The organism is Streptomyces griseobrunneus, from assembly GCF_046713465.1.
GTDB lineage: Bacteria > Actinomycetota > Actinomycetes > Streptomycetales > Streptomycetaceae > Streptomyces > Streptomyces microflavus.
Genome location: NZ_CP177080.1, coordinates 453108 through 509152 on the forward strand (window position 1 = coordinate 453108; position 56045 = coordinate 509152).

49 protein-coding genes and 3 pseudogenes (2 of these 52 cut by a window edge) are annotated in these 56045 nt (G+C 71.4%); 15 read left to right on the forward strand and 37 right to left on the reverse strand.

Annotation, left to right across the window (positions count from 1 at the left end; genetic code table 11):
* The 7 genes from ACK8N7_RS02225 to ACK8N7_RS02255 all read left to right on the forward strand — a co-directional run.
* Positions 1-470, forward strand: the 3' portion of a protein-coding gene (locus ACK8N7_RS02225; protein ID WP_500440618.1) for an O-methyltransferase. It extends 244 nt beyond the left edge of the window; only the last 470 of its 714 coding nucleotides appear in the window; its start codon lies beyond the left edge, outside the window; the stop codon is at positions 468-470.
* A complete protein-coding gene (locus tag ACK8N7_RS02230) occupies positions 467-2857 on the forward strand; it encodes an SDR family NAD(P)-dependent oxidoreductase (RefSeq protein ID WP_500440620.1) in 2391 nt (796 codons plus the stop codon). Before ACK8N7_RS02225 ends, ACK8N7_RS02230 begins: the two co-directional genes overlap by 4 nt.
* On the forward strand, positions 2854-3885 hold the full coding sequence (locus ACK8N7_RS02235) for a methyltransferase (RefSeq protein ID WP_500440622.1): 1032 nt from the start codon (positions 2854-2856) through the stop codon (positions 3883-3885). The genes ACK8N7_RS02230 and ACK8N7_RS02235 overlap by 4 nt, the downstream gene beginning before the upstream one ends.
* Before the next feature lie 115 nt (positions 3886-4000).
* Complete coding sequence (locus tag ACK8N7_RS02240; protein ID WP_500440624.1) at positions 4001-5272, forward strand: WS/DGAT domain-containing protein; 1272 nt, start codon at positions 4001-4003, stop codon at positions 5270-5272.
* Between the two features lie 269 nt (positions 5273-5541).
* Complete coding sequence (locus ACK8N7_RS02245) at positions 5542-6348, forward strand: class I SAM-dependent methyltransferase (protein WP_500440626.1); 807 nt, start codon at positions 5542-5544, stop codon at positions 6346-6348.
* Positions 6345-7658 (forward strand): salicylate synthase, encoded by a 1314-nt coding sequence (locus ACK8N7_RS02250; RefSeq protein ID WP_500440628.1) that lies wholly within the window; start codon positions 6345-6347, stop codon positions 7656-7658. Before ACK8N7_RS02245 ends, ACK8N7_RS02250 begins: the two co-directional genes overlap by 4 nt.
* A gap of 320 nt (positions 7659-7978) precedes the next feature.
* A complete protein-coding gene (locus ACK8N7_RS02255; RefSeq protein WP_500440630.1) occupies positions 7979-9523 on the forward strand; it encodes a glycosyltransferase family 39 protein in 1545 nt (514 codons plus the stop codon).
* Between the two features lie 201 nt (positions 9524-9724).
* Here the strand turns inward: ACK8N7_RS02255 and ACK8N7_RS02260 are convergent.
* Positions 9725-9970, reverse strand: a pseudogene (locus ACK8N7_RS02260) (trypsin-like serine protease); the annotation flags it as partial.
* A 223-nt stretch (positions 9971-10193) separates the two neighbouring features.
* Between ACK8N7_RS02260 and ACK8N7_RS02265 the strand changes: the two are divergent.
* The 3 genes and pseudogenes from ACK8N7_RS02265 (at position 10194) to ACK8N7_RS02275 (ending at position 13937) form a co-directional block, all read left to right on the forward strand.
* Positions 10194-11176 (forward strand): annotated as a pseudogene (locus ACK8N7_RS02265) (IS5 family transposase).
* A gap of 390 nt (positions 11177-11566) precedes the next feature.
* Positions 11567-12679, forward strand: coding sequence for a recombinase RecA (gene recA / locus ACK8N7_RS02270; protein WP_500440632.1), 1113 nt, complete (start codon positions 11567-11569; stop codon positions 12677-12679).
* Between the two features lie 161 nt (positions 12680-12840).
* Positions 12841-13937: pseudogene (locus ACK8N7_RS02275) on the forward strand (Rieske 2Fe-2S domain-containing protein).
* A 7-nt stretch (positions 13938-13944) separates the two neighbouring features.
* Here the strand turns inward: ACK8N7_RS02275 and ACK8N7_RS02280 are convergent.
* Both ACK8N7_RS02280 and ACK8N7_RS02285 read right to left on the reverse strand, forming a co-directional pair.
* The gene (locus ACK8N7_RS02280; RefSeq protein WP_500440634.1) at positions 13945-16056 is read right to left on the reverse strand and encodes a CASTOR/POLLUX-related putative ion channel; all 2112 of its coding nucleotides are present in this window, start codon (positions 16054-16056) and stop codon (positions 13945-13947) included.
* A gap of 144 nt (positions 16057-16200) precedes the next feature.
* Positions 16201-17124 carry a helix-turn-helix domain-containing protein gene (locus ACK8N7_RS02285; RefSeq protein ID WP_500440635.1) on the reverse strand — a complete coding sequence of 308 codons (924 nt, stop codon included), beginning with the start codon at positions 17122-17124 and terminating at the stop codon, positions 16201-16203.
* A 287-nt stretch (positions 17125-17411) separates the two neighbouring features.
* Between ACK8N7_RS02285 and ACK8N7_RS02290 the strand changes: the two genes are divergently transcribed.
* Positions 17412-17750: a hypothetical protein gene (locus ACK8N7_RS02290; RefSeq protein ID WP_500440636.1), complete on the forward strand. Its 339-nt coding sequence runs from the start codon at positions 17412-17414 to the stop codon at positions 17748-17750.
* Between the two features lie 44 nt (positions 17751-17794).
* Complete coding sequence (locus ACK8N7_RS02295; RefSeq protein WP_500440638.1) at positions 17795-18193, forward strand: hypothetical protein; 399 nt, start codon at positions 17795-17797, stop codon at positions 18191-18193.
* Positions 18194-18295: 102 nt separating this feature from the next.
* Here the strand turns inward: ACK8N7_RS02295 and ACK8N7_RS02300 are convergent, their stop codons facing one another.
* The 12 genes from ACK8N7_RS02300 to ACK8N7_RS02355 all read right to left on the reverse strand — a co-directional run bounded on the left by ACK8N7_RS02300 (position 18296) and on the right by ACK8N7_RS02355 (position 33586).
* Positions 18296-18976: a DUF5701 family protein gene (locus ACK8N7_RS02300; protein ID WP_403219450.1), complete on the reverse strand. Its 681-nt coding sequence runs from the start codon at positions 18974-18976 to the stop codon at positions 18296-18298.
* A 116-nt stretch (positions 18977-19092) separates the two neighbouring features.
* The gene (locus ACK8N7_RS02305; RefSeq protein WP_500440640.1) at positions 19093-20082 is read right to left on the reverse strand and encodes a hypothetical protein; all 990 of its coding nucleotides are present in this window, start codon (positions 20080-20082) and stop codon (positions 19093-19095) included.
* A 52-nt stretch (positions 20083-20134) separates the two neighbouring features.
* Complete coding sequence (locus ACK8N7_RS02310; RefSeq protein ID WP_500440641.1) at positions 20135-21454, reverse strand: TRAP transporter large permease subunit; 1320 nt, start codon at positions 21452-21454, stop codon at positions 20135-20137.
* A gap of 8 nt (positions 21455-21462) precedes the next feature.
* On the reverse strand, positions 21463-22194 hold the full coding sequence (locus ACK8N7_RS02315) for a hypothetical protein (protein WP_500440642.1): 732 nt from the start codon (positions 22192-22194) through the stop codon (positions 21463-21465).
* Positions 22191-24344, reverse strand: a complete 2154-nt coding sequence (locus tag ACK8N7_RS02320) for a hydantoinase/oxoprolinase family protein (protein ID WP_500440644.1) — start codon at positions 24342-24344, stop codon at positions 22191-22193. The genes ACK8N7_RS02315 and ACK8N7_RS02320 overlap by 4 nt, the downstream gene beginning before the upstream one ends.
* A gap of 52 nt (positions 24345-24396) precedes the next feature.
* Complete coding sequence (locus ACK8N7_RS02325) at positions 24397-26025, reverse strand: FAD-dependent oxidoreductase (RefSeq protein WP_500440646.1); 1629 nt, start codon at positions 26023-26025, stop codon at positions 24397-24399.
* A 95-nt stretch (positions 26026-26120) separates the two neighbouring features.
* Positions 26121-27206 carry a LacI family DNA-binding transcriptional regulator gene (locus tag ACK8N7_RS02330; protein ID WP_500440648.1) on the reverse strand — a complete coding sequence of 362 codons (1086 nt, stop codon included), beginning with the start codon at positions 27204-27206 and terminating at the stop codon, positions 26121-26123.
* Positions 27207-27368: 162 nt separating this feature from the next.
* Entirely contained in the window at positions 27369-28259 is an 891-nt protein-coding gene (locus tag ACK8N7_RS02335) for an LLM class F420-dependent oxidoreductase (protein ID WP_500440650.1), read from the reverse strand.
* A 104-nt stretch (positions 28260-28363) separates the two neighbouring features.
* The gene (locus tag ACK8N7_RS02340) at positions 28364-29182 is read right to left on the reverse strand and encodes a TauD/TfdA dioxygenase family protein (RefSeq protein WP_500440652.1); all 819 of its coding nucleotides are present in this window, start codon (positions 29180-29182) and stop codon (positions 28364-28366) included.
* A 252-nt stretch (positions 29183-29434) separates the two neighbouring features.
* Positions 29435-31555 (reverse strand): glycoside hydrolase family 6 protein, encoded by a 2121-nt coding sequence (locus ACK8N7_RS02345; RefSeq protein ID WP_500440654.1) that lies wholly within the window; start codon positions 31553-31555, stop codon positions 29435-29437.
* 265 nt (positions 31556-31820) lie between these two features.
* Entirely contained in the window at positions 31821-33278 is a 1458-nt protein-coding gene (locus tag ACK8N7_RS02350; RefSeq protein ID WP_500440656.1) for a WGR domain-containing protein, read from the reverse strand.
* Between the two features lie 152 nt (positions 33279-33430).
* Positions 33431-33586, reverse strand: a complete 156-nt coding sequence (locus tag ACK8N7_RS02355; protein WP_015613097.1) for a DUF6131 family protein — start codon at positions 33584-33586, stop codon at positions 33431-33433.
* 138 nt (positions 33587-33724) lie between these two features.
* On the opposite strand from ACK8N7_RS02355, the gene ACK8N7_RS02360 reads away from it, so the two are divergent.
* Entirely contained in the window at positions 33725-34168 is a 444-nt protein-coding gene (locus tag ACK8N7_RS02360) for an SRPBCC family protein (RefSeq protein ID WP_403219184.1), read from the forward strand.
* Positions 34169-34366: 198 nt separating this feature from the next.
* Here ACK8N7_RS02360 and ACK8N7_RS02365 read toward each other — a convergent pair whose 3' ends face one another.
* A complete protein-coding gene (locus ACK8N7_RS02365) occupies positions 34367-36019 on the reverse strand; it encodes an FAD-dependent oxidoreductase (protein WP_500440658.1) in 1653 nt (550 codons plus the stop codon).
* Between the two features lie 120 nt (positions 36020-36139).
* Entirely contained in the window at positions 36140-37054 is a 915-nt protein-coding gene (locus ACK8N7_RS02370; RefSeq protein ID WP_403219180.1) for an AurF N-oxygenase family protein, read from the reverse strand.
* 329 nt (positions 37055-37383) lie between these two features.
* Here ACK8N7_RS02370 and ACK8N7_RS02375 point away from each other — a divergent pair, with 329 nt between their 5' ends.
* The gene (locus tag ACK8N7_RS02375; RefSeq protein ID WP_500440660.1) at positions 37384-38025 is read left to right on the forward strand and encodes a ScbR family autoregulator-binding transcription factor; all 642 of its coding nucleotides are present in this window, start codon (positions 37384-37386) and stop codon (positions 38023-38025) included.
* Between the two features lie 39 nt (positions 38026-38064).
* Here the strand turns inward: ACK8N7_RS02375 and ACK8N7_RS02380 are convergent, their stop codons facing one another.
* The 13 genes from ACK8N7_RS02380 to ACK8N7_RS02440 all read right to left on the reverse strand — a co-directional run bounded on the left by ACK8N7_RS02380 (position 38065) and on the right by ACK8N7_RS02440 (position 49567).
* Positions 38065-39210 carry an AI-2E family transporter gene (locus ACK8N7_RS02380; protein WP_403219176.1) on the reverse strand — a complete coding sequence of 382 codons (1146 nt, stop codon included), beginning with the start codon at positions 39208-39210 and terminating at the stop codon, positions 38065-38067.
* Between the two features lie 138 nt (positions 39211-39348).
* Entirely contained in the window at positions 39349-39426 is a 78-nt protein-coding gene (locus ACK8N7_RS02385; RefSeq protein WP_370454205.1) for a 50S ribosomal protein bL37, read from the reverse strand.
* A 140-nt stretch (positions 39427-39566) separates the two neighbouring features.
* The gene (locus ACK8N7_RS02390; protein WP_403219174.1) at positions 39567-39992 is read right to left on the reverse strand and encodes a DUF4190 domain-containing protein; all 426 of its coding nucleotides are present in this window, start codon (positions 39990-39992) and stop codon (positions 39567-39569) included.
* 92 nt (positions 39993-40084) lie between these two features.
* Positions 40085-40633, reverse strand: coding sequence for a nitrobindin family protein (locus ACK8N7_RS02395; RefSeq protein ID WP_403219172.1), 549 nt, complete (start codon positions 40631-40633; stop codon positions 40085-40087).
* A gap of 235 nt (positions 40634-40868) precedes the next feature.
* A complete protein-coding gene (locus tag ACK8N7_RS02400) occupies positions 40869-41753 on the reverse strand; it encodes an alpha/beta fold hydrolase (RefSeq protein ID WP_403219170.1) in 885 nt (294 codons plus the stop codon).
* Between the two features lie 235 nt (positions 41754-41988).
* On the reverse strand, positions 41989-42207 hold the full coding sequence (locus tag ACK8N7_RS02405) for an MbtH family protein (protein WP_015613088.1): 219 nt from the start codon (positions 42205-42207) through the stop codon (positions 41989-41991).
* Between the two features lie 116 nt (positions 42208-42323).
* Positions 42324-43205 carry a siderophore-interacting protein gene (locus ACK8N7_RS02410; RefSeq protein WP_500440664.1) on the reverse strand — a complete coding sequence of 294 codons (882 nt, stop codon included), beginning with the start codon at positions 43203-43205 and terminating at the stop codon, positions 42324-42326.
* Positions 43206-43487: 282 nt separating this feature from the next.
* On the reverse strand, positions 43488-44477 hold the full coding sequence (hypE, locus tag ACK8N7_RS02415) for a hydrogenase expression/formation protein HypE (RefSeq protein ID WP_403219195.1): 990 nt from the start codon (positions 44475-44477) through the stop codon (positions 43488-43490).
* Positions 44478-44550: 73 nt separating this feature from the next.
* Positions 44551-45690, reverse strand: coding sequence for a hydrogenase formation protein HypD (hypD, locus tag ACK8N7_RS02420; protein ID WP_403219166.1), 1140 nt, complete (start codon positions 45688-45690; stop codon positions 44551-44553).
* Complete coding sequence (locus ACK8N7_RS02425) at positions 45687-46022, reverse strand: HypC/HybG/HupF family hydrogenase formation chaperone (protein ID WP_500440666.1); 336 nt, start codon at positions 46020-46022, stop codon at positions 45687-45689. Before ACK8N7_RS02425 ends, hypD begins: the two co-directional genes overlap by 4 nt.
* A gap of 14 nt (positions 46023-46036) precedes the next feature.
* Complete coding sequence (hypF, locus tag ACK8N7_RS02430) at positions 46037-48409, reverse strand: carbamoyltransferase HypF (protein ID WP_403219162.1); 2373 nt, start codon at positions 48407-48409, stop codon at positions 46037-46039.
* Positions 48406-49167: a hydrogenase nickel incorporation protein HypB gene (hypB, locus tag ACK8N7_RS02435; RefSeq protein ID WP_500440668.1), complete on the reverse strand. Its 762-nt coding sequence runs from the start codon at positions 49165-49167 to the stop codon at positions 48406-48408. Before hypB ends, hypF begins: the two co-directional genes overlap by 4 nt.
* Positions 49151-49567 carry a hydrogenase maturation nickel metallochaperone HypA/HybF gene (locus ACK8N7_RS02440; protein ID WP_500445656.1) on the reverse strand — a complete coding sequence of 139 codons (417 nt, stop codon included), beginning with the start codon at positions 49565-49567 and terminating at the stop codon, positions 49151-49153. The genes hypB and ACK8N7_RS02440 overlap by 17 nt, the downstream gene beginning before the upstream one ends.
* Positions 49568-49599: 32 nt before the next feature.
* On the opposite strand from ACK8N7_RS02440, the gene ACK8N7_RS02445 reads away from it, so the two are divergent.
* The gene (locus tag ACK8N7_RS02445) at positions 49600-50004 is read left to right on the forward strand and encodes a helix-turn-helix transcriptional regulator (protein WP_403219158.1); all 405 of its coding nucleotides are present in this window, start codon (positions 49600-49602) and stop codon (positions 50002-50004) included.
* On the opposite strand, the gene ACK8N7_RS02450 is transcribed toward ACK8N7_RS02445, so the two are convergent.
* The 7 genes in view from ACK8N7_RS02450 to ACK8N7_RS02480 are tightly spaced (at most 48 nt apart) and all read right to left on the reverse strand, a layout consistent with a single transcriptional unit that may run on beyond the window.
* Positions 49980-50084 carry a DUF6893 family small protein gene (locus tag ACK8N7_RS02450; protein ID WP_388411155.1) on the reverse strand — a complete coding sequence of 35 codons (105 nt, stop codon included), beginning with the start codon at positions 50082-50084 and terminating at the stop codon, positions 49980-49982. The two genes, ACK8N7_RS02445 and ACK8N7_RS02450, sit on opposite strands and share 25 nt — an antisense overlap.
* A 22-nt stretch (positions 50085-50106) precedes the next feature.
* Entirely contained in the window at positions 50107-50658 is a 552-nt protein-coding gene (locus tag ACK8N7_RS02455; protein ID WP_403219156.1) for a hydrogenase maturation protease, read from the reverse strand.
* Positions 50655-52091, reverse strand: coding sequence for a hypothetical protein (locus ACK8N7_RS02460; RefSeq protein WP_403219154.1), 1437 nt, complete (start codon positions 52089-52091; stop codon positions 50655-50657). The genes ACK8N7_RS02455 and ACK8N7_RS02460 overlap by 4 nt, the downstream gene beginning before the upstream one ends.
* A gap of 1 nt (position 52092) precedes the next feature.
* Positions 52093-52743 carry a DUF6084 family protein gene (locus tag ACK8N7_RS02465; RefSeq protein WP_403219152.1) on the reverse strand — a complete coding sequence of 217 codons (651 nt, stop codon included), beginning with the start codon at positions 52741-52743 and terminating at the stop codon, positions 52093-52095.
* The gene (locus ACK8N7_RS02470) at positions 52740-53396 is read right to left on the reverse strand and encodes a DUF5947 family protein (protein WP_403219150.1); all 657 of its coding nucleotides are present in this window, start codon (positions 53394-53396) and stop codon (positions 52740-52742) included. Before ACK8N7_RS02470 ends, ACK8N7_RS02465 begins: the two co-directional genes overlap by 4 nt.
* The gene (locus tag ACK8N7_RS02475) at positions 53393-54304 is read right to left on the reverse strand and encodes a NifU-related iron-sulfur-binding protein (RefSeq protein WP_403219148.1); all 912 of its coding nucleotides are present in this window, start codon (positions 54302-54304) and stop codon (positions 53393-53395) included. The genes ACK8N7_RS02470 and ACK8N7_RS02475 overlap by 4 nt, the downstream gene beginning before the upstream one ends.
* Positions 54305-54352: 48 nt before the next feature.
* Positions 54353-56045: the 3' portion of a nickel-dependent hydrogenase large subunit gene (locus tag ACK8N7_RS02480; protein WP_500440672.1), read on the reverse strand. Its footprint extends 98 nt past the window's final position; 1693 of the gene's 1791 nt are visible here — the last part of the coding sequence; its start codon lies beyond the right edge, outside the window; its stop codon occupies positions 54353-54355.

Sequence of the window (56045 nt, forward strand, 5' to 3'; positions counted from 1 at the left end):
CGACCCTCGCGTTCGCCCTCGGGCTACCGCCGGACGGCACGGTGATCACATGTGACCTGTCGGCGGAGTGGACCGGCATCGCCCGCCGGGCGTGGCAGGCGGCGGGCGTGGACGAGCGCATCCAGCTCCGCGTCGGACCGGCCACGGAGACCTTGAGCGCGCTGCCCGAGGAGGAATCGATCGATCTGGTCTTCCTCGACGCCGACAAAGTCTCCTACGAGACCTACTGGGACCTGCTGGTTCCCCGGACGCGCCCCGGCGGACTGCTGCTCGCGGACAACGTGCTGTACGGGGGAGACGCCGCCGATCCCCGGTGCACCGGCAACGCCCGGGCCATCCGCCGCTTCAACGAACGGGTACGGGCCGATGAGCGGGTGGAATCCGTGATGCTGCCCATCGCCGACGGCCTGACCATCGCCCGCAAGCGCCCCGCCACGAGGTCCGGCCCGCCACCAGGGGGCACGTCATGACCGCACCCGACTTCCGCGCCATCGGTATTGATCAGGCGGCCCCTTCCCACAAGCGGGCGCTGATCGACTGCCGCACCGGGCAACGGACCAGCTTCGGTGAACTGTCGGCCCAGGCAAGGGGTTTCGCCTCCCTGCTGGTCCGTCGTTCCCAGCGGCAGGGAGAAGTCGTCGCCATCGTCCTCGACAACGGCGCCGCCTTCGCCGCCGCCTACCACGGTGCCCTGCTGGCGGGCATGACCGTCCAGCCGCTCGACCCGCTGGCGCCGCCCGCGGAGTGGGAACGGGCCATCGGCGCCTCCCAGGCCCGCTGGCTCGTCGCGCCACCCAGCGCCTGCCGGCAGCTGACAGAGCTGCCAGGCGCCCGATCCGTGGCCCGCACGGTGGTCGTCGAGGGGAGCGGTGAAGAGCGGGAGCGGCCCGACTGGATTCCGTGGTCCCGCCTCGCCGCCGAGACCGACGCGCCGGCTCCCCCCACCCCCCAAGCCGTCCCCGAGGCGGTGGCCGTCCTCGCCTCATCCAGCGGCACGCAGGGGCACGCCAAGCAGGTGATCCTCACCCACCACAACCTGGCGGCCAATCTGGAGCAGATCCACGCCCGCCACCGTCTGGCGCCGGACGACGTCGTCCTGGCCGTGACACCGTGGCGGCACATCTACGGGATGCAGATGGCCCTGAACCACACCCTGCGCACCGGCGGCACCCTGGTGGTGACCGGATCACCGTTCAGCTTCGAGGAGTTCCTGCGGGCCATCCAGGAACACCACGTCACCGTCGCCTACCTGGTGCCGCAGACCGTGGCCCAGCTCGCCACGCACCCCGCGGCCGGCCGGTACGACCTTTCCAGCCTGCGCAGGGTCTTCTCAGGAGGAGCACCTCTGGCCCCGGCCACGGCCGACGCCTGCAGCCGCCGCCTGAAGGTGTCCGTACAACAGGGCTACGGCATGACGGAGGCCGGCTGCACCCACCTGACCCCCGACAGCAGCACCGCACCCGCCGGCTCGGTCGGGCTCCCGCTGCCCGGCACCGACGTGCGCATCGCGCACCCCAGCACGGGCGAAGCCCTCCCCGCGGGCGAAGAAGGGGAGCTGTGGGTACGCGGTCCCCAGATCAGCCCCGGCTATCTGCCCGGCGAGCAGACATCCCCGCCACTACGGGATCACTACGGATGGCTGCACACAGGCGATCTGGCTCTCGTCGACAGGATCGGGCACTGCACCATCACCGGCCGCCTGAAGGAACTCATCAAGTACAACGGGCACCAGGTGGCCCCGGCCGAACTCGAAGCCGTCCTCCTCACCCACACCGCCGTCGCCGACGCCGCGGTGGTCGGCGTCCCCCACCCCGCCTACGGTGAGATCCCCAAGGCGTTCGTGGTGCTGCGCGAAACCGTCGCGCTGAGCGAACTAACCGACTACGTCCGCGAACGCGTACCCCCGCAGCGCCGGATCAGAGCCATCGAAGCCGTGGACGCTCTGCCCCGCAACCAGTCGGGCAAGCTCCTGCGCCGCGAACTGGTCACGCGGACCCGACGGCCCGCAGAAGACCTGTCCTCGCCTTCCCTGAACGGCCGCACCGTCCTCATCACCGGCGCCAGCCGCGGCCTGGGCCGCTTCCTCACCGACGCCTTCGCCGAAGCCGGCGCTCAACTGGTCCTGACCGCACGTGACTCCAAGGCACTGGACGAGACCGCGGCCGAACTCCGGTCACGACAGGTACGAGTCGTCACCGCACCGGCGGATCTCACCGATGCCGAGGCCGTGGCCGAGGTCGTCGAGCGCGCCGTGGCCGCCTTCGGCACCATCGACGTACTCATCAACAACGCGGGGATACCCGGCCCGCTCGGCCCCGTGTGGGAAGCGGACCCGCAGCACTGGTGGCGCACCATGCACGTCAACATCCTGGGCACCACGCATACCTGCCGTTCCGTCGTCCCCGTCATGATCGCGGCACGGAGCGGATGCGTCATCAACATCGTCAGCGAAGCAGGCCGCCACCGCTGGCCCTACGCGTCGGCCTACTCGGTCTCCAAGGCCGCCGTCATCAAACTCACCGAGAACCTCGCAGCAGAGCTCCGCCCCCACCACGTGGCCGCCTTCAGCTTCCACCCCGGACTGCTGGACCTCGGCGTCACCCGCGACCATCTGGCCCGCCACCCCACCGGTGACCCCTGGGCCGACCAGATCGGCCAGTGGCTCGTCACCCAGCGCGACCAGGGCCGCTTCACCCCGCCGGAACACGCCGCGCGAGCACTGCTCCGCCTGGTCGCCGAACACGCCCGCTTCCCCACCGGGCACTACCTCACGCCGCAGGCCGTGGACAGCACGCTCTCCCCGGATCAGGACAAGGCCGCCGCACCCACCCACCGGGAAAGGCAGTCCGAACGATGACCACCGAAGCCAACTCCGCGCAGGGCCCCCAGAAGATCATGGAACTCGCCTCCGGCCTGTGGGTGTCCAAGACCCTGTCGACCGCACTCGACATCGATCTCTTCGGCACCCTGACACGCCACCCCGGCAGCTCCGTGGCCGAAATCGCCGAACACCTCGGCTTCGACACGCGCCCGACTCGCTCCCTGCTCACCGCCTGCGCCGCCCTCGGACTGATCACCAAAAACGGGGTCCACTGCTTCAACTCACCACTGTCCAATCGGTATCTGGTCCGCGGAGGCCCCGACTACTTCGGCGGGTGGGTGGAGATGCTGGACAGGCACGACTACCCGGGCTGGATGCGCCTCACCGAATCCCTCCGCGCCAACCGGCCCACCGCCTGGGACCCCGCACGGCAGAAGTCGCTGTTCGACGATGCCGACCCCGACGTCATGGAGACGTTCTGGGAGGCCATGTACGCGGTCTCCACCGTCACGGCCCGCGCATTCGTCGCACGGGTGGGTCTCGGCGCAACCCGCGCTCTGCTGGATGTCGGTGGCGGCGGCGCGGCGTGGGACATCGAACTGTGCCGTACCCACCCCGACCTGCGCGCGGCCGTGGTGGACCTGCCCTTCGTCTGCGAGCTGACCCGACCGGGCATCGAGAAGGCCGACCTGACAGAGCGCATCACGACCATTCCGGGAGACTTCTTCACCGACCCCCTGCCCACCGGCTACGACGCCGTCCTGCTGTCGTCGATCCTGCACGACTGGGACGAGACCGCAGACCGCACCATCCTGCGGCAGTGCTTCCAGGCCCTGCCGCCGGGCGGTCGGCTGATCGTCAGCGAACTCTTCGTCGCCGACTCCGAAGACGGCCCCCTCGAAGCCGCCCTGATGGGCCTCGCCATGCAGGTCGAGACCTGGGGCCACGGCCTGACCGTCGACGAGCTCACCGGCTGGCTCACCGACACCGGTTTCACCGACATCCAGGTGCACCGGTTCGCCGCACCCACCGCCAATGGAGTCGTCATCGCCCACCGGCCCTGACAGTCCGAACACCCGTCCAGCAGCCGCAGCCGTCCGAAGCGCACTGACCCGCACGGCCTCGGCGCGGCCTCCGGACCGGATGCCCCCCCGAACCTCTCGCGTATGGGAGCAACCCATGCCCCTCTCCGAACCCCGCGACCGCGATCACCCCCGGGCCGGCCTGCTCACCCGGACCTTCCTCACCTTGGAGACCTTCGTCGCCGACCCCTCCGACATGTACTTCGGCTTCCACCTGCGCATGAACGGCACGCCCCCCGAACTGGCGACACTGCGTGCCCAGGTCAGCCGACGCGTCCAGAGCCTGCCACTTCTCACCCACCGGCTCACCCTCCGAGACGGCCACACCTACTGGGAACCGGACGCGGACTTCGCCGTCGAGCACCACGTCCGGCACCTGGCCGACCGAACCCTCGACCCCCGGCCGGCACAAGCGCTTCTCGACACACCACCCCCTCCGGACCGCCCCCGCTGGGGGCTGTGGCTGCAGACCGACGGCGGCGAGGGCTGGGCGCTGTGCTTCCTCGCGCACCACGCCGTACAGGACGCCACCTCGATGCTGCACACCCTGCGCGTCCTCCTCGGCCCTCGACCCGCCCACGAGCCACCGCCCTCTGCCGCCGGCCCGGCGCACGCCCCCAGGCAGAAACCGGCGCGAGACCTCCTGGCCCTGCTCCCGGACGTTCTGGCCACCTACCTGCCCCACACCCGGTCTCCAGCCCCGGACCCCCTCCAGCCCCCCAGGCGCGAACTGGCACACGCCTCGGTCGACTTGGGACTGCTTCAGACGATGGCCAGAGCAACCGGCGCCACCGTCAACCAGGTGCACCTCGCCGCCATGGCGGCAGCCCTGCGCGACTGGCCCCCCACACAGGACTGCGCGTCCCAACCCTGGTGGCGACGCGGCCCGTACGTCCTGGTCCCCGTGGACACCCGCCCTCCGCACCACCACGAAGACTTCGTGCCCCACCTCGCCAACCGACTCGGCCTGCTCCGCATCCCGCTGCCCTGCACGGCGTCCAACACCGCGAACCGGTTGACCGCACTCATGAACACCACGAGCAGACGCCACATGGCCCGCCACCGCGACGCACTGCGCACACTCACCGAAGACACCCCGGACCGTGTGGCGAGCTGGGTCCTCCAGCGCCTCACCGACCCCCGCAGCGTGGCCATGACAGCTTCCCACGTCCGCACCCAAGGGCCCGTTTCGGTCCTCGGCGCCCACGTCGCCGACATCACCGCGATCCCCTGGCTGCCCCCCAGCCACAACTGTTTCACCCTCCTCACCACGCACGATGGAGTAGCAAGGCTCTCCGCGCTGACCACCACGGCCCACGAGAACCCGCAGCGCCTCGTGGAACTCTGGGCCGATGCCCTCGCCGAGTGAGACCGGTGCCGCTCTCAGAAACCGGACCGCTCCGGTCACATCGGGCCTTGGCAGCCGGAACGCCGACCTCGCGGGGAAAGCCATGACCACAGCGCCCGCCTCGGCCCCGAACAGACCGGGGTGGTTCAGTGCGCCGGCTTCCGGTGGGTCGCGCCGCATGTCCGCGCGTGTGCCGAACACACTTCAGCCGCGTCGTGTGCGCGCCGATATCGAAAGCGTGAAATCCGCACCACTGACAGCTGGTTTCCGTACTTCTGAGGAGGTTCTTCGTGTCTCGGTACCTGTTCGACAATTCCGCCCCGGAGTCGCAGGGGCGCTTTTCCGTTCTGGAGTCCTGCTACGACCCCGTGTCCCGCCGTCAACTGGAGTCGACCGGCCTGAAAGCGGGCTGGAGATGCCTGGAGGTCGGGGGCGGTAGTGCCTCGTTGGGTGGCTGGCTCGCGGAGCAGGTAGGCCCCGGTGGCGAGGTGACGATCACGGATATCGAACCGCGCTGGGCACTGCCCCGGAGCGCGCAGCCTCATGTGCGCCTGCTGCGGCACGACATCGTGCGGGATCCACTGCCCGGCGACGGCTACGACTTGGTGCACGCCCGGCTGGTGTTGCTGCATCTGCCGGAGCGGCTGCAGGTACTGAAGCGGCTCGTGGGAGCGCTGCGGCCGGGCGGCTGGCTGGTACTGGAGGAGTTCGACTGCAGCTGGGTCCCCGTGCTCGCCGCACCCGACGAGGACGCGGCTGCCCTCTTCCGTCAGGTACACACGGCGCTGAACGGACTACTGGAGGCATCTGGAGCCGATCCGCTGTGGGGACAGCGGGCTCTCGGGGCGATGGTACGGACGGGCCTCGTGGACGTCATGGCGACCACATACGCCGAGGCGTGGCCCGGCGGGAGCACGGGGATCGCCCTGCACCGTCACAACGTCGACCAAGTCGCCCACCAGCTGGTCCAGGCAGGGCTCTCGGATCGCGAACTGGGCCGATTCCGCATCCTGCTGCAGGACCCCGAGTTCGTCGCCAATTCCTACCCGCTGATCAGCGTCCGGGGCCGTCGGCCATTCGAGGAGAACACACCATGAACCACCGAAGCTACCAAGAAGTACGCCTGCCGTTGGAAGAGGAGCCGCTGGCTCTCATGACCCGACTCGTCGACACCGGCCTGTTCTCCCCGTACGTGGTGTACGAAAGCGGCACCGAGTGGGCCCTGGCCGGTGGCGCCCTGGCATCCCTGCGACTCACCGGACACGGAGCGGCCGACCTGAGCAGCGTCGCCCAGTGGCTCGCTCGCACGCCGGTGACCGACTGGCGGGCCTACGGCTGGGCGGCCTTCGAGCTGGGGCCCGTGCTCGCCGGAGCCGCACCGAGCGGGACAGACACCGTTCTGCACCTGATCGTTCCGACCGACGAGGTGCGCACGGACGGCACCACCATCCTGATCCGGTCCCTGGACCCCGAGCGGCTGGACCTGCTGGTACGGCTGACCCGCACGGGCCCTTGGGTGGCCGTTCCCACCGAAAGGATTCACCTGCCCCTGGAGGACAGAGGCAACTACCGGGCGACGGTCTCGGCCGCCCTGGTGGAGCTCCAGGATGACGGTCCCCTCACCAAGGTGATCCTCTCGCGGCGCTTGCCCGTACCCGAACGCGTGGACCTCCCGGCGACCTATGCCGCAGGGCGGCGGGCCAACACCCCGGCCCGCTCATTCCTCCTCGATCTCGGCGGGATCCAGGCCGCCGGTTTCAGCCCCGAGACGGTGGTCGAAGTCACCCCCGACGGCAGGGTCACCAGCCACCCTCTGGCCGGAACACGCGCCCGCACGGGATCGGCAGGTGAAGACGCCCGCCTGCACGACGACCTGCTCAGCGATCCCAAGGAGATCCACGAGCACGCCATTTCCGTCAAGCTCGCGCTGGAAGACCTTGCCGCCGTCTGCGACGACACCGCCGTGACCGAGTACATGGACGTCCTGCAACGCGGCACCGTCCAGCACCTGGCCTCCACGGTCACCGGCCAACTCCGTGACGGCTACGGCCCCTGGCACGCGTTCGCCGCACTCTTCCCCGCGGTTACCGCGACCGGCATCCCCAAAACCTCGGCCTACCCCCTCATCCGCACCCTCGAAGGCCGCCCGAGAGGCATTTACGCAGGCGCGGTCCTCACCTGCGACGCGGACGGCGCCCTCGACGCCGCGCTCGTCCTGCGCAGCGTCTTTCAGCAAGATGGCCACTGCTGGCTCCAGGCCGGCGCCGGAGTCGTGCGACAGTCCCTGCCCGAACGCGAACACGAAGAGACCTGCGAGAAACTGCGCAGCATCTCCCAGCACCTGGTCCCGGCCAGGGAACGCCCGAGCGGTGAGATCCGGCCCGGTGCCCTGCTCGACCCCAGGTGAACCCGGGTGCCTCTCTGCGGCACGCTGGACGTGCACTCGCCCGTTCCGAGACGTGCACTCGCGCGTTCCGAACGGACGGGGTGGTGCCCACACCGACCGGCGCGGACAGGCGTCCCGCGCCTTCGTCACGCCCTTAAGAACTCCTACTGATCCGGGGGGGCTAAGTGCCGCATCAGGCGCTTTTCGCCCTGTTGTGACGCGCCGTACTCGCCCTGGTTCGGCCGACCGCTGGGGGCACAGAGCGTGTGACGGCTGCGCTAGGGTTCCGCCCGTAGTGAGCCATTTCGATGACGTTGAAGCGGGCTCCGGGCGGGAGACTTGTGACCACCACGAAACCGGTCATCGGTGCGGAAGGCGGCGATCAGTCGACCGATTCGGCCGCTGATCCCTTGATACGCCGCGTCATCCCGTTACCTGGACTTGTCTTCCTCGCGCCCGCGTTCGTGACACTGCTCGGTTGTTTATGGGGGGCGGGCGATCGGAGCGCCTGGCGGGACGAGCATGCCACCTGGTGGGCGGCGTCGCTCTCCTTCGGGGACTTGTACCAGCTCACCCAGCACGTCGACTTGGTACTGGCGCCGTACTACGTGTTCATGCATCTGTGGGTGTCGGCGTTCGGCGACTCCCTCACTGCCCTGCGGCTGCCATCCGCGCTCGCCATGGCCGTGGCGGGCGGACTGGTCGGGCTCCTCGGCCGACGGGCCGTCGGCAGTACGCAGGGTGGCCTGGTCGCCGGCCTGGTCTTCGCGCTCGTCCCCACCGTCACACGGTACGGGCAGGAGGCGCGGCCGTACGCCTTCGCCATGGTGGCGGCGCTGATGAGCTTCCTCGCGCTGCTGCGTGTGGTGGAGCGGCCGGAGCCGCGACGGTGGGTGTTGTACGGCATGACCGTCCCGCTCGTGGGCTGGTCCCACCTGGTGGCCCTGACCGTGCTGGTCGCTCACCTCGTCACCGTGCTGCGCGCACGGCGCGAGAGCGGGCGACACGTCGTGCGTGCGTGGTTGATCGCGGCGAGCGGTGGGCTGGCGCTCGTGGTGCCGTTGGTCGTCCTCGCCCGCGATCAGGCTCAGCAGATCGCCTGGAACACGCCGGCTTGGAACGACGTTGCCGCCATGCCTTACATGCTCTTCCGGTCCCCGGTGGCAACCGCCGTTGTGCTCGGAGGTGCGGCCATGGTGCTGGCCACGGTGGGACGGGGGAGGCAGCGCACAGGGCCGGGACCCGGTCCTCGCCCGCGGGCGCACGTCACGCCACTCGCGCTGTGGGCCCTGGTGCCGTTCCTGCTCACCCTGGCGACGGTCCGCTGGCTGCATCTCTTTCTCGACCGCTATCTGCTGTTCACTGTCCCGGCCTGGATCCTGCTGGCGACCATCGGCATCCACCGACTCGCCGGCCGGGCCACCGTTGCCCGTGGCGTCGCCGCCACACTGGTCGTTGTCGTTGCGGCGTCCGCCCCGTTCAGCCGGAGCGACATCACGCACAACACCCCCCGCGAGCCGGACTACCACTCCGTCGCCACCGCGGTCTTCGTCGACCAGCGCCCAGGTGACGGCCTCGCCTACACCCACCGCCTCAAGCCTCGCCGCGCCCTGGACTACGAACTGCGTGAAGGCCCCAGGCCCAGGGACGTCTTCGTGCACGACACCCCGCAGCAGCGCGCCGACTACGAAGCTGGCGAATGCCCGGACCTCCGTCGCTGCGCCGCTGGATACCGGAGGATCTGGCTCGTCTCCGCCGGTCGGGGTGACAACCCGTTCTCCGGCATGGCAGAGCAGAAGGCGCGGCTGCTGCGGAAGGAGTTCCGCACCGTACGGACCATAGGCTTCGCGAATGTCCAGCTGTTGCTGCTGGAGCGCGTCCGATGACCACCCCGGCTCCAGTCGCCAGTCGGCAACGGATCTTTCCGCTCGTACGCCTCAGAACGGCAAGGTCGGCTTGGGCCCGTGCAGTTCGGATCGCGTCCAGTGCCTTCGGCCCGGCAGCGTCGAGGGCATCGAGGAGGCGGGAGACGGTGGGATCTGAGGCGACCGCACCGAACACGGTCGGTTCGGCCCGCGGCGCGGAAATCAGATGATGCTCACACCGTAGGCGCCGAGCGCCTCGGTGACGGGCTGGTAGAACGTGGTGCCGCCGGAGGAGCAGTTGCCGCTGCCGCCGGAGGTGAGGCCGAGCGCGGTGCTTCCGGAGAAGAGCGCGCCGCCGCTGTCGCCCGGCCCGGCGCAGACGTTGGTCTGGATCAGACCGGAGACGATGCCGTCGGCACCGTAATTGACGGTGGCGTTGAGGCCGGTCGGGCCAGTGGTGCTGCCGCTGACGATCCGATTTGGTGGAAAACCCTCGCCGCTCAGACCGTCCACCATACCCTGCTGACCGACCTCACGGGCACTTCAAGTCCTCCAGATCGTGGGGGGAACTCGGGGCGTTGGGTGGACGCCCATGACGCGTTGTCAGGAACACGACTAGGGCCTGTATCAAGTCCTGATCTACCTGACCCCCGGTCCGTTGCGGTTCCGGGCGGTCAGGTAGAACACTGGGATGTCTCGCCCTCAACTGTCTGATGACGCATGGGAGTTCATAGAGCCGTTCCTGCCGATCGGTGAGTACGGGCCGTACCCCTCTCACCTGCGGGAACAGTTCGAGGGGGTGGTCTGGCGATTCCGGAACGGGGCGAAGTGGCGGGAGCTTCCCGAACGCTTCGGACCCTGGTCCACGGTCTACGGCCGGTTTCGGAAGTGGCGGGACGCCAGGGTGTTCACCGCGATATTCCAGGGCGCGATCGCCGAGGCCGCGAAGCGGGGCCTGGTCGACTTGTCGCTGGTCAGCGTGGACTCGACCACGGCCCGCGCCCACCACGACGCCGCGGGCCTGGTCCTCGACGCCGAGACCCTCGATGCCCTGGAGAAGGCCCTGGCCGAAAAAGGGGAAGCGCCGAGGAACAAGCCGGGCAAGAAGATCCAGAACCCGACTCCGGGCAGGCCGAGCGACAGCGGATGAAACGTCGCCACAAGGCCCGCCTTGCCGCTGCTGCCCTGGGACGATCCTGCGGCGGATTGACGACGAAGACGCACCTGTCCTGTACCCGGGACTGCCTCCCGCTCTCCTTCGTGATCACCGCCGGGCAGGCCGGGGACAGCCCGCAGTTCATCCCCGTCCTCCAGGGCATCCGGGTCCCCGGCCCGGTCGGCCGCCCCCGCACCCGCCCGGACGCCGTTGCCGGCGACAAGGCTTACTCCTCCCGCAGAAATCGCTCCCACCTGCGGACACGCGGCATCAAGGCAGTGATCCCGGAGAAGAAGGACCAGGCCGCGAACCGCAGGAAGAAGGGCCGCCGGGGCGGCAGACCCATCGCCCACGACACCGAGCTGTACAAGGACCGGAACACCGTCGAGCGCACCATCAACAAAATCAAGGACTGGCGCGGCCTCGCTGTCCGGTACGACAAACGCCCCGACAGCTACCAAGCAGCCCTCGACCTCTGCGGCGCACTCCTCTGGATCCGCCACCTCGGAACAGCCTGATCACGACTTGATACAGGCCCTAAGTCGACGCGTCCCTGACAACGTTGTTCCATGCTGGACAGACCGGTACACCCACACAAGCCCCCCCCCCGGGGGGGCAGGACCGGCCGACAAGCAGTTGCCCGGCGAGATCCAGCCACCACCAAATGGGCGGATTAGCGGCTACGGGAGGGAGTGGGATGGCGGAAAACGAGCGGTGGCTACGCGAAGCGACCCCCCGAAGGGCTCCGGCGTGTGACTCGTCGCGCTTCCGTCGGTTTGGTACCTTTCACTGGACACGAAAATCGATCGGATGTTCGTTTTTAGGATCTCCGACACGTCCGTTGTCGGCACTGAGCGCTCACGTCCTCCGACGTGCGGCGTGCCTCTCCATCGGACCGGGTGAAGCTCATGGCAGGAACCGACCACGAGAAGGCGCTGGACACCGCGCTCGCACAGATCGAGCGGAAGTTCGGCAAGGGCGCTGTGATGCGCCTCGGCGAGCGGCCCAACGAGCCCATCGAGGTGATCCCCACCGGGTCGACCGCGCTGGACGTGGCGCTCGGTGTGGGGGGTCTGCCGCGCGGCCGTGTGGTGGAGGTGTACGGACCGGAGTCCTCCGGTAAGACGACGCTGACGCTGCACGCCGTGGCGAACGCACAGAAGGCCGGCGGCTCGGTGGCGTTCATCGACGCCGAGCACGCGCTGGACCCGGAGTACGCCAAGAAGCTCGGCGTCGACACGGACAACCTCATCCTGTCCCAGCCGGACAACGGTGAGCAGGCGCTGGAGATCGTCGACATCCTGATCCGCTCCGGCGCGATCGATCTGATCGTGATCGACTCCGTCGCGGCCCTGGTGCCCCGCGCCGAGATCGAGGGCGAGATGGGCGCCTCCCACATGGGGCTGCAGGCGCGGCTGATGAGCCAGGCGCTCCGTAAGATCACCAGCGCGCTCAGCCAGACGAGGACGACCGCGATCTTCATCAACCAGCTCCGCGAGAAGATCGGCGTGATGTTCGGCTCCCCGGAGACGACGACCGGTGGCCGGGCGCTGAAGTTCTACGCCTCGGTGCGCCTGGACATCCGGCGGATCGAGACGCTCAAGGAGGGGACCGAAGCCGTCGGTAACCGCACCCGCGTCAAGGTGGTCAAGAACAAGGTCGCCCCGCCCTTCAAGCAAGCCGAGTTCGACATCCTCTACGGCCACGGCATCAGCCGCGAGGGCGGGCTGATCGACATGGGCGTGGAGCACGGCTTCGTCCGCAAGGCCGGCGCCTGGTACACCTACGAGGGCGACCAGCTCGGCCAGGGCAAGGAGAACGCCCGCAACTTCCTCAAGGACAACCCCGACCTCGCCGACGAGATCGAGAAGAAGATCCTGGAGAAGCTCGGAATCGGAGCGCCGGCGAAGGCTGTGGTCGCCGAGGACACGGGCACCGCCCCTGTCCCTGATACCGCCCTGGTACCTGATACCGCCCCGGTCCCGGATTCCGCCCCGGCCCCAGCGGGCAACGCCGCCTGACCCGGGAGTCGTCCAGGCGCGAACCCGACCCGAGTGTTGCTCGCCGCACCGACGTCAACCTGCGGCCCTCCCGGCCCCGTTCGGCTGATACGCGGCGTGGCGAGTGGATCCCCGGAGCCGTGTGGGCATTCTCCGGGCGACCGATCGTGGGAGGGGAAATCGTGGGAGTGTCACGCGAGTACGGGCGCGCCATCACCGAGGGTCCGACGTCGGCTGACGTCTCGGGTGCGCCGGCTCTGCCGTACCCGAGCGGCTGGTCGGCGCTGGCCTTCACCGACGAGTTACGGCCCGGCACCGTGCTCACCCGGCCGCTGGCGGGGAGCGACGTCGTGCTGTACCGGCTCGGCACAGGAGCCCTGCGCGCCGTCCGTCCGTACTGCCCGCACCTCGGGGCCCACCTCGGCCTGGCGAAGGTCGAAGGCGACGATCTCGTCTGCCCGTTCCACTCCTTCGCCTTCGGCCCCGACGGCACCTGCGTGCGCACGGGGTACGACACACCGCCGCCGCGCTCCGCCCTGACCCGGCTGCCCGTGCACGAGGTCAACGGCGCGGTCTTCGTCTGGAGGCACCACGACGGCCGGGAGCCGGACTGGGTGGTCCCCCGCTGGCACGAGATCGGCAGCCGTCCCGCGCGCGCACGGCCGCCTGGGAGATGGCCGGGAACGTCCAGGAAGTCATCGAGAACTCGGTCGACCTCGGGCACTTCGCCACCCTGCACGGCTGGACCAGGGCCGAGCTCGGCGGGCCCGTCGCCTACGACGGCGCCGCCTTCCACGTGTCCATGCGAGCCCACGAAACCGCCCCGCTGGTCGGCGACTTCACCGTCGATGTGGAGGTGGACGGCTATGGACTGGGCTGCCTGCACGCCGACGTCCACACCCCACGCTTCGGGCTCCGGATGTGCACGATGGTGATGCCGACCGCGATCGCGCCCAACCGGATGCAGTTCCGGCAGTTGAACCGCATCGCCTTTGCCGAGCCCGGCAGGCTGCCGAAGCCGCTCGCGCGAGCGGTCAGCCGTAGCGCGGCCCGCCTTCTGGACCGCGCCGTCTTCCGGTCCGGTTGCGAGTTCACCTCCGCGGACTTCTGGATCTGGCACACCAAGCAGTACCAGCAGCCGCCCCGGCTCGCCCCCGGGGACGGCCCCATCGGCCCGTTCCGTCGTTGGGCGCGGCGGTTCTACCCGCAGTCGGCCGACCGGGCCCCGATGACGCGCCTCCACCATGACGCGGGGGAGGACGGGGCCGTGGTCTCCTGACACCCGGTCAATCAGCCGGCTGCCCATGCCCTGGCCGTACGGCGGCGGTCGTGGCCGCGTCGGCCTCGACGGCGGTGCCGGTCTCGTCGGCGGCGTCCGCCGGTTCGGACGGGGCCGCCGTGGGGAGGTCGCGGTCCCTCGCCACCACGACCACATGGTCCTCGGCGCTCCAGACGTGCCGCTCGTCCTTCGACGGATTGAGCCGGACCCCCCGGTCCGCCCGACCGGTGCGCCCGTCGTGGCGCCGGTATCCGATCGCGCATTCGCCCCGGTCGCGGGCGGCTGCGACCACGGTGGCGAAGGTGGCCTCGGCGCCCGGGCGGACGTACGTACCGGCGGGCCTCAGGCAGACGTCGCTGCCCTCTGCGGAGAACAGTTCGTCGAAGAGCGGGGCCAGGTGCCGGTTCTGCGCGATCTGCGCCATGAGGAGGCCGGTGAGCATCCCGCTGACGATGACGTCGGAGGCGGTGTTGACGGGCGCCAGGGGCCGGTTGCGGTCGTCGATGAGTTCGGTGACGACGCGGACCTCGCGGCCGGTGCGCTCCTCCAGCAGCCGCAGGGCCAGCAGGGTGACCAGGGTCCAGTCGTCGGGGTGGTCGGGACCGGCGCCCCCATCGGGGCCGAGGACGACCAGGCCGTCGTAGGGGCCGAGGTCGAGGCCGAGCAGGGTCTCCGGCCGGGACAGCGCCGCCGACCGGAACCGTACCTCCGGCCCCGCCGGTGTCCCGGTCTCCGGTGTCCCGGTCTCCGGTGTCCCTCTCTCCGGTGTCCCGCTCTCCGGTTTCCCGTGCTCCGGATCCCCGCGCTCCGGTGTCCGGTTCTCCGGTTCTCTCGGTCCGGGTACGACGCTGTCGGTGAGCACGTCAACGAAGGACCCCGGGCGGGCCGTACGCCGTAGCTGCCGGACGACGAGAGGAGCGCGCCGGTTCCAGCCGAGCAGCAACAGCCTTGTCGGACCGTCCCGTTCGGACGGGGCCGCGACGATGACCGAGTCGTCGACGAGGTGCCCGCAGTCGCCCACCCGTGTGCTGTCGTCGTCGCGGGCGAGCACGACCAGACGGCTTCCCGGTCCGACGACCGTGTCGGCGGGCGGATTCAGCAGCGTACGGCCGTCAGGGGTGAGCAGTCCGACCACGCAGGAGTTCGGGTGGCCCAGCAGGGTCGCGCCGAAGGGGCCGTCCTGGAACGCGGTGGCATCGGCCAGGTGGAACTCGTCGCCCGCGAAGTCCAGGAGGTCGCGCAGGACGAGGGAGAGGCCGGGCCGGCCGACGCACTGCGCGATCAGCCGGGCCGTGACCAGGTCGGTCTCCAGCACCGTGCCGCGCGGACCGCCGGCCAGCCGGGCCGGGGCCCGGTACCGGTCGTCCCGGACCGCGGCGAGCACCGGTGGCCCGTCCGCCCCCTCACCGAGGACCGCGCGCAGCGCCAGCAGGACGCGCAGCACCTCGGCGTCGGCCGTCGGCTCCGTCGACGGCAGCACCAGCACGGTGCTCGCCGCCCGCGGGCTGACGAGCGCGAGAACGTCCGGGTCGCTCGCGGGGCCGCTGCGACAGATGATCCGCGTGCGTACGGCCGGGCCGACCCGGGCGGTAAGCACCTGTTCCATCTCGGCCTTGTCCCGGTCGGCGAGCACCACGATGGCCCGTGGCCTGCGCGGTGCCTGGGCGGCGACCAGTTCGCCCACCACCGTGGTCACCTGGTCCGACCAGCCGAGGACCAGGACATGCCCCTGTTCCAGGACGGTCGAGCGCCCCCGGCTCAGCTCCGCGAGCCGCTCGGCCAGACCGGTCGTGATCACGCCGACGAGCGTCGACACGCAGAGCAGGGCGACCAGCCCGAGCAGGGCCGAGAGCACCAGGCGCAGCGGCGTACCGCTGGCCGCGCCCAGGCGGAGCGTCTCCGCGCTGGTCCGCCAGGCCGCGGTCAGCCGCCCCGACAGGGACCTCGGCGATCCGGGGTCCGTCCACACCAGCAGCGTGCTCACCGGGACCACGATCGCCAGGCAGGTGATCACCAGCCAGCCCATCAGGGTGCCGGTGGAACGAGCCAGTGTGCGGTCGAACCGGTAGCCGGCCCGGTCCCGCAGCGATACCCGCGGCCGCTCGTCGGCTGTTCCCATGCCACTCCCCTCGCCCGCCGCCGCGCACTCCGCGGTGGGTACGGCACGGCCCGTACCAGCAGGCAGGATGCAGCCTCCACGACTGCAACACGCCAGGTTCGAAGGCCGGTTCATCCTTTCGGGCACCGGGGTGGTCTGCCGGTTTCAGCCCCACTTCTGACGGCTCGTACGGGTGCACGGCAGCGCTCGCAGCCCCAGGGCGACGCTGTCGTCCAGACATGCCGCGGTGGCCGCGCTCCTGAGCTCCACCGAGTCGTCGGGCCTCGTGGTGAGCGTCCACCTCTGCGTGACGGAAGCGGAGCAGTCCACGGACCGCAGCCCCGTCTCCCCGTGGTCCAGGCAGGCGCCGGTGGCGTGGTTCCTCAGCTGGTGTGTGCCGTCCGGCAGTTTGTGCACGGTCCATCGCTGGTAGCTCAGCCCGTTGCACGCGTACGTACGCAGCTTCTGGTCCAGGCTGTGGTCCAGGCAGGCTCCGGTCGCCCGGCTGACGAAGATCCTTGCCGAGCGGGACGGCCCCGGGCCGCTCTCCGAGGCCCCGCCGTCGCTCACCGCCCCGGCGACCCCGGCGGGGTCGGCCGGGGCATCGGGTGGGAGCAGCACGAACCAGGTGACGAGGGAGCCCAGCACCACCCCGGCCACGCCACCGGCCGTGGCGGAGGTCCAGCGGCCGCGGCTCTCGGGGCCGGTGACACGGTGCCAGAGGCTGGGGCGGGGCGGCCGGCCGGCCGAGTCACCGGTGCCAGCACCCGCAGGCGCCTCAGTCCGGGACTGAGGATCGGGCTTGGACTGAGGCTCGGGCTGCGGTTGAGCCTGGGGCTGGTTCCGCTCGGCGGCTTCCCACAGCACCCGGTACACCACCGGATCGGCGCCCAGCGCGCGGCACAGGTCACGGACCGTGGCCCAGGGCGGGACGGTGTTCCCTCGGAAGTACCGCGAGAGCGACGAGTCACTGATCCGTACCCGGGTCTCCAGGTCGCGCAGCGTGCATCCGGAGCGCTGCTGGAGTGCCCGCAGCTCGGCGCCCAGCCTGCGGGCGGCGTCGTCTTCGGGCGCTTCGCCTGCGGCCATGGCGGCATCCTTCCGTGCGGACCGTGGCTGCTGCCCCAGCCGGCTGTCCCTGGTCCCGGGACAGGCATGTCCCAGCAGGTCAGCACCCTGGGGATCCCGACATCTCGGAATCAACCGGGACAAGCTTGCGAAGGCTGACGCACCGCCACAAACTCTGAATCCCCGGCCCGCCGGCGCCTCGAAACAGCAGCCGTCCCGTGGTCGGGATCCCCTCCGCTCACCACCCGATGGGGTGACGAGTGCCCCTCCTCAGTCCACGAATCGAATCCACGCATCGAAGGAGAATCATGCGTTCCACGTTGAGGGCCCTCGCCGTGGGGGCCCTGCTCTTCACCGGCACCGCCCTGCACGCCGCTCCGGCCGAAGCGGCGGCGATGCGTCCGCCCGGCAGCGGCGAGGCGTGCACGTGCTCCGTGAGCCAGAACGGGTTCGAGGCGACGGCGGTCTGCAAGAACGACAACCACCATCCCATCGAGTTCCGGGCCGTCATCATCTGCGGCATGAGCTGGGACTCGACCGGCGACTGGGTCACGGTCCAGCCGGGCAAGCGCAGGAGCTCCAGCGGCCGCTGCTCGCAGCTCGGCACCGGTGTCGGCGGCGTGTCCGCGGACGTCCGGGACCTCTGAGCACGCCCCCGGCCGTCACAGAATCCAGGATCAGGAGAGAGAACATGAAGAAGTCGATGCACCGACTCGCACTGGCGGGCGCCGTCGTGGCGCAGGCACTGGTGCTGGCACTGGTGCTGGCACTGGTGCTGGCACTGGGCGCACCCGTGCCGGCCGGAGCGGAGCCGGTTGCCGAGGGCCCGGCCCGGGCCACCGACAGCGCCGGCAGCCGCGTCACCGTCAAGCCCGGCTGGGAACTGGCGCGTATCAGGGCGTACGCCCGAGGGGACTCGTCGATCGAGGGCGAGATCAAGCCCGGGGAGTCATGGCCATGCTCCGGCGGGTGCGGAACCGTGGCGGGAGGTCACGTCACCGCCTGCGGCACCTCCAGCAACCAGTGGTACGCCATCAGTCACTACGGGTCCGTCCGGTACGTCTCCGGCACCTGCGGCACCTCCATCTGACCGGCGCGCTCATCCGTCACCAGGGTCCCGGGCCACGTCCCGGGACCCTCCGGGTGCCGACGCCCCCTCGCGTCGCCGCACCCCTGCGGAGCGATACAGGCCCTAGAGCCGACGGCCTGCCGAGGAGGCGAAGCCCAGCCAGGTGTGCCGGTTGCCCGCCCAGCACCAGCCGACCTTGGGGGCGTTGCGCCGCTCACTGCCGTCCCTGCCGGTGCCGTTGCTGATCCAGAGCGCCGGTGTACGGGCGTCGAGGGCGCCGTTGGTCTTGCGGAGCCGGGAGCCGATGGTCATGAAGCAGTGGTTCCGCTCCAGGACGGCCGGCTGCTGCAGCACCCAGTGGATGCCCTCGGTGAGCAGCAGCGGGGTGCGGGCCCGTGCTTCGAGAGCGGGCAGCGCCTCGTTCGGGCTCCAGTTGGCCATCTGATCGCCTCGGTCGAGGCCGGTGAGGAGGTAGAGGGGCGCGTCCGGCAGGCCGGTCCCGTCGATGGGGGCGAAGAGGTCGGCATCGGGCATGTCGGTGACGACGAAACCCGGTTTGCCGTCGCGCCGGAGCAGCGGCGCCAGCGCGGAGGCAGGAGCCCGGCCGGGGTGGACGGCGAGCAGGGTGCTGCCGTCGCCCCCGGAGCTCTCGCCAGCCTCGGCGGCCCCGGCGAAGGAGCGCAGCTCCGCCTCGGTGAGCCCGGCGAGCTGATGGACCCCCAGCTCGATCAGCCGCTCGGCCTGCACGGGCAGGGCCGGGAGTTGCGGGCGAACGGTGGAGGTGACGGGCACGGTCTCGGGCACGAGGCTCCCAGGGGTGGTGGCGTGAAGGGGCCCACTTTGGACAAGGCCGCCCACCGGATTATTCCCGCCACCACCCCTTTCCTCGGGCCCACTACCGGGGTGATGCGGTGCGGAGGTCAGCCACGGGCGACCGCGATCGCGCCCGAAAGGCGTTCCCCCGCCTCGTAGATCATGTACGGCACACCGCCGTCGGTGCCGAACGACGGTGCGGCCGCGCGGCCGCTCTCCGGTGCCGCGCTGCCGGAGTTGTAGAACACGCCGAGGTGGTTGCGGCGGGAGAAGTCCATGCCCACTTCGGTGATCCTGATGTCACCGCCGCTCCCCTTGTCGGTGTGGTAGACGACGTACGCGCTGCCGTTCCGGGTGAGCAGATGCGGCCCGCTGACGTTCACCGCGCCGACCGCCGCGTGGTCGATCAACGGCTGCTGGGAGAAGGTCCAGTCGCGGCCGTCCGCCGACCAGCCCCAGCCGATGTCGCGGTGGTCGTCGGCCTGGTTCCACATGAAGAGCATCACGTACTTCGCGCCCCGGGACGGCAGGTCGTGGCGGAAGACCCGGGCGTAGGAGGCTTCGCGGGAGCCCGTCGGCAGCATCGCGGTGGTGAGGACCGTCCTGTCGTACGTGAAGTTCACGCCGTCCTTGGAACGCGCGAGGCGGGTGGTGTTGTTCTCGCCGTGGAAGTACAGCCACAGCTCCCGCGCGTCCGCGTTCCAGAGCACGTGCGGCGAGGAGACGTGGCTGACCTTGTAGTGCGGCGACCAGTTGTTGGAGACGATCGGGTTGGCGCGGTACTCGGTGAAGGGGCCCTCCAGCGAGTTGCCGTGGGCGAGGCAGATGCCGCCGGGGGCGTCGTGGGGCGCGTAGTAGAGGTAGTAGCGGCCGAGCGGGTTGCTCAGCTTGTCGTACACCCCTCGGATGGACGGGAAGATGATCTCGCCGGTGGGGTTGTACGCGAGCCGGCCGGGCTCGAGCAGTGTGCGGACGTAGCGGTAGTCCGGGAAGCCGCCGGGGGCGGCGGCGGCCGGTGCGGTGCCCTGGGCCCCGAGGGCGAGCACGGCACCACCGGCGGTGGCGGTGCGCAGGAAGAGGCGGCGGTCGAGCGTCATGGCGTTACGGCTCCTCTGTGCGGGTGGACGGGTGTCGGTGTTCTCGTACGGGTCAGAGCTGGGTGGTGGCGGTGAGGATCAGGCCGCCGAGCGCGACGCACCACACGTACGGCAGGGTGCGCAGCATGACCTGCTGCGGGCTGACGCCGGAGTACTGCGCCGCCCAGACCGTCTGGGTGCTGGTCGGGTCGCTGACGCCGAAGACCTGGTTGTACGAGGCGGTCAGGCCGAGCACGGCGACGGCCGGGTAGATGCCGGCGGCGATGAGGACCCCGGCGATGCCGGCGCCGAGGCCGTAGACGTTCAGCGGGCCGCGGTAGAGGCAGAGCGGTACGAGCAGGGTGAAGACGATGACGAAGACGACCGGGTTGCCCGGTGCGACGGCCTTCACCAGGGGGTCCAGCGCCTCGACGGCACCGGGGAGCTTCACCGCCGCGAGCAGGATGCCGATCGCGATGAAGAGCGCGATGGGCGGGGCGGCGACCTCGAACCCGCCGTAAAGGGTGCGCAGGAGGCGCTTGTTGAGCTGACCGGGCCGGGTGGTGGTGGCCAGCGCCCACAGCACGCCCGCGAGCATCGAGGGGATGATGGGCAGCTCGAAGCCGAGCGCGAGGACCAGCGGGACGGCGGGGGCGAGGAGCGCGTACCAGGGTGCGTCGCCCATGCGCCGGGCGCGGCCGCGCCGCCGCTCCCCCGGGCTCTTCAGGCGGTCGCCGCCCCCGGAGCGTTCGGCGGCCGACGCCAGCGACCAGGCGTGCTCGACACCCTTGCGGCGGGACTCCACGAGGACGAAGAGGACGGCGAAGAAGGCCGCGAAGGGGAACAGCCTCATCATGAAGCTCTTCACCGTGTCGATGGGCAGTTCCAGCGCGGTGGAGAAGAACTGCCAGACGGGCAGTTCGAACGGCAGCCCGGCGGCGATGCCCATGAGGATGGTGCCGGCGGCGGTCGTCTTCGGCACGCCGACCGCGATCATCGCGGGGATGCCGATGATGCCCGCCATCATCGCCGCGGGCGCCGAGCCGGTGACGGTGCCGATGAGCGCGGAGACCGCGAGGACGCCGAGGGCGACGACGGTGGGGCGGTCCCCGCCGAACTCGACGATCTTGCGGACGAGGGTCCCGGCGATGCCGGTCTCCTCCATCAGCTTGCCGAGCCAGGAGCCGATGAGCACGGCGAGCATGGTCGCCGCGAGCGCCGGCGCGCCCTGCTGGATCACCGTGTCGAGAACGCTGTTCTCGCCGGTGAGCGGCGCTCCGGCGGCGATCGCGATGGCGATGGCGAGGAGCACCAGGGCGAAGGCGGTGGGGAGCTTGCGGGTGAGCATGAGCCCGACACCGGCGAGCATGAGCAGCAGGATGACGATTCCCATGGCGGGTCTCAGTCCTCTCCGAGGGCCTGGACCGCGCTCGCGAGCGCGGCGGTGAGAAGGAGCGGGGAGCGGCCCAGGCCGCAGAGCGCGCCCGCGTAGGCGTGGGCCGCGAGTTCGTCGGCTCCGGCGACGTGTCCGGGGACGCGGATCCGGCCGAGCCGCAGGGCGGTGTGTCCGAGCCGGTCGCGGAGCGCGTGGCGGGTGCGGGGGTCGCCGTGCAGCAGGCAGTGGGCGTGCTCGTGGGCGAGGGCGGCGGCCCGGAGCGAACCGGCGGGATAGTGGTCCCGCCAACCCAGTACGTCCACCAGGTGCTCGCCGAGGGCGATGGTGTCGGTGAAGAGTTCGACGGTGGGCACGGGGCGGGAGGTGTACCGGGCGAGGAGGAGCCGGTCGAGCCCGCCGGCGGTCTCCACCACCCGGGTCCCGTGCCCGGCCGCCGTCGGCGGAGCGTTCGCCGCCAGTTCCCTGCCGAACTCCGTGGCCGTCCTGGCCCAGTGGTGCAGCAGCGCCTCCTCGCGGGTCTCGTGCGTCGGCGTGTTGCCCAGCAGCCGTACTCCGAAGTCGGTGTCGTCCAGCTCCGCGAGGCGAGCGCAGTCGGTGCGCAGTGCCTCGCGGCGGGCGGGGGTGAGAGTGGCGAACACGGCAGCCGTACGGGGACGTCGGCTCTCCGGGCCCTTCGTCCTCGTCGCGCGGGCGCGGGCGGCGCCCGGGGCCGGTGCTCCAGGTGTGCGTACGCTCATGAGCGCACTTCCACGACCGCCACGACCGGCTCGTCCGCCGCCCGCGAGCGCAGTTCGCTTCGGGCCAGGGCGAGCAGCGGGCCCGCCTCCAGGACGCCGGAGAGATCGGCGATCCGGGTGCCGAGCAGGAGCCGCAGGGCGGGGGCTCGGACGCCGCCGTCACCGTAGGAGGTGGCGTTGCGGACCAGCTCGGCGAGGAGCTCCGGCGCCTGGCCGACGGTGGTGGTGGCGACCGTGGCGTCGGCGGCGTGCAGCCGCACCACACCGTCGGCGTCGAGGACCCGCACCGGGTGCCGGGTGCGGCGGAAGCGGCGGTGCTGCTCGGAGCCGTAGACCGTGTGGGTGGGCGTCGCGGCGAGCACCCGCACGGTGGCCGGGGCGGCCTTGAGGCTGGCTGCCGCCGCGTCCAGCCGCTCGGTGTCGCCGGTGCGGTGGGTGCGGTCCTGGGTGCGCAGTTCGGTGGCGCCGGTGGCGACGGCCCGCACGGTGTTGGTCTGCGGGTCGACGGTGACCTCGACCTCCACGGCGGCGGGGGCGGCGCCCTGGGCGACGACGGCGGCCTCGGCCTCGTTGCGTACTCCGAGGATCTGCTCCTGCGTGGCGCCGGGGATGATGCGCTCGATCTGTTCGCGTACGAGGGCGAGGGCCACGCCGATGGGGCTGATGACCTCGTTGTGCCGGGCGATCCGGCCGGGCAGTCCGGTGTCGGCGGCCAGGTGCGGGGTGACGGATGCGGCGCCCCCTCCGCCGCCGACGAGGACGGCGGTGTCGCGGTCGAGGCGGTAGTCGCGCATCATCGCCTCGGTGACGTCCTTGACCTGCTTCACTCCGGCGTCGAGGAACTGGGTGGCGGCACCTGCGACGTCGGTGCCCAGCGCGTCGGCGAGCGGCTGGAGCGCGGCGCGCGCGGCCTCGGGGTCGCAGGCGGCGAAATCGCCCTCCGGGACCCGGCCCAGCGCGTTCGCCGCGCAGGTCATGGTGATCGCGAACCGGCCGCCGGCGGCTTCCAGTACGGCGTAGTCGTCCGGGTCGCCGTCGAGCGGTCGTACGGTGACCAGCTTGGCGTCGGCCAGGTCTTCGAGTTCGGCGAAGCAGGCGTACGGCAGGCCCGCGATGTGGGCGCTGCGCGGGCCGACCGCGTGGACCTTGCCGTCCGCGATCCGGGCCATGGAGCCGCCGCCGACGCCGACGGTGCGGACGTCGAGTGCGGAGAGGTACGAGGACCTGCCGAGGATCGTGGCGTGCCGGACGGCGACCTTGCCGCGCCGCACGACGCTGATGTCCGTCGAAGTGCCGCCGGTCTCCAGGAACACGCCTTCGCTGACCCGCTCCTGCATGAGCGCCCCGGCGACGCCCGCGGCGGGTCCCGACAGCACGGTGAGCAGCGGGCGTCTGCGCATCTCGTCCAGCGACATGACGCCGCCGTCGCAGCGCATCACCATCAGCGGTGCCGTCACCCCGGCGGTCGCGATGGAGCGGTCCACCAGGTCGGCGGTGGCGAGCATCTTCGGCAGGATCGCCGCGTTGACCACGGCGGTACGGGTGCGCTTGCGGAGCCCGTACAGCGAGGTGATCTCGTGGGCGGCGGTCATGGGGATGCCGTGCTCGCGTGCGGCGTCCAGCACGGCCCGTTCGCCGTCCGGTACGTCGACACTGAACGGCTCGCTGGCGACCAGGACGTGGGCTCCGGCGGCGATGAGCGTGGCCACGGCGGCGTGGACGGCTGCGGTGTCGTCGGGGTCGGTGACGTGGGCGTAGTGCAGCGGGAGCCGTTTGCCGGGGGTGAGTTCGAGGGCGGCGAGTCCGGCGAGCCGCTTGGTGGGCAGGGCGCCGGGGCCGGTGCCGATGCCGATCAGGCCGACGGGGGCGACGTCGCCCTCCAGCAGGGCGTTGGTGGCCTGCGTGGTGCCGTGGGCGAGGAACGCGACGTCCCCGGGGGCGCAGCCGACGTCCTTGAGCAGCCGGTCGAGTGCCTCGACGATGCCGTGGGCGACGCCGTCCTCGTGGTGGTGGCTGGTGGGGACCTTCACCTGGGCGACGAGTTCGAGCGTGGCGGAGTCGACGGCCACGGCGTCGGTGAAGGTTCCGCCCACGTCGATGCCGACGCGTATGCGGTGCGGTTGGGGGTGTGGTTGCGGGTGCGGGGTCATGCTGGTGACACCTCCTTGTGTCGTGCGCGGGGCGGGGCAGGGTGGTGCACGGTCAGTAGCCGCGTACGTCGGGCCAGTGGCGCTGGACGCCGGCCCGGTCGAGTACGCGGGAGAACTCCTCCAGCCGCTTGTCCTCCTCCTGCACCTGGTGCGGGCGTACGCCCTCATCCAGGCAGTGCGCGGCGAGCGCGCCGGCGACCTCGCCGATGTTCCACTCGACGGGGTGGAGGCGGTAGCAGCCGTTGGTGATGTGGGTGGTGCCGATGTTCTTGCCTGCGGGCAGCAGGTTGCGTACCCGGCGCGGCACCAGGGCGCCGAGGGGGATCTCGAAGGGGACGGAGCCGATGTCGATGTAGTTGTCGCCGCCGGTGGAGGGGTGCAGGTCGATGCGGTAGCCGCCGACGCCCACGGAGTCGCGGTGGCGGGTGCCCCCGTACGGGCCGACGAGGTCGATGGCCACGTCGTGCTCGGTGACGGTGGTGACGGCCTTGATGCGGCGGGACTCGCGTACGTAGGGGGCCTTGGCGAGGCCGTCGGGGGTGCCGGTGACGTCGGGGCGCAGCCGCAGGCCGGGGAAGCCGGTGCCCCCGTCGGTACGGGGTGCCTCGGTCTGGAGCCAGTACAGGACGGAGAGCGAGAGCCGGCGGGCCTCGGCGACGGCGGCCCGGCTCGTCTCCTCGCCCGCGCCGATGAGCGGCTTGAGCCAGTAGTCGTTGAGCGGCCAGTTGACGAGGGTGATGTCGGAGTCGAACGCGCCGGGGCGGTGCAGCTTGCGGGCGAGGATGCGGCGGAACCCCCACAGTTCCTTGTCGCCCGCGTCGGCGCTCTGGTCGGCGTTGACGGCGAGGGGGTCGATGTCGGGGTTGGGTTCGAAGGTGCGGGTGACGGCTTCCAGGGAGCGGGGGTCGGGTGCGGTGAAGCCGAGGAGCGGTCCGGGCCAGAAGTCCGGGCGGTAGGAGCGCCAGAAGGCGTAGTCGTCGGGGCGGTCGACGGTGTGGTTCTCGCCCTGGTGGTGGGAGAGGGCGAAGCAGACGGTGATGCCCTGCTGGTTGAGCGGGTCGGCGGTCTCGGGGGCGTGCGGTTCGTCGTACTCGGAGCGGGCCTCGGCGCCGAGCGCGCGTTCCACGTCGGCCAGTTCCAGCAGTTCGCCGGTCTCGGTGGCATCGACGACGTAAGGGGCGGTGACGGTGTGCCGGGCTCCGTCGCGGACGTCCTCGAAGGTGACCGCGCGGACCAGGTCGCCCTCGGTGTCGGCGGCGACGGGACGGGTGTGGGTCAGGACGGCGAGACGGCCGGCGGCGATGTGCGGGGCGAGCATCGACTCCAGGACCGCGAGGGCGACGCGCGGTTCGTGGCAGAGCTTGCTGACGCGGCCCGCTCCGGGGTTGAGGAGCGGCAGGTCCAGGGCTTCGGCGCGCAGCGGGTACCACTGGCGGTAGTGGGCGCGGATCGACTCGCGCAACGCCCGGTAGGTGTCCGTGACCCCGAACTGCTCGACCCAGGGGTGCTCGTCCGGCGGGACGGCCTGCGAGGTGAGCTGGCCGCCTATCCAGTCGGTCTCCTCGGTGAGGACGACGGTGCGGCCCGCCCGGCAGGCGGCGAGTGCGGCGGCGACGCCGCCCGTACCACCGCCCGCGATCAGGACGTCGGTCTCGGTGGGGGTGCCGGTGGGGGTGGGCATACGGTGCTGGCTCCTCGCGGTGGGCGTACGGGGGTGTTGGGCGTACGGGGTACGGCTCTTGGGGGTACTGGACGGGGCGGGCGGTCCTGCGGGGCTCAGCCGGTCCGGCCGGGCGGTGGGCCCGCCGTGGATCCGGCGCGGAAGCCACAGGCCACGAGGGGTTCGGTGTGCTCCTCGCCGGAGAGCTGGGCGGTGAGCATGCGGACGGCGGCGGCGCCCAGTTCGGCCCGGGGGATGTCGAAGCCGGTCGGCGGGCGGGCGGCGGCGAGGTCGGCGGGCGGCGAGCCGAGCAGCGCCAGCGACAGGTCGTCGGGGGCGTCGAGCCCGGCGGCCGCGACGGCCGTGTGCAGGGCCCGCCAGGCGGCGCCGCTGTCGGTCTCCTCGGCGACGAAGGCGGTGACGCCCCCGGCCAGCCGGTCCCGTACCCAGGCGGGCGTGATGTCGTCGGCCGGGTGCGTGGTGCGCACGACGGCCGAGGGGTCGTCCGCGGCGCGCGGGCCGGCGCACTCGGCGAGCGCGGTACGGAAGCCGTGCTCGCGGTCGGTGGAGGCCGGGGCGTCGTCGTCCTCGCGGACGAGGACGATCCGGCGGTGGCCGAGGGCGGAGAGGCGGCGGACGACCTCGGCGCTGGCGGCGACGTAGTCGGCACCGACCCAGGCGAGCCCTTCCAGCTCGTCGCGGCGGCCGATGTGCACGGCCGGGTAGCCGTCCGCGACGAGTTTGCGCAGCTGGTCGTCCGGGACATGGCGGCCGAGGAAGAGGCAGCCGTCCGCGAGCCGCACCCGGTTCAGCGCGCCGGGGTCCCCGGCCTGGGCGCCGCCGGGGCTGGATCCGGTGAAGAGCACCAGGTCGTAGCCCTGGGCGGCGGCCTCCTGCTCCACGCCGACGAGGATCGGGTAGTACGAGTGCTCGACGGCGGTCGGGAAGGTGGCGGTGAAGCTGAAGACGCCGAGGAGGTTGTTCCGGGCGGCGGCGAGGCGGCGGGCGGCCGGATCGGGCACGTAGCCGAGCTCACGGGCGGCGGCCAGCACCCGGGCCCGGGTGTCCTCGTGCAGGGCGATGCCCTGCTTGTTGCCGCCGAGCACCAGCGACACCGTCGTCTGCGACACCCCGGCGAGCCGGGCCACCTCGGCCTGGCGTGGCCGGCCGCGCCGCTGCCGGGAGGGTCCCTTTTCAGCCATGCTCGACTCCCTCGACTAATGCGCATTAGCTTCGGGCTGCGGAATGTTTCTGCAGCACTCATGCGGATTAGCCAGCACTTTGCCGCTGGGCGGCCGAAGGGGTCAAGAGGGGTAGAACGACTAATAATCGACTAATATTCGGCGCTTTCCACGGCGCTCGTCCTACAGCTCCTCGCCGAACGCCTCGGCCAGCTCCCGCCACTGGGCCCGGGGCAGTCCTGAGCCGCCCTCGTCGGCGGTGAGCACCTGGAGCGCCACATGGTCGGCACCGGCGTCGAGGTACTCCCTGGTCCGGGACTTCACATGCTCGGCGTCGCCCAGCGCGAAGAGGGCGTCGAGCAGACGGACGCTGCCGCCGTCCTCGAAGTCGCTCTCCGCGAACCCCAGCCGCAGCAGGTTGGCCGTGTAGTTGGGCAGTTGGAGGTACATCCCCAGCATGGTGCGGGCGGTGGTGCGGGCCCGGTCGAGGTCGGTGTCGAGGACGACCGTCAGCTCGGGGGCGAGCAGGGCGTCGGGGCCGAGCGCCTCGCGGGCCTCGGCCGTGTGCTCGGTGGTGACGAGATACGGGTGTGCGCCCAGCGCCCGGTCGGCCGCGAGCTTCAGCATCTTCGGGCCGAGCGCCGCCAGGACCCGCTCGCCGGGCTCCACGGAAGGGGTCGCCGCGTCGAGCGCGTCGAGATAGGCGACCATCGCGCTGTACGGCTTCGCGTACTGCGGCACCATCGGGCCGTGGCTGACGCCCAGGCCGAGGACGAAGCGACCGCGCGCGGCCTCTTCGACGGCGGCGATCCGGGCCGACACCTCCTCGGCGGTGTGGCTCCAGATGTTCAGGATGCCGGTGGCCACCGTCACCGTGCGGGTCGCGGCGACGACGGCCGCCGCGTCGTCGGGCGAGGGGCTGCCGCCGATCCAGAGGGTGCCGTACCCCAGCTCTTCGAGCTCGGCGACCGCCTCCGCGATCGCCTTCCTGCCCGCGTCGTCCGTCCGCGACCCGTGCAGGGCTCCGCTCCAGATGCCGACCCGTCCGAATGCCTCATGTGTCAAGGAAGTCATGCTGTGATCAACCGTCACCCGGACCCGGTATTCCCGGCGGGTCGACCCGCTCACCCGTCCGGCCCATCGGGGCGGTGGGCACGGGGAGCGGGTCGCGGACGGGGTCAGCCGGCCGGGGCGGCCTCGGGACGCTCCACGCCGATCACCTTGCGGTACACCCGGGCTCCGTCGCCGTAGTCGTCCACGGCGTAGTGCCAGGTCGCCTGGTTGTCCCAGAGTACGAAGTCGCCGGGGCTCCAGCCGAAGCGGATGGTGTAGTCCGGCGAGGAGGCGTGCCGGAGCAGGTGGTCGAGCAGTACCTTGCCCTCCTCCGGTGTGACGCCGGTGAGCCGGAGCGCCGAGGTGCTGATGAACAGCCCCTTGCGCCCGGTGAGCGGGTGTTCGAGGACGACCGGGTGCTCGACGGTCTGCGCCACGGCGGTCCGCTTCTTCCCCTGGGCGTAGTTCTGCGGGTCGGCGTCATACGCGGCGCTCACCGAGGCGAGCAGCACCTTGAAGGGCTCCGACAGATCGTCGTACGCGGCCTGGAGATCGGCCCACAGGGTGTGCCCGCCGAGCTCGGGCACCTCCTCGTAGGTGAGCGACTCGATGGCGAAGACGGGGCTGCGCCACAACCCGCCGATGTGCCAGACGCTCGCCTTGCCCGTCTGCCGGACGTTGTACGGGTAGACCAGCGGGTTGGTGGCGTCCTTGACGGCGGTGGGGTGGTCGAAGGGCTCGGCGAAGACGCGTACGGCCTCGACGTGCTGATTAGGTGTCAGGTGCTGGTTCCGGAACACCAGCACCTTGTGCTCCCGGAAGGCCTGGCGCAGCTGGTCCGCGGTGGCCCCGTCGACGGGTTTCGTGAGGTCGAGGCCGATCACCTCGGCGCCGATCCTCGGTCCGACGCGGCGTATCCCGTGCGTGGTGGTGACGGTGGTCATGCCCATCTCTCCCTGTGCTCGCGGCTGTTGTCGTACGGGACGGAAGCGGGCTCGTCAACAGAGGGAGGCGCACGTGCGCGCGAGATCCACGTGCAGTCGGCGGTAGAGCGCGGGGTGGGTCACCCGTCCACGGTAGGCGGGCTCCCCGGTCCGGGACAGCCGCAGGGCGTTGCACTCGCGTGAACAGATCGCGGCCCCTCCCCCGCCGTGCGGCGGGGGAGGGGCTGGGGAAGGGTGCGTCGTCGGGTGGGGTCAGGGGGCGGTGCCCCAGGCGAGGGTGGAGCCCACGTAGACGCCGATCCTCGGCGCGTCGGCGAAGGTGGTGTTGGCGGCGCGGCTGTAGTCGTCGGCCTCCTGGAAGGCCGACCAGTCGCTCTTGTTGAACCGCAGCTGGATCTCCCCGGTGGAGGCGCCCGCGGCCAGGGTGCCGCTGCCGAAGCCGACCTCCAGGTAGTGGGCGGCGCCGGGAGCCGGCGCACTCACCGCGCGGACGCCGTGGGTGATGCTGCCGCAGCCCAGCACCGCGTAGTCGCAGGCGGTGGAGAAGGTGCTCGATCCGGCCTCGGGGGTGAACCAGTAGCGGGCCTTCACCGTGGACAGGTCGACTGCGGCCGTGCCGGTGTTGACCACCTGGAGGGCCATGCGGATCTGGTTGTCGGTCGGGGAGGAGTCGGTGTTCCGGTACTGGACCTTGAGGGCGCCCGTTCCGGTGCCTCCGCCGGCCTCGGTGGTGACCGGCAGGGCTGTCGACGCCGGCGAGACGTTGCCCGCCGCGTCCTTCGCCCTGACCGTGTAGCTGTAGGCGGTCGACGCGCTCAGCCCGGTGTCCGTGAAGGCCGTCGAAGCGGTCGAGCCCACGACCGCTCCGCCGCGGAGGACGTCGTAGCCGGTGACCGCCCGGTTGTCCGTGGAGGCGGTCCAGGCCAGGGTGACGCTGCCGCTGGACTTCGCCGTCGCCCGCAGGGCCGTGGGTGCGGTCGGTGCCTGGGTGTCCTCCCCGCCGCCGTTGCCGCCGCCGAGGGGCGGGTTGGCGTTGCGGAGGAGCTCCTGGAACTGGCCGGAGAACCAGTGTCCGGCGACCGGGGAGTCGGGCAGGGCGCCGGTGAGGTTGAAGCCGTTGCGGCCGTTGCCGGTGTACGTGGGGTCGCACATCCGGTCGAAGCCCTTGCCCTCGTCGTTGTCGACGGGCTTGCTGCTGCCGTCGGACTCACCCGGCGGCTTGGCCCAGACGTAGGCGTCGATCCCCGGCTCGGGGGCGGTCGTCGGACGCTCGCCGACGCCCGCGCCGCTCTGGTTGCACCAGTTGCCCGCGTGGATGCGGCGGTCGGTGCGTCCACCGTCGACATAGGCGTTGACGCTGGTCAGCGGCCCGGGGCCGGTGGGCCGGGAGGGGCCGCCCCAGCCGTTGCGGGCGGTGTCGATGAGCATGCCGATGTCGGAGGCGAAGCCCTGGCGGACCAGCTCGGTGCGCAGGGCCTGGGCGAACGAGAGCTCGTCCACGTAGTAGTTCCAGTCGACCCAGGAGGACTGGCGCACGGTGGTCCCGTTCACCGAGTCGGTCACCGCGAAGTGCGGTTCCTTGAGCGCCGAGTAGTTGGCCGTGTTCACGATGAAGCCGTGCACATCGGAGACAGAGGCGCCTTCGACCGTGGCGGCCTTCTTGAACTGCTGAGCCGCGGGAACGAAGTTGGAGTCCCAGCCGAGCCAGCCGTGGTGGGCCGCGTCGACGTAGTTGTAGACGTTGGGAAGGGCGCCGAGCGTGTGCAGGGCGTACCCGATGCCCTTCTCGTAGTTCCCGTTCGCCTTCATCGTGGCGCACTCCGGTGTCGAACCGGCGCCGCCTCCCGCGTTGGTGACGAGGTTGGGCAGCGAGTCGGGTTCGATGAGGGTGACGATGCGCAGGCTCGCGTAGGCGGGGTCGCCGAGGATGCCGGCGATCGGGTCGATGTAGTCGCTCTTGTAGCGGCCGAGCTCGGTGGGGCCGAGCTCGCCGTTGGAGGCGAGTGCGGCGCAGTCGCGGCCGGGGAGGTTGTAGATGACGACCTGGAAGAGGTCGGCTCCCTGGCTCACCGCCGTGTCGAGGTGTGCGCGCAGGCCGCGCGCGCCGGGCGTGCCGCCGATCGCGGCGATGCGGTCCATCCAGACGAACGACGGCTCGTCCGCGATGACGTCCCCGCCCGGTTCGGCGGCGGCCCTGGCGGACCAGTCGGGATTCACGTAGGCGGTGGCGCCCGCATACGGGTTGTCGACGCGGGCGGCGGCCGACGCCTGGCCGGGCAGGGCGATCGCGAGGGATGCGCCCAGGACCAGGGCGGACAGTACGGCGAGCGCTTTTCTGCGCGGTGCGTGCGGGGTGGTGCCTCTGTTCTTCATTGCGGCTCCGTGCTCCTCTCGTACGTCCGCCACGGCATGCCGGCGGACGGGCTCAGGGGTACGTGGTGCTCAGGAGGTGAGGCGTGCGAGGTGGTGCGGAAACTTACTGTGGGAGCGCTCCCAAAGTGGCGTGACCGCCGGTACATGTCAAGCAGTCCGACTCAATCACCTTGCACAGAAGGATTTTTACGGCGATGGAAGCGCTCCCATTTCTGCCGGGAGCCGCACGGTGGGCCGAGGCGACCGGCCCACCGCCCGGCAGCGCTCACTGGAGGCGTCGGATGTCACCCCGGACCCGGTAGAAGCCGCCGGCCGCCGCGTGCAGGGCGTCCACCACGTACCGCGCGCCGGGCTGCCGTATCGCGCGGGGAAACTGCACGTTCCAGGAGGTGTCGTAGCCCCCGGACACCACGTGCACGCGGAGGCGGCCGCCGGTGTCCTGGATGCATTCGACGACGACCGACCCGGCGGGGGCGTGGGTCACGGTGGTGACCGCCGCGACGGCCGTGGCGGGTGCGTAGATCGGCAGCGCCGCGGCGAGCTTCACGTCCCGGGGCGCCGGAACCGTGCCCTGCTGGGCCGCGGAGATGGCGGCCTCGCTCGCGTCCACGCAGACCAGCGAACCGTCGGTCGTCACCAGGTACAGCCGGCCGTCGCGGTACTGCATGGACAGCGCCGACCCACCGCCCGTACCGAGCTTCCACAGGCGGGTGCCGTCCTGGTCGAAGCAGTACACGGACGACGAGGCGTCGCCCGCGAAGACGAACCGCCCGCCGGGCGATGTGGCGCAGGAGTACACCGCGCTGTCGCAGGCGTACGTGGCCTCGATCGCGCCGGTCGCCTTCGACAGCCGCTGGACCGCCCGGTGCGCCGTCCCGGCGTACACCGCGTCGTCCTCCTGCCAGCCGAACAGGACGCCGCCGCGGGTGGGTGTGTGCCACAACTCGCCGCCGCCGTCCGGGGCGTAGGCGGTGACGCCGCGGTGGTGGCCGTGGTAGACCGCCCGGTCGTCGGCGCGGACCATCCAGGCGTGCTCGCCCTGGCTGCGGCGCGCCCACTGGTGCTCGTCCTCGTGGTCGATGACGGTCAGCCGGCCGTCGCGGTCCGAGACGTTCAGCAGGCCCTCGTGGATGTCGAGCCAGAAGATGTCGACGTCGGCCGCGATGTCGTACGCCGCGAACGGCAGCTTGGAGGAGAGGTCGTAGACCCGGCCGTCGTCGCATCCCGCGTAGATCCAGAAGTCGTCGGCGACCAGGCACTTCACGCCGTCGGGGAGGCTGAAGCGGGCGAGGACGCCGCCCTCGTGGTCCAGGGTGTAGACATCGCCGGCCTGGTTGCCGACCCAGCACTGCTCGTCGTCCACGTGGATGCCGAACGCCGAGGAGCCCGTACGGAACCGCCACAGCACGGGTGCCACGGCCCGCGCGGTGGAGGGGGCGGACGTCACCTGGCGGCGGGTCACCGACCTCGGCGCACGCTGGCCGGGGACCGCCGGGGCGTATCCCTTGCGGACCTTCTCCCCCACCTTCTTCGCGGCCGCCGCCTGCGCCTTGGCGGGCGTGGCGAACGTAGACGTCTGGGTCTGCCCGCCGGCGCCGATCCGCCCGTACCGCACCGTCACCACCAGGCCGTCGACGGTCACCTCGTAGAACTTGTGCGCACCGGCGCCTTCCTGTGACAGCTCCAGATACGTCGTCGTCGGCACGGTGGACGCGGCAGACATGGCAGACCCCTCCCCAGGGCGGACCCGCGGCCGTTCCGGCGGGTCTCACTGCTCCACACCGTAGGAGGTGCCACTGACAACGCGTCGCCGCCGTCCCCCGTACGGGAGCGGCGGCGACGATCATGCGGTGTGCGGGTTCCTTCCCTGGCGGGCTACCAGTAGTGGCGCCTTCCGCCCACCGCGCGGCCCGTCGCCCCCAGGACCCAGAGCACCAGCCCGATGGCCACGAGAATGATGCCGATGGTCCAGAGGATGGAAATACCGGCGATCAGGCCGATCACCAACAGAATGACACCGAGGACAATCATGGAGCCCTCCAAACAATGCCGACTATCTCCGAGTATGCGCCTCATAAAGGATTTCCGTCGGTCGGCTCCGCGTGGCCGGAGAGGATGCGGGTACCAGAGGGCGCAAGCCGCATCCGAGGGAAAGCAAGGTGGTTGTGCATGTCCTCCTCACTCGTCGAGACCGTCGACATCGAGGCCCCGGTCGCCGTCACCTGGGCGCTGTGGAGCGATGTCACCCAGTGGCCGAAGTTCCTGAGCCACGTGCAGCGGGTCGACCCGCTGGACGAGCGGCGTTTCGCCTGGCAGCTGTCACTGCCCGGGGCGGACAAGGCGTTCGTCGCGGAGCTGACGGAGGTCGTGCCGGAGGACCGCATCGCCTGGAGGACGACCGAGGGGGTCCATCACGCCGGGGTGGTCACGTTCCACCGGCTCGACGACCGGTCCAGCCGGGTCGCGCTCCAGATCGAATACGACCCCCAGGGTTTCCTGGAACACCTCGGCGCTCTGACAAATCTGGATTCGGCCCTGGCCAACTACGACCTGGGTGAATTCCAGAAACTGGCCGAACTGACAGCGGCCGGAGGCAGTTCCGGCATCCGCTGACCCGCCGCCGGGCATACCCGGTGCCGGGCGTCGGAGCCCCTGTGCCGCGTCCCACAGACGCTCCCATGTGCAATCCGGCGCCCAGGGGGTACGAGAACCCCTGACCCGAGTTCATGCAGGCGCTCCCCTCCTGTCTGCACGGACCGCTGAGGCCCCACCGGTCGGTGACCGGTGGGGCCTCAGCTCTGCACGGGCGGATCAGCTCGGCGCCCTCCAGCGGCGTCGGCCCTTCGCCGCCGCCACCAGGGCGGGCACCGTGCCGAGCTTGACGCGCGGGCGGCCGTGGTCGCGGCCGCGGGCCACCTCCGCCCGGTCGATGGCGGCCAGCCCCCGGGCGTCGACGATGTGACCGCCGCGGCTGCGGGCGAGGCGGCGGAACTCCTTCGGCGGGTGGGCCGGGGCGGTCAGGGCGCCCGCCACGGCGTCGGCCAGCAGCGTTCCGACGGTCTCGGCCGCGCAGGTGCGGTTGGCGCCGATGCCGCCCGAGGGGCCGCGCTTGATCCAGCCGACGACGTACGTGCCGGGCGTACCGCTCACCCTGCCCGCGTCGTGCGGTACGGTCCCGGACGCCTCGTCGAAGGGCAGGCCCGGCACGGCCACGCCCCGGTAGCCGATCGCCCGCAGCAGCAGGCCCGCCGGGATGTCCTGCTCCCCCGGCCCGGCCGTCACGCGCACGGCCGTGACGCCGTCCTCCCCGAGCGCCTCCACCGGGGCGGAGTGGAAGCGGAAGACGATGCGCCGCCCGGGCGCCGGGGGACGTGACCAGTCCACCGCCCGGCGCTCCACGTCCCGCAGCAGAGCCGCCTTCCCGCCCGGAGCGGCCGCCTCGATCGCGGCGCCGGTCCTGGGGTCGTGGTCGTCGACGACCAGGCCGACACCCGGCAGGTGCTTCAGGGCGAGCAGCTCGGAGGCGGTGCAGGCCGCCTCCTCGGGTCCTCGCCGGCCCAGCAGGACCACCTCGCGGACCTTCGATTCCCGCAGCGCCGCGAGGGCGTGGTCGGCGATGTCGGTGGCGGCCAGCGTCTCCGGGTCCGTGACGAGGATGCGCGCGACGTCCAGGGCCACATTGCCGTTGCCGACGACGACCACGCGCTCCGCGGTCAGGCGCACGGACTCCGGGGCCACCTCCGGGTGGGCGTTGTACCAGGAGACGAACGAGGTGGCCGAGGAGCTGGCGGGCAGGTCCTCCCCCGGGATGCCGAGCCTGCGGTCGGTGGAGGCGCCGACCGCGTAGATCACCGCGTCGTGGTGCGCGGCGAGCTCCTGGGCCGTGATGTCCTTGCCGACCTCGACGCCCAGATGCATCCGTACCCGGGGGTGGGAGTGGAACCGGGCGAAGGTCTCGCCGACCTTCTTCGTCGCGGGGTGGTCGGGCGCCACGCCGTAGCGTACGAGGCCGCCCGCCACCGGCAGCCTGTCGACCAGGGTCACCTCGGCGTTGGTGTGCAGGAGCAGGTCCTCGGCGGCGTACATGCCGGCCGGTCCGGTGCCGACGACCGCCACCCGGATGGGGGCGAAGTCGGAGGGCAGGCCGCGCTCGAAGGTGGGCTCGCCCCAGGCGTGGAAGTTCGGCCCGGCGGGGGCGGGTTCGGGCTCCCGGTCCTTGAAGTAGTCCGCGTTGATGGCGGCGTACTCCTTCTGCGCCCCGAAGAGGCTGTCCACCGGGAAGATCGCGTCGACCGGGCAGGCGTCGGCGCAGGCCCCGCAGTCGATGCAGGTCTCCGGGTCGACGTAGAGCATCTCCGTACTGCCGAACGCCCGCTCCTGGGGGGTCGGATGGATGCAGTTGACGGGGCACACCGCGACGCAGGTGGCGTCGGAGCAGCAGGTCTGGGTGATGGCGTAGGTCATCTCGTCGTCTCGGGTCGTGGTCGGGGGACGTCGGCGCGGATCATCGGCGCGGGTCCCCCGCCCGGATCATCGGCGCGGGTCCTCCGCCCGGGTCGTCGGCCGTGGGGCGTACGGCCCGGATCAGATCAGCGAGGCGCGCTTGTAGAAGAACAGGGCCGGCCGGGTCAGCAGCCGGGCCGAGGCCAGGAACTCCATCAGCCCCGAACAGCTGGAGCGCATCAGCGACTTGTGGTGCTCGTTGGCCCTGGCCTCGGCGCGGGCGCGGCCGGAGTCCAGACCGGCGTTCGCGTAGACGTCCCGGTTCACCATGCTGGTGACGATGTAGTACGAGGCGATCGCCACCACGATCGCGTTGATCTGACGCCGTACCGGCCCCGCGTCGCGCAGCCGCTTACGGGTCTCGTCGCGGGCGAACTTCATGTGCCGCGACTCCTCCACGACATGGATGTTGTTGATGGTGCGGACGAAGGGTGCGACCCGCTCGTCCCGCATCCAGTCGCGCTGCATCACGTCGAGGACTTCCTCGGCCACGAGTATCGCCGCGTAGGCCGCCTCGCCGAAGGCCAGCGTCTTGAAGGCGCGTCCCAGCTCCACCACGGGGCGGCGCGGCCGGTAGGCGGGTGCGCCCAGCTTCGCGGCGCCCCGGGCGAACATGATCGAGTGGCGGCACTCGTCGGCGACCTCGGTGAGGGCCCACTGGAACCGGGGGTCGGTCGGGTCCTTGGCGTACATGTCGCGGAGCACCATCTGCTGGAGGATCATCTCGAACCAGATCCCCGTGCTGGCGACGGACGCCGCTTCCTGGCGGGTGAGCGCCTTGCGCTGGGCGTCGGTCAACTCGTTCCAGTACGCGGTGCCGTAGAGCGTGGACCACTCGGGGCTCGCGCCGTGGTGGTCGGGGTCGAGCGGGGTCTCCCAGTCCACCTGGGTGGCCGGGTCGTACGACAGCTGGGCGGCCGAGTCGAGCAGCCGTCGGGCGACGTCCTGCTCGGCGAGCCGGTCCTGGTCCTCCGGCCGAACGGTGCTGCTTGACATGGTGCGGCTCCTTGACTCGAGAGATCGACCCGGCGCCGCCCGGCCCCTGCCCCATCGCGTTCCCGCCCGATGGGATCCATGTGGCCGCCGAGCGCCGCCCCCACTTGTTAGACGCCGTGTCTAGCAAGCTTATTAGACGCAAGGTATAGCAAGGGCGGGGTGCGGGCCTAGACCCGTGCGGGGAATCTGTACGAGCTCTCCACGACCCGGCGCGCCGCGAGGCGGAACCGGGTCCCTGGAGTACACCGATGCCTGACACCCGGCCCAGCACCGGGGGCGTACTGCCCGGGCTCCGGGTAGCGTCGGACGCGGCCCAGGGAGGCGTGACGATGCAGGACCGTGGGGAGCAGACCGTTCAGCGGATCATCGAAGCCGCCGGTGTGATCATCGACCGGGACGGCTACACAGGCGCGACGACACCGGAGATCCAGAGCCTCGCCCAGGTCTCGCGCGGCGGCTTCTACCATCACTTCGAGTCCAAGGAACAGCTCGGCGACGCGATCCTGGCCCACCAGCACACCTACTTCCAGCAGGTCGCCGAGCAGACGGCATCAGGCCCGGTCCCCGAGTTCTGGCTCCAGGCCCTGATCGACATCAGCCACCACTACACCGCCGGCCTCCTGGAGGACCCCGTCCTGCGGGCCGCCGTACGCCTGTCGATCGAGCCGGGCCCCTACCAGACCGCCGAGAGCTACGCGGGCCCGCTCGGAGCCGTGACCGCCGTCCTCGAATCCGCCCGCGCCGCCGACGAGCTCCAGGACCACGTCGAACCCGTAGAGGCCTCCCGGACCATCGTGGGCTGCTACAGCGGCGTACAGATGCTCTCCCTCGCCCTGGCCGAGCGGGACGGCCTGCACCAGCAGGTCAGCGCCATGTGGGCCCTGACCATGCCCGGCCTCGCCCGCCCGGCCGTCCTCACCCGGCTGCGCCTGGGCGCGCCACGCCCCGCAGGTTCAGCCCGGCCACGGTGAAACCCGGGCCGCAGGCCACCGCGGCCCAGCCGCACCGCGTCAGGCGGGAACAGGGGCGTCGGCGTCGGGGCCGCCGCCCGGGGCCGGCTCCGGTTCCCGGTCCTGCTGCTCCGGCCCCTCCAGCGGGTCGCTGAGCTGCTCGCGCAGGTAGTTCCAGATCACGGCGATCAGCGCCGCCGCCGGGACCGCGAGCAGGCTGCCCACGACTCCGGCCAGGCTGCCGCCGAGCGTCACCGCCAGCAGGACCACCGCCGCGTGCAGGCCGAGTCCACGGCTCTGGATCATGGGCTGGAAGACGTTCCCCTCCAGCTGCTGCACCGCGATGATGATCGCCAGCACGATCAGCGCGTCGGTCAGGCCGTTGGATACCAGCGCGATCAGCACCGCGACGAAACCGGCGAAGACCGCACCGACGATGGGCACGAACGCGGAGACGAACGTCAGCACCACCAGGGGCAGCACCAGAGGCACGTCCAGGATCCACAGGCCGATACCGATGAAGACGGCGTCCAGCAGGCCCACGAACGCCTGGGACCGTACGAACGAACCGAGCGTGTTCCAGCAGCGTTCGGCCACAACGGGGACGTCGGTGGCGAGGCGGCCGGGCAGCTGGCGGCCGAGCCACGGGAGGAAGCGGGGGCCGTCCTTCAGGAAGAAGAACATCAGGAAGAGGGCCAGAATCGCGGTGACCAAGCCGCTGAAGACGGTGCTCACCCCGGTGACCGCGGTGTTGACGACGCTTCCCGCGCTGTTCTCGATGCGGTCGACGGCGGAGTCGAAGGCTCCCGTGATCTGGGCGTCGCTGATGTTCAGCGGAGGCCCTGCTGCCCAGTCGCGCAGCCTTCCGATGCCTTCGACGACACCGTCGGCCAGCTCGCCGGACTGCGAGGCGACCGGCACCGCGATAAGCGCGATGACACCGCTGCCGACCAGGAGGAACAGCACGGTCACCAGCGCCGCGGCCGGTGCGGGCCGCCATCCGCGGCGGCGCAGGAAGCGGGCGAACGGCCAGGTGAGAGTGGTGAGCAGCAGACCCACTATGAGGGGCCAGACAACCGACCAGGTCCGGCCCAGAAGCCACAGGGCGACGGCGGCCATCAACAGGACCAGCAGCAGTTCGACCGAGACGCGTGCCGATCTACGGAGCGCGGCCGCGGTCTTTTCGGAGCTCAACGTGGCAGACATGGGATCACCTTATGAGTGCTCGGGCCGCTCCCCCGCATCCGTGGGGTGCGACGGGCCGGGCGGCCGCACGGCGACCGCCCGGAACAGGTCCGAGGGGCAGCACCGTGCGGTGCTGCCCCTCGGAACGCCGGACCGGCCTCAGCTCTGCGGGCGCTTGCCGTGGTTGGCGCCGTTCTTGCGGCGGGCCTTCTTCTTACGACGTCGCTTCGAGGACATCGAACCCTCCTCTTCCCTCTGCTCGGTTGGGCACACATGATCCGCCGGACCATCGGGTCCGGTGGTGAGGAAGACCACTCCCCGCCCCTACCGTCACAAACTCGGGCCGCGGTCGCAAACCGCCGTCCCGCCGTTCGAGGTCACTTGAACAGGTTCTCGCCGAAGTCCTCGGCGCAGCGGTCCTCTTCGGCCGAGCTGTTCGCGCTCTGCATGCAGTCCTCGAAGTCCTGGAACGAGCCGGAGTTCACGACGGATATGCCGATGACGAGGACGATGGCCGAGCCGATCAGCCCGAGTCCGCCGAGGACGGCACCGGCGATCGCCATGCCCTTGCGCGGGGCCCGCCCCTGGCGGGCGCGGAGCGCCCCGAGGATGCCGAACACCACCGCGAGCAGGCCGAGAAGGAGTCCCCCGACGACCGTCCAGAAGAAGAGGATGGCGAGCAGACCCAGGACAAGCGCGGTGACCGCGAACCCGTTGCTCCTGGCGGGTTCCGGAGCGCCGTACTGCGCGCCGAACTGCGCTTGGTCCGCGTTCGGCTGCTGAGGGTAACTGGGCATGGACATCGGATACGGACTCCTTACCAAAAGTTGTCCTGTCCATATGCCCCACAAGACCGTCGGTATGCAAATCCGATCCATGCCCCGTCGGCCCGGCGCTACTCCTTGTCGTACCGCCGGAACTGCGCCGACAGGTGGTGCTGCAGGGGCTGTCCGACCGCCGCGAGGTCGTGGACGAAGGTGAGGGTGTCCTCGTCGGTGAGGGCGTAGCGGCGGCGGGTGGCGTCGACCTGCTTGGCCGTGGGGGCGAGGGCCACTTCGTGGGTGGCGAGGTCGACGGTGCCGTCGGCGGCCCGGCCGACCGCGATCTCCGCGATGCCGGTGGGCTGGGTGATCAGCGCCTCCACCCGCCCCTCCGGCTGCAGCCGCCACCAGCCGCTCTCCCGGGCCGAGGGCCGCAGGGGGCGGCCGTCCGCGTCGAGCAGCCAGGCGCGCGACACGTAGTGGAGGAAGGGGCGTCCGTCGTGGCTGAAGGTGAGCTCCTGCGCATAGCCGAACTCGTCGTCGAGCGTGGGATATCCGCCCCTCCCGTTCCCCGCCCAGGTGCCCAGGAGCCCGAGCACCGGCGCGAGGAGCGGGTGCGGCGCCGGTGCTTCGTCCGGTCGGAAGGCATCGGGATAGGGGTGGTGCGGGGCGGGGACGGACATGGGGCGTGCTCCTCGGTCGGTACCGGTACGGCTGGCCGGTGGCAGCCTAGGGTCTTTCGTTTGGATCAGGGCGGATCAGGGAGCGGGGTCCGGTGTGTGCAGCTGCAAGGCGGAGGAGGGAGTCACTGCGGAGCATTGGCGACCGACGACAACGCCGCAGATGGACGTGCCGGGGCACGCGAGCCCGGCCTGATCCGAACGAAAGGCCCCAGGGCGTACCTCCCCTCCCCGGGGGTCAGCACTCGGTCGGCAGCGCGTTTCCGTCCACGCGGACGATGCCGGTGGGGCGTTGGCGGCGGGCGGGCCGGTCGGGCAGCTCCGCGAAGAAGTCGAGGAGGGCGGCGTTCACCTCCGCCGGGCGTTCCAGATGGCCGAAGTGGCCGGCGCGTGCGATCTCGGTGTAGCGGGCGCCCGGGACGGTGTCGGCGATCTCCCGGGTGGCCGTCGCCGGGACCATCACGTCGTCGGCGAAGCCGATGCACAGGAGCGGAATGTCGATCGTGGCGTACCTGGGCAGCCGGTCGGTGTCGCCCATGGCGTCGTACTGGGCGCGGACGCCCGGTCCGTTCGCCCCCGCCGCGAAGGTGAAGACGTCGAGCCAGTCCCGCGACTTCTGCGGATCGCGCAGGGTGTGCGGCGAGAGGTAGCACAGGGCCGAGAAGACGGCGCGGTGGGAGGCGGGGACGTCGGCCCCGCTGTCGTGGAGTTCACGGCGGGCCCGGTTGAGGGCGGAGCCGAACGCGTCGGGGCGGGCCCGGCCGGCCATCAGCACCGCCTGGGAGACGAGTTCGGGCCGGGTGAGGAGGAGTTCACCGACGACGGCGGAGCCCAGGGAGAAGCCGACGATCCGGCAGGGGGCGAGGGAGAGGTGGTCGATCAGGGCGGCCAGGTCGGCCGCCATGGCCTCCAGCGTGATACCGCCGGGCGGTGACATGTTCGGCGGGAGGCCCCGGTTGTCCGGGGCGACCACCCGGTAGCCCGCGTCGAGCAGAGCGGGGGCCTGGTGGGCGCGCCAGGCGGTGCGGCTGGCGGCGGTGCCGTTGACGAGCACCACGGGCGCTCCGTCGCCGCCCGAGTCGTCGTGGACGAGATCGATGCCGTTCAGGGATGCGGTGGGCATGGCGGGGGTCGGACCTCGCTGTCCTGGGTTTCGGCCTTGGTCCAGTAGGTGGTGAGGTGGCCGAACGCTGACAGGCCGTCACCACCTGAGGTGAGGCGCGAGTTCCTCCGATCACGAGGGCGTCGCCAGCTCCGGTTGCCGGAGAAGGGCCCGGCCGGTGCCGGGACCTCCTCGGGCGTTCCGCGACGGCTCGGGCCACGGGGCCCTCACCAGGTGCGGCGGCTTCAGGAAGGGGTCATGCCGGATCGGCCGCCATGCTCTCCGTCAGGCTCTTGGGCCGCAGGTCGGTCCAGTTCTCCTCCACGTAGTCGAGGCAGGCCTGGCGGGTGTCCTCCGGGTGCACCACGGTCCAGCCGGCGGGCACCTCCGCGAAGGCGGGCCACAGGGAGTGCTGCCCCTCGTGGTTGACGAGCACCAGGTAGGTGCCGTTCTCGTCCTCGAACGGGTTGGTCACCGATCCTCCTCGGCCTTAGGCAAGGCTACCTTTACTGCGACGACAGCGACCCTACCCGCCGCGTTCTCAGTTGACGCGACGAATCCCAGAACTCCCGTGCGCAGCGGGAAGCGGCTTCACAGCCCGAGATCGCTGAGGCGCGCCTCGTACCGGATGGTTAGGTCTTCCTCGTCGTCGACCGGGTCGTCCCAGAGGGCCATCAGTTCGGCGCGCACGGCGTCGGGCAGGGCCTCGTACCGCTCGTTCCAGCTGTCGGCGTCCGGGATCCAGTAGCCGACGACCTTGAACCGCGTGGCGGGCAGCCCCAGCTCCTTGCGGAGGTAACGGCGAACGGTGCGCAGCGCGTTGGTCTCGCCCGCGACCCAGACGTAGCCGCCGGTCATGTCCGTGCCGGGCGGGATCGCGGCGCTCACCAGCTCGGCCAGCCGACTGGCTCCGAGGCCGTTGCCGCCGTAGGTCCAGGTCACCTTGGTGCCGGGCAGCGGCTGGACGGCCTCGGGGCCGGGCAGTTCGACGACCACGCGGGTGGCGACGTCGTCCGGGGTGTTCTCCAGCAGGCGGGCCACGGCGGGCAGGCCGGTCTGGTCGGCGATCAGCACCTGCCAGGCGAGGTCGTCGGGGGGGCTGTAGAGGCCGGTGGGGTCGTTCACGCCGAGGACGTCCCCGGGCTGCGCGCCGGCCACCCAGGTCGACGCGACGCCGTGGTCGTGCAGCACGAAGTCGATGTCGATCTCACCGGCCTCCGGGCGCACCGCCCGCACGGTGTACGTCCGTATCGGGGCGACGGGCCGACCTTCCGGGGTCTCCCAGCCCTTCTCCGTGGTGATGGGCAGGGAGACGTCACCGCGGTCCGGGCCGTGCGGGAAGAAGAGGCGGATGTACTCGTCGCCGGCCCCGGTCGACTCGAAACCGGCGAGCCCCTCACCGTGCAGCGTGACCCGGGTCATGGTCGGGGTGAGCGGCTGGACTCGGGCGACGACGGCTCGGTGGATCGTCATGGGCACTGCCCCTTCGTACGCGGTGGTCGGCCTGGTCGCGGGGGCGACAGGACGCGGATACGCCCATCGGACACGGCCACGGGTGGCGGGGCGGCACCCCGGACGGGGTGCGGCGCACACGAGGCGACCACCCGGCCCGGATCAGCCCTCTTGCCTCAGGACGGCTCCGATTCGACTTAGGACAGCCTAACCTTCTTCTGTACGGTGTTCGATACCGCGTCCGGCACACCGCCCCCCCCTGCCGGACCGGTGGCGGCCGGACCCCTTCCCGTACGGCAGGTGTCAGCAGATCCGCGGCAGTTGCTCACCGAGCGGCATGTCCACCACACGCGTGCCGCCGAGGCCGGTGGCGGCCACGACCATGCCGGGGTGGTCCTCGACGCAGGTCCCGATCCGCACCGACTCCTTGCCGAGCGGGTGGGCGCGCATCGCCTCCAGGACGGCGTCGGCGTGGCCGGGCGGTACGAAGGCGACGAGCTTGCCCTCATTGGCTACGTACAGGGGGTCGAGGCCCAGGAAGGAGCAGGCGTTGGCGACGGTGTCGGGCACGGGGAGGGACCGTTCGTCCAGGGTGATGCCCACACCGGCGGCTCCGGCGATCTCGTTGAGCGAGGTGGCCAGGCCGCCCCGGGTGGGGTCGCGCAGGACATGGAGGTCCTGGCAGGCGGTCAGCATGTCGGCCACCATTCCGGCCAGAGAAGCGGTGTCGCTCTGGATCTCGACGCCGAACTCCAGCCCCTCGCGCACGCTCATGATGGCGATGCCGTGGACGCCTATCTGGCCGCTGACCAGCACCGCGTCACCGGGAGCGGCCCGTTGCGGGCGGATGTCGACACCATCGGGGACCAGCCCGATCCCAGCGGTGTTGATGAAGATCCCGTCGCCGTGTCCGGCGTCGACGACCTTCGTGTCGCCGGTCGCGACGGTCACTCCGGCGGTGCGCGCGGCGTCGCCGAGCGCCTGGGCGACCCGGCCGACGACGGAGAGTTCGACGCCCTCCTCAAGGATGAAGCCGCAGGAGAGGTAGGCCGGGACGGCTCCGGCCATGGCCAGGTCGTTGACCGTCCCGTTGACGGCGAGGTCTCCGATGGACCCGCCGGGGAAGAACAGCGGCCGGACCACGAAGGAGTCGGTGGAGAAGGCGAGCTTGGCGCCGCCCATCGTCAGGTGCGCGGAGTCGCCCAGTTCGGCGAGTACGTCGCTGCCGAAGGCGGGGGCGAAGAGGTGTTCCACCAGCTCGGCGGAGAGCGTTCCGCCGCCGCCGTGGCCCATGACGATGCGTTCGTGGTCGCGCAGGGGCGCGGGACAGGTCCAGCCGGAGAAGCCGGCGGGAGCGGGGGCGATGTCAGCCAACGGAACTCGCCTCCTTGGTGACGGTCTTGGGGGTCTTCTCCGGAGCATCGAGCCGCCGGTACAGGTAGTACGCGGCGCACGCGCCCTCGCTGGAGACCATGGTGGCGCCGAGCGGGTTGCGCGGGGTGCACTCCTTGCCGAAGGCGGCGCACTCGTGCGGCTTGATGAGGCCTTGGAGGACTTCGCCGCTGCGGCAGACCGTGGACTCCTCGGTCTCGATGCCGGTGACCGAGAACCGGTGCTCGGCGTCGTACTCCCGGTACTTCGGCGACAGCCGCCAGCCGCTCTGCGGGATCATCCCGATGCCGCGCCAGGACCGGTCGGTGACCTCGAAGACGTCGGCCAGCATCGCCTGCGCGGCCGGGCTGCCCTCTTCGTTGACGGCGCGCGGGTAGGCGTTCTCGAGGGTGTGCTCGCCCGCCTCCAGCTGCCGTACGGCACGCCGGATGCCTTCGAGGATGTCCAGCGGCTCGAAGCCGGTGACCACGATGGGCACCTTGTGCTGGGCGGCGAGCTCCGGGTACTCCTTGGTGCCCATGACCGTGCAGACGTGTCCGGCGGCGAGGAACGCCTGGACCTGGCAGTCCGGCGAGTTCATGATCGCGTCGATCGCCGGGGGCACCCGTACGTGGGAGACCAGCAGGCTGAAGTTGGGGATGGAGAGCTTCTTCGCCTGGTAGACCGTCATCGCGTTGGGCGGGGCGGTGGTCTCGAAGCCGATGCCGAAGAAGACGACCTGCTTCTGCGGGTTCTCCTGGGCGATGCGCAGGGCGTCCAGCGGCGAGTAGACCACCCGTACGTCCGCGCCCTCGCTCTTGACCTGGAACAGGTCGCGGCCGCTGCCCGGGACGCGGAGCATGTCGCCGAAGGAGCAGAAGATCACGTCGGGGCGGGAGGCGATCTCCAGGGCCTTGTCGATGATCTCCAGCGGGGTGACGCAGACCGGGCAGCCGGGGCCGTGGATCAGCCGGATCTCGTCGGGGAGCAGCTGGTCGATGCCGTGGCGGATGATCGAGTGCGTCTGTCCGCCGCAGACCTCCATCAGGGACCAGGGCTTGGTGGTGAGCGCCCGGATGTCGTCGAAGAGCCGCTTCGCGAGGACCGGGTCGCTGAATTCGTCGAGGTACTTCATGACCGCGCCTCCTTCTCACTCCCGCCGGCGGGGAGTTCGGTCCCTGCCGGTCGCCGGGCGCCCGCGTCCCTGGCCGCCTTGCCCCAGTGGTCGCCGAACTCCTCCTCCAGGACGCCGAGGTTCTCGAAGAGTTCCAGGGTCTGGCGCGCCGATTCCTCGTCGAGCCGTTGCAGGGCGAATCCGACGTGGACGATGGCGTAGTCCCCCACCTGCATGTCGGGGACGTACTCCAGGCAGACGTCCTTGACGACGCCGCCGAAGTCCACCTTGGCCATTCGCGTGGCGTCGCGTTCCTCGATCTCCAGCACTCGGCCGGGTACGGCCAGACACATGGCGCTCTCCTCCCTCACTCCTTCGTCCGGGCGGCGACCATCAGCTGTCCGAGGGCGAGCCCGCCGTCGTTGGGAGGCACCTTGCGGTGTCTCAGTACGGTGAAGCCGTCCTCTTCGAGGCCGGCCGAACAGCCCTCCGTCAGCAGGGCGTTGCAGAAGACACCTCCGGTCAGGGCCACGGTGGCGATGCCCGTACGCTGCCGGGCCGCCGCGCACACGTCACGGACGAGGCCGGTCACCGCCCGGTGGAAGCGGCGGGCGACGGCCGGGGCCGGTGCACCGCCCAGGACGTCCGCCGCGGCGGCGGCCAGGACGGGTGACGGGTCGGCGATCAGGGGGGTCTCCGGCCCGCCCGGCTCTGCCCCCAGGATGAACCTGTACGCGCGTCCGCGCCCGTTGTCGTCCAGCGCCGCGTTCTCCAGGCGCATGGCGGCCTCGGCCTCGTACTCCACCCGGTGGCAGATACCCGCGAGCGAGGAGACCGCGTCGAAGAGGCGGCCCATGCTGGAGGTGGGGACGCAGTTCAGTCCGCGCTCCAGCTGGCGGGCCAGGAGACGTCGTTCGCCGGGCGGGGCGACGGCGGTGCACGGCAGTCCGTCCGACCACGGCACTCCGGCGGCGCGGAGGTGGGAGAGCGCCATCCGGTACGGGTTGCGGACGGCCGCGTCCCCGCCCGGCAGGGGTACGTAACGGAGGTGGGCGAAGCGCCGGAAGCCGTCGTAGTCCGCGATGAGCACCTCGCCGCCCCAGACCGCACCGTCGTCGCCGTACCCGGTGCCGTCGAAGGCGATGCCGATGACGGGGGCGGTGCCGTCGAGCCCGTGCTCGGCCATGGTGGAGGCGACGTGGGCGTGGTGGTGCTGGACCTGGCGGAGGGGGAGGCCGCGCGCCTCGGCGGTGCGGCGGGCCCACCGGGTGGAGCGGTAGCCGGGGTGGCGGTCGGCGATCAGCAGGCTCGGGGTGACGGTGGTCAGGTCGGTGAGGTGCGCGGTGGCCTTCTCGAAGGCGGTGAGGGTGGCCAGGTCGTCCATGTCCCCGACGTGGGCGGAGAGCCAGGCGTAGCGGTCGTCGGCGGCGCAGAAGGTGTTCTTCAGGTCTCCGCCGACCGCGAGGGCCGGCAGGACGGGCACGGGCAGAGCGAGCGGCAGCGGGGCGTAGCCGCGCGAGCGGCGGACCGGGAGTTCGGCCCCGGCGCAGATCCGGACCACCGAGTCGTCGCAGGGCACGTGGATGGGCCGGTCGTGCTGGAGCCAGACGTCGGCGAGACCGTCGAGCCGGGCCAGGGCTTCGGCGTCGTCGGTGACGATCGGCTCACCGGAGCGGTTTCCGCTGGTCATGACCAGGGCGGGCGGCCCTGGCGGGTCGCCGGGCAGGCCGAGGAGGAGGCGATGCAGCGGGGTGTACGGGAGCATCACGCCGAGGTCGGGGCTGCCGGGCGCGACACCGGGTGCCACGTCGGCGGACGGCGAGGTGTGGCGGCGCAGCAGGACGACCGGTTTACGGGGGCCGGTGAGGAGGTCGCGTTCGGCCTCGTCGACCCGGGCGAGGCGGTGGACGGTCTCCAGCGAGTCCGCGAGGACGGCGAAGGGCTTGCCGCCCCGGTTCTTGCGCTTGCGCAGGGTGCGTACGGCGGCGGGGTCGCCCGCGTCGCAGGCCAGGTGGTAGCCGCCGATCCCCTTCACCGCGACCACGGCGCCCGCAGCCAGGAGCCGGCGGGCCTCCGCGAGCGCCTCGCCCCCGTGCAGCGCTCCCGGGTCCTCGGGGCCCCGGCGGAGGGTGAGGCGGGGGCCGCAGGCGGGGCAGGCGATCGGCTGGGCGTGGAAGCGGCGGTCGGCGGGGTCGGCGTACTCGCGGGTGCAGTCCTGGCACATCGGGAAGCCCGCCATGGTGGTGCGGGGCCGGTCGTAGGGCAGGCCCGTCACGACGGTGAAACGGGGGCCGCAGTGGGTGCACGTGATGAACGGGTGGCGGTGGCGCCGGTCGGCCGGGTCCGCGAGTTCGGCGAGGCAGGCGTCGCAGGTCGCCGTGTCCGGCGGGATCAGGGTGCGGCCGGTGCCGGAGGAGGCGGAGGGGCGGATGGTGAAGCCGGAACCGTCGTTCAGGGCGGGCACGGCGTGCGGCTCGACCGATTCCACGACGGCGAGCGGGGGTGCGCGGGTCCCGATCGCATCGGTGAAGGCGTCCACCGCCGCCGCCGGTCCCTCGACCTCCGTGACGACGCCGTCGGCGTCGTTGGTGACCCAGCCGGTGAGGCCGTGCTCCTCGGCCAGGGTGTAGACGAACGGACGGAATCCGACGCCCTGGACGGCGCCGCGCACGGTGAGGTGGCGGCGGACCCGGTTCTGCGGGGTCGCCGTGGGCGGGGGTGCCGGTTCCGTCGCGGTCATCGCGGGGGTCCGGCGGGGGCGTGGGAGTGCTCGGCGGACGGGGTGTCGTGGTGGTGCAGGTGCTTCTCGTGCTGTCGCGCGAGCACCGGCGTATGCGTCTCGCGCCCGTCCGCCGCGCGCAGGACGCGGGCGAGGAGGTCGTCGACGCCCTCGCCGGTCCGGGCGGAGGTCTCGATGACGGGCACGCCCGGATTGACCTGCTGGACGCCGCTGAGGAATTCGTCCCGACGGAATTCCACCGCGTCGGCGAGATCCGTCTTGGTGATCACTACCAGGTGCGCGAGGCCGAAGGCCGCCGGGTACTTCACCGGCTTGTCCTCGCCCTCGGTCACCGAGGCGAGGGCGATGCGCAGGGTCTCGCCGAGGTCGTAGGAGGCGGGGCAGACGAGGTTGCCGACGTTCTCGACGAACAGCAGCCGGGTCCCTTCGGGCAGCCAGCCCTCCAGCTTGCCCTGGAGCATTCCGGCCTCCAGGTGGCAGAGCCCGTCGGTGAGGATCTGCTGTACGGGGGCTCCCGAGCGGGCGAGGCGCGTCGCGTCGTTCTCGGTGGCGAGGTCGGCGGTGACGGCGGCGGCCGGGGTGCCGCCGGCGACGGCCCGGGTCAGCAGGGCCTCCAGGAGGGCGGTCTTGCCGCTGCCGGGGCTGGACATGAGGTTGACGGCCGTGGTGCCGCGATCGTCCAGGGTGCGGCGCAGCTCCACCGCGTTGGTGTCGTTCTTCGCCAGCACAGCCTGATGCAGGTCAACGGTGCGGCACATGGCTCGCCTCCGGTACGTCTTCCCCGTGCCGGTCCTCGTCGTCCGGGCGGACGTCGTCCAGGACGACCCGGGCGATCTCCAGTTCGCGCCCGCCGGTGAGGCTCATCGCCTGCTCGCAGGCGCCGCACCACAGGTCCGGGGGCATCCCGGTCGCGGTGTCCCGGCCGCAGCCCTCGCAGCGGGCCCTTCCCTCAACAGTTTCGATCAGCAGCCGGGCGTCCGCCAGGGCAGTGCCCTCGGCCGCCACGCCGAAGGAGAAGTCCAGCGCCTCGGGCACCACCCCGGACAGTTCCCCGACCCGAAGGGTCAGCGACCGGACCGGGACCCGTTCCGCCCCGCGTTCCCGCAGCGCGCCGTCGACCTGGTCGACGACGGCCAGCGCGATGGACAGCTCATGCACCGCGCTCACCTCCTCGCTACCCTGAAAGGACCATGCCTGGTCACGAGGTCGAACGGCGAGCGCTGCTCACCCCGGTCCTGCTCCTGCTCCTGGCCGAACGCCGGGGTCACGGCTATCAGCTGGTGCAGCGCCTGGGCGCGTTCGGCTGGGAGGAAGCCGAGTCGGCCCATGTCTACCGGCTGCTGCGGTCCATGGAGAAGTGCGGTGAGGTCACCTCCCAGTGGTGCGCCTCCGCCTCCGGGCCCGCCCGCCGGGTGTACGCCATCACCCCGCAGGGCGCCATGAACCTCGCCCTGTGGTTCGTCAGGCTGGGAGAACTGCACAGCACCCTCCATCTCTTCCTCGAGCGCTATGTGCAGCTGGAGGACGTCGGGGGCGGGGAGGAGCCCCCGCACCACGCGGAGCATGGGGACTACATCCGGCGCATGCGCAGGTAGCGCCGGGCGTCGGGCAGGTTTCTGACGAGGCCGTAGATGGCCGCGAGGCCCGCGGCGACGCCTATCCACATCCAGTGCATCCTGTCCTCCAACGTCGTGGTCTCAGTTCTTCTGCGGTACGGGATTCCGCTGCGGTACGGGGGTGGCGCGGCGCGACACCAGGTCGAGCACCAGGCCCACCGCCGGCTCCACCGCCTCCTCGACGGGCGGGCTGAGCCCGATGCCCTCGCCCGTGTCCCGGGGTTCGCAGCCGACGACGTAGACCTCGTCGGGGAGCGTCCCGCCCGCGCCGGCGTGCAGGTCGTGCAGCAGGCCGAGCACGGTGGCGGGGTCCATGGCGTGGGTGTCGAGCGGGCCGGGCCGGTGCCCGGTGTCCGGGGGCTGCGGCCCGACGTCGATCGTGTACAGCGTGCCGGGCGGGGAGCCCCGGCTCACCAGGTCGACCAGGACGAGGGTGCGGTAGCCCTCCAGCAGCCGGTAGGCGAGGTGCACCCCGCGGATTCCGGCGTCCATCAGTTCGGTCCCGGGCGGCAGACGGGACGGTTCCAGGGCGCCGAGCCGCCGGACCGTCTCCACGCCGAAGCCGTCGTCCTGGAGGAAGATGTTGCCGACCCCGGCGACGAGCACGCGCCCAGGTGTCTCCGTACCGCTCATGGCTCCTCCTCCTTCAGCGGCGCCACTTCGTCCGGCTTGAAGTAGAGGAAGCGGCCCTGCTGGCGGCGGATGTCGGTGCCCGGGTCGTCGTCCAGGACGACGGCGAGGTGCAGCTCCCCGTCCAGGTCCGCGACGACCGCTTCGACGGTGGCCCGGCAGCCCCGCAGGAACGTGTCCTGGGCGTCCGTGCGGCGGGCCCCCGGGGTGAGGAGGACCCGGGAGCCCTGGCCGACGGCCTCACCGTCTATGGGGATGGTGGTGGGCGCGTCGGCCGCCTCGGGGTCCTGCTGCGGGTCCCACCAGGGATGCCCGGTGCCTTCGGGGAGGGTCAGCCCGGCAACGGGCTCACCGGCGGCGGGCTGTTCCTCCCCCGTCACCTCCCGCAGCCCCCGGATCGCTCCGTGCAGCCGCTCCCGTACCGCCTCGGGCATGGAGTCCACCAGGTCGATGACCTCGGCGGCGCGGTCGTCGGTGCCGCGTGCCTCGCGCTTCTCCCGCTCGGTGAGGGCGGCGGTGCGCAGCGCGAGGATCTCGTCGATCTCGGTGGCGTCGTAGAGCGGGCCGGGGCTCTCGTCGGCGAGGACGGGGTGGTCATCCAGGATGATCGGCGAGGAGAGGACGAGGTCCTCGCGGTCCGCCGGGCCCGCCAGGACGGGCCAGGTCCGGTCGTTGCGCAGCTCCGCGACGGCGGGGCGGGCCCACTCGGGCGGGTCCGTCATGGAGAGGAATCTGCCTCCCTGGACGGCGAGCAGCAGGTGGGCGCCGATCATGCTGTGCGGGAGGGCCGCCGTCCGGTCCCCGGCCGGGGCGTCGGTGGTGTTGTGCACGGTGACGGTGAGGCGCGACACCCGGTAGGGGCCGGGGAGTTGTTCGATCCGGGGGCGGACCTCGCCGGTCAGTCGCGCCCGTCGCCGTACGAGCCGTCCCAGGGCCCGGCCCCGGTCGTCCAGCACCGGTTCGTGCTCGACGGCGGGCGGCAGGTCGAAGGTGACGGTACGGGTGTGGGCCTGCTCCCCCGTCAGTTCGGCGAGGGGCGCGTGGAGCCGGATGCGCTCCTCGTGGCCCTCGTCCCAGGGGACCAGGACCCGGTCGGGCAACTCCAGTTCGGGAACCTCGGTGTACGTGCCGTCGGGGTCGAGGCGTTCGACGGTCCGCCGCCGTACGTGCAGGAAGCGGAGTTCGGCGTGGAGGCGGTCGGCGGTGCGGGGCTCCAGGAGGATGTCGGTGCGCTGTTCCGCGTACTCACCGCCCTGAGCCGTGCAGGCGGGCGGCACCAGGACGCCGAACTGCCAGCGCATCTGGTTCTTCGCGGACGAGGCGCGGTAGGGGTAGAGGACGTACCCCTCGAAGAGGACGGCGTCGGCGACCGTACGGACCTGGTCGAGGGCGTCGTCGAGGGTTCCGGGCGGAGGCAGCAGGTCCGGGGCGGTCATCTCACTCCACCCCCTTCGTCCCGGTCGCTTCGGCGGTGGCGAGCAGCTCCTCGAAGACCTGCTCCCACGACGGCAGGGCTTGCGCGGAGCGGTAGCGGCGCAGCGATTCGAGGCTGTCCTTGCGCAGCCGCAGCCAGCCCGTGTTGGGGAAGTAGGACTCGATCAGCTCCCGCCAGACGTCCACTGGCATCAGGCAGGACGCCTCCTTGTGCCAGGGGATCGGCTCGGCGCGGAAGCCGTTGCGGCCGGTGAACACCGTGCCGGAGAAGAGCATGAGCAGCGGTATCTCACCGCGCGCGAGGGCCCGGAAGTACGAGGCGGAGGCGACCTCGGTGTCGTACGTGCAGGGCACCGGGAGGTCGACGTGGGTGGTCCCGGTGAAGGCGGGCACGGTGATGGAGGCGTGGGCGAACTGGAGCGGTTTGAGGGTGCTGCTCCAGCGGCTGGGCTCGCCGAACAGGTCGCCCAGCATGTCGACCTCGTCCGGGTCGTAGGTGCGCTGCGCCGGCTCGATCCGGATCTGGCAGCGCAGGGCGACGGCGTGCACGGGCTGGTGGTCGAGCTCCTCGATGCGCAGGTCGAACAGGAGCGTGGGGCTCGCGCCGAAGGGCTCGGGCCGTACGCCGGTGCAGCGGAAGTCGAGATCGGTCACGGGGCGCCCCCGGGGTTCCCCGCGCCGGAGGCCTCGGCCTCGGCGGGCAGCGGCCGCGCGCGGGCTGCGACGCGTTCGAAGAACTCCGCGATGTCCGCGCGGGCCTCGGCCCCGCCGTCGAAGCCCTTCCAGTGGAGCCGCATCCGGCCGACGAGTTCGTAGCAGACGTCGATCGGGACGAGGGTGCAGGTCGCGGGCTTTCCTCGCTCGGCGTGCAGCAGCAGCGCCTCCACATCGTCCTGGAGCAGCCCGGCGAGGCGGGTGGAGCCGATGACGGCGTCCCAGGTCGCGGGGTCGAGTTCGCTCTCGGTCGCTCCGGCGGGGCTCGGGTAGAAGGCGGCGAACCGGTCGAGTTCGGAGTTACGGAAGAAGAAGGCGAGGCCGACGGGGATCTGGAGCCGGTTCCAGCCGTCGCCGTCGAGGATGAAGCCTGGGTCGGTGAGGTAGCGGTCCGGGACGGCCCGGAAGCGGCCCTGCCCCGCGCCGGGCCGGGTGAAGAGCAGGTGGCAGGGCGGGCAGCAGCACTTGAGGGAACGCCGGGTGGTGTCGACGAGGTGCCGGTGCTCGTCCGGCAGCGGCTCCCCGCACAGCTCGCACCGCTCCCCCGGCGGCGGGGGCCGCCGGGTGAACTGGGCGAGCACGCCCGCGCTCACGGCCCTGCCCCCAGCAGCTCGGGCAGCGCGACCCGGACGGCTCCCTCCTCCTCCAGGAGCGGCAGGGGCTCCAGGTGGGACTGCTCGCCGCGCCCCGCGTGCCGTACGTCGAACCGGGCGGCGCACTCGGCGCAGCTCAGGAACTCCCCGTCGAGGGGCGCGGTGCGCAGGTCGGCCCCGCAGCCGGGGCAGCGGTCGCGGTAGGCGTACAGGTTGCCGGGGAGCCGGACGAGCAGGAGCGCGTTGCCCTCGACGTCGGCGACGCGGGTGGCGTGGTCGCGGGCGGGCAGGGCGGGAGTGGCGAGGGTGTGCCAGTGGGGCGGTTCCCCGTCGGCGGCCGGAGGCGGTGCACCCGGGGCGTCGGCGGGCGGGTGCGGCAGGATCTGCAGCAGGGGCTGTCCACCGGCGGCGGGAGCCTCGGTGACCCCTTCCACCTCGATGTGCGCGATCTCCGGCGCGAGGCGGGCGACGGCCTCCTCGATGGTCCAGCGCACGGTCTGGGTGGAGGACGGACAGCCGTCGCAGCTGCCGCGCAACCGCAGCCGCAGGGTGGGCCCGTCCGGCGCCTCGGTGTCGAGTCCGGCGACCTCGACATCGCCGGCGTGCGAGCCGAGGTAGGGGCGGACCTTGTCGAGCGCGCGGCCCACCCGGGTCATGGTGTCCTCGGGGTGCAGGTCGTGCAGGACCAGCAGGTCTCCGACGAGTTCGTCGGCGGTGAGCACGGCGAGCGGGTCGGATCCGGCCGGGGCGGCGCGCAGGAGGCGTACGGTCCGGGCGAGGCCTTCGCCGTAGAACTCGACGACGCTGCGTACGAGTTCGTCGGCGGTCTCGCGGGCCTGGGGTCCGGCCTCGCGTCCCAGTCGGTCCAGCAGTTCACCGATGCGTGCACCGGGGTCGGCTCCCGCCATCGTGGGCCCCTTTCCTGGATGGATCACGGGGTCGGGGGTGGTGCGGGGTCAGCCGCCCGCCAGCCCGCTGAGCCCGGTCGGCATATGGGTCTGCTCGACGGTCCGGCCGCCGCCGACGTACATGTGGACGCCGCACGGCAGGCACGGGTCGAAGCTGCGGACGGCCCGCATGATGTCGATGCCCTTGAAGTTCTCGGGCGGGTTCTCCTCGAAGATGGGGGTGTTCTGGACGGCGTCCTCGTACGGTCCGGGGGTGCCGTAGCTGTCGCGGACGCTGCCGTTCCAGGGGGTCGGCGGGTAGGGGTGGTAGTTGGCGATCTTCCTGTCCCGGATGACCATGTGGTGGGAGAGGACGCCGCGTACCGCTTCGGTGAATCCGACGCCGATCGACTCGTCGGGGACGTCGAACTGCTCCCAGGTCTGGGTGCGTCCGGCGCGGACCTCCCCCATAGCCTGCTCGGCGAAGTGGAGGGCGGCGGCGGCCGCGTACGCCTGGAAGTAGGTGCGGGCCCGGTTGCGTTCGATGGCGTTGGACCACTGCGGGATCTTCCACTCCAGCGCCATCTCCGGCTTGGTCATCGTGCGCGGGAGGTTGATCTGGACGCTGTGGCCGGTGGCCTTGATGTAGCCGATGTCGACGAGTCCGGACAGGGCCGTGGACCAGAGGCGGGCGATGGGGCCGCCGCCGGTGTCCAGGGCGAGGTGATCGGTGCCGTCGAACCAGCGCGGCGACATGACCCAGCTGTACTTGTCGTCGAAGTCCCGCTTCTGCGGGGCCGGGATGGTGTGCTGGTTCCAGGGGTGGCGTTCGTCCAGCTCGTTGCCGAGCGGGTCGCGCTCCACGAACTTGCCCATGCCCGCCCAGTCCTCGTAGTACGAGCTGCCGAGCAGGATGCGGATGCCGAGGTTGATGTCGACGAGGCTGTTGGTGACGAGCCTGCCGTCCACGATGACGCCGGGGGTGACGAACATCCGCCTGCCCCAGTCCTCCATGTTGGCGTACGTGAAGTCGCAGTACTCGGGGTCGTTGAGCGCTCCCCAGCAGCCGAGCAGGATGCGCCGGCGGCCGACCTCCTCGTAGCCGGGCAGTGCCTCGTAGAAGAAGTCGAAGAGGTCGTCGTGGAGCGGGACGACCCGCTTCATGAACTCGACGTAGCGGGTGAGGCGGGTGAGGTAGTCGGTGAAGAGCTGGATGGTCGCCACCGTGCCGACGCCGCCGGGGTAGAGCGTGGAGGGGTGCACATGGCGGCCCTCCATCAGGCAGAACATCTCCCGGGTGTACCGGCTGACCTGGAGCGCCTCGCGGTAGAACTCGCCCTCCAGCGGGTTCAGGGAGCGCATGATGTCGGCGATCGTGCGGTAGCCGTGGTCGGCGGCGTGCGGGGCCTCGGTGCGTTCCGCGAGTTCGAGGACTCCGGGGTTGGTCTCGGCGACCATCCGCTCGCAGTAGTCCACGCCGACCAGGTTCTCCTGGAAGATGTTGTGGTCGAACATGTACTCGGCGGCCTCACCGAGGTTGATGATCCACTCGCCGAGGTGCGGGGGCGCCACTCCGTACGCCATGTTCTGCGCGTACACGGAACAGGTGGCGTGGTTGTCGCCGCAGATACCGCAGATGCGGCTCGTGATGAAGTGCGCGTCGCGGGGATCCTTGCCCTTCATGAAGACGCTGTAGCCGCGGAAGATCGACGAGGTGCTGTAGCACTCCGCGACCCGCTTGGCGGCGAAGTCGATCTTGGTG

Excerpts from the sequence above, each read along its gene's own strand:
- ACK8N7_RS02230 (WP_500440620.1), top strand. The coding sequence starts at position 467 with ATGACCGCACCCGACTTCCGCGCCATCGGTATTGATCAGGCGGCCCCT.
- ACK8N7_RS02235 (WP_500440622.1), top strand. The coding sequence starts at position 2,854 with ATGACCACCGAAGCCAACTCCGCGCAGGGCCCCCAGAAGATCATGGAA.
- ACK8N7_RS02240 (WP_500440624.1), top strand. The coding sequence starts at position 4,001 with ATGCCCCTCTCCGAACCCCGCGACCGCGATCACCCCCGGGCCGGCCTG.
- ACK8N7_RS02250 (WP_500440628.1), top strand. The coding sequence starts at position 6,345 with ATGAACCACCGAAGCTACCAAGAAGTACGCCTGCCGTTGGAAGAGGAG.
- recA (WP_500440632.1), top strand. The coding sequence starts at position 11,567 with ATGGCAGGAACCGACCACGAGAAGGCGCTGGACACCGCGCTCGCACAG.
- ACK8N7_RS02280 (WP_500440634.1), bottom strand. The coding sequence starts at position 16,056 with ATGGGAACAGCCGACGAGCGGCCGCGGGTATCGCTGCGGGACCGGGCC.
- ACK8N7_RS02285 (WP_500440635.1), bottom strand. The coding sequence starts at position 17,124 with ATGGCCGCAGGCGAAGCGCCCGAAGACGACGCCGCCCGCAGGCTGGGC.
- ACK8N7_RS02290 (WP_500440636.1), top strand. The coding sequence starts at position 17,412 with ATGCGTTCCACGTTGAGGGCCCTCGCCGTGGGGGCCCTGCTCTTCACC.
- ACK8N7_RS02295 (WP_500440638.1), top strand. The coding sequence starts at position 17,795 with ATGAAGAAGTCGATGCACCGACTCGCACTGGCGGGCGCCGTCGTGGCG.
- ACK8N7_RS02305 (WP_500440640.1), bottom strand. The coding sequence starts at position 20,082 with ATGACGCTCGACCGCCGCCTCTTCCTGCGCACCGCCACCGCCGGTGGT.
- ACK8N7_RS02310 (WP_500440641.1), bottom strand. The coding sequence starts at position 21,454 with ATGGGAATCGTCATCCTGCTGCTCATGCTCGCCGGTGTCGGGCTCATG.
- ACK8N7_RS02315 (WP_500440642.1), bottom strand. The coding sequence starts at position 22,194 with ATGAGCGTACGCACACCTGGAGCACCGGCCCCGGGCGCCGCCCGCGCC.
- ACK8N7_RS02320 (WP_500440644.1), bottom strand. The coding sequence starts at position 24,344 with ATGACCCCGCACCCGCAACCACACCCCCAACCGCACCGCATACGCGTC.
- ACK8N7_RS02325 (WP_500440646.1), bottom strand. The coding sequence starts at position 26,025 with ATGCCCACCCCCACCGGCACCCCCACCGAGACCGACGTCCTGATCGCG.
- ACK8N7_RS02330 (WP_500440648.1), bottom strand. The coding sequence starts at position 27,206 with ATGGCTGAAAAGGGACCCTCCCGGCAGCGGCGCGGCCGGCCACGCCAG.
- ACK8N7_RS02335 (WP_500440650.1), bottom strand. The coding sequence starts at position 28,259 with ATGACTTCCTTGACACATGAGGCATTCGGACGGGTCGGCATCTGGAGC.
- ACK8N7_RS02340 (WP_500440652.1), bottom strand. The coding sequence starts at position 29,182 with ATGACCACCGTCACCACCACGCACGGGATACGCCGCGTCGGACCGAGG.
- ACK8N7_RS02345 (WP_500440654.1), bottom strand. The coding sequence starts at position 31,555 with ATGAAGAACAGAGGCACCACCCCGCACGCACCGCGCAGAAAAGCGCTC.
- ACK8N7_RS02350 (WP_500440656.1), bottom strand. The coding sequence starts at position 33,278 with ATGTCTGCCGCGTCCACCGTGCCGACGACGACGTATCTGGAGCTGTCA.
- ACK8N7_RS02355 (WP_015613097.1), bottom strand. The coding sequence starts at position 33,586 with ATGATTGTCCTCGGTGTCATTCTGTTGGTGATCGGCCTGATCGCCGGT.
- ACK8N7_RS02360 (WP_403219184.1), top strand. The coding sequence starts at position 33,725 with ATGTCCTCCTCACTCGTCGAGACCGTCGACATCGAGGCCCCGGTCGCC.
- ACK8N7_RS02365 (WP_500440658.1), bottom strand. The coding sequence starts at position 36,019 with ATGACCTACGCCATCACCCAGACCTGCTGCTCCGACGCCACCTGCGTC.
- ACK8N7_RS02370 (WP_403219180.1), bottom strand. The coding sequence starts at position 37,054 with ATGTCAAGCAGCACCGTTCGGCCGGAGGACCAGGACCGGCTCGCCGAG.
- ACK8N7_RS02375 (WP_500440660.1), top strand. The coding sequence starts at position 37,384 with ATGCAGGACCGTGGGGAGCAGACCGTTCAGCGGATCATCGAAGCCGCC.
- ACK8N7_RS02380 (WP_403219176.1), bottom strand. The coding sequence starts at position 39,210 with ATGTCTGCCACGTTGAGCTCCGAAAAGACCGCGGCCGCGCTCCGTAGA.
- ACK8N7_RS02385 (WP_370454205.1), bottom strand. The coding sequence starts at position 39,426 with ATGTCCTCGAAGCGACGTCGTAAGAAGAAGGCCCGCCGCAAGAACGGC.
- ACK8N7_RS02390 (WP_403219174.1), bottom strand. The coding sequence starts at position 39,992 with ATGTCCATGCCCAGTTACCCTCAGCAGCCGAACGCGGACCAAGCGCAG.
- ACK8N7_RS02395 (WP_403219172.1), bottom strand. The coding sequence starts at position 40,633 with ATGTCCGTCCCCGCCCCGCACCACCCCTATCCCGATGCCTTCCGACCG.
- ACK8N7_RS02400 (WP_403219170.1), bottom strand. The coding sequence starts at position 41,753 with ATGCCCACCGCATCCCTGAACGGCATCGATCTCGTCCACGACGACTCG.
- ACK8N7_RS02410 (WP_500440664.1), bottom strand. The coding sequence starts at position 43,205 with ATGACGATCCACCGAGCCGTCGTCGCCCGAGTCCAGCCGCTCACCCCG.
- hypE (WP_403219195.1), bottom strand. The coding sequence starts at position 44,477 with ATGGGCCACGGCGGCGGCGGAACGCTCTCCGCCGAGCTGGTGGAACAC.
- hypD (WP_403219166.1), bottom strand. The coding sequence starts at position 45,690 with ATGAAGTACCTCGACGAATTCAGCGACCCGGTCCTCGCGAAGCGGCTC.
- ACK8N7_RS02425 (WP_500440666.1), bottom strand. The coding sequence starts at position 46,022 with ATGTGTCTGGCCGTACCCGGCCGAGTGCTGGAGATCGAGGAACGCGAC.
- hypF (WP_403219162.1), bottom strand. The coding sequence starts at position 48,409 with ATGACCGCGACGGAACCGGCACCCCCGCCCACGGCGACCCCGCAGAAC.
- hypB (WP_500440668.1), bottom strand. The coding sequence starts at position 49,167 with ATGTGCCGCACCGTTGACCTGCATCAGGCTGTGCTGGCGAAGAACGAC.
- ACK8N7_RS02445 (WP_403219158.1), top strand. The coding sequence starts at position 49,600 with ATGCCTGGTCACGAGGTCGAACGGCGAGCGCTGCTCACCCCGGTCCTG.
- ACK8N7_RS02450 (WP_388411155.1), bottom strand. The coding sequence starts at position 50,084 with ATGCACTGGATGTGGATAGGCGTCGCCGCGGGCCTCGCGGCCATCTAC.
- ACK8N7_RS02455 (WP_403219156.1), bottom strand. The coding sequence starts at position 50,658 with ATGAGCGGTACGGAGACACCTGGGCGCGTGCTCGTCGCCGGGGTCGGC.
- ACK8N7_RS02460 (WP_403219154.1), bottom strand. The coding sequence starts at position 52,091 with ATGACCGCCCCGGACCTGCTGCCTCCGCCCGGAACCCTCGACGACGCC.
- ACK8N7_RS02475 (WP_403219148.1), bottom strand. The coding sequence starts at position 54,304 with ATGGCGGGAGCCGACCCCGGTGCACGCATCGGTGAACTGCTGGACCGA.